This window comes from Flagellimonas aequoris, from assembly GCF_003584165.1.
In the GTDB taxonomy this organism is placed as follows: Bacteria; Bacteroidota; Bacteroidia; order Flavobacteriales; family Flavobacteriaceae; genus Flagellimonas; species Flagellimonas aequoris.
Map to the genome: position 1 here is coordinate 235687 of NZ_QXFJ01000015.1, position 57671 is coordinate 293357.

General features: G+C 42.9%; 49 protein-coding genes and 2 tRNA genes (2 of these 51 only partly in view). 25 read left to right on the forward strand and 26 right to left on the reverse strand.

Features of this window, described 5'->3' with window-relative positions:
* Positions 1 to 203, reverse strand: partial view of a hypothetical protein gene (locus tag D2U88_RS06700; RefSeq protein WP_235855735.1) — the 5' portion only. The gene continues 169 nt to the left of window position 1, outside the view; 203 of the gene's 372 nt are visible here — the first part of the coding sequence; its start codon is at positions 201 to 203; the stop codon falls past the left edge of the window.
* A 245-nt stretch (positions 204 to 448) separates the two neighbouring features.
* Between D2U88_RS06700 and mdh the strand changes: the two genes are divergently transcribed.
* A complete protein-coding gene (gene mdh, locus D2U88_RS06705) occupies positions 449 to 1375 on the forward strand; it encodes a malate dehydrogenase (protein WP_119639530.1) in 927 nt (308 codons plus the stop codon).
* A gap of 222 nt (positions 1376 to 1597) precedes the next feature.
* A complete protein-coding gene (secDF, locus tag D2U88_RS06710) occupies positions 1598 to 4564 on the forward strand; it encodes a protein translocase subunit SecDF (RefSeq protein WP_119639532.1) in 2967 nt (988 codons plus the stop codon).
* Positions 4565 to 4636: 72 nt separating this feature from the next.
* Here the strand turns inward: secDF and D2U88_RS06715 are convergent, their stop codons facing one another.
* From D2U88_RS06715 to exaC, 8 genes are all read right to left on the reverse strand, one after another.
* The gene (locus D2U88_RS06715) at positions 4637 to 6100 is read right to left on the reverse strand and encodes a glycosyltransferase (RefSeq protein ID WP_119639670.1); all 1464 of its coding nucleotides are present in this window, start codon (positions 6098 to 6100) and stop codon (positions 4637 to 4639) included.
* Positions 6101 to 6184: 84 nt separating this feature from the next.
* Positions 6185 to 7432, reverse strand: a complete 1248-nt coding sequence (locus D2U88_RS06720) for an ATP-binding cassette domain-containing protein (RefSeq protein WP_119639534.1) — start codon at positions 7430 to 7432, stop codon at positions 6185 to 6187.
* 30 nt (positions 7433 to 7462) lie between these two features.
* Positions 7463 to 7987: a GNAT family N-acetyltransferase gene (locus tag D2U88_RS06725; protein WP_119639535.1), complete on the reverse strand. Its 525-nt coding sequence runs from the start codon at positions 7985 to 7987 to the stop codon at positions 7463 to 7465.
* Positions 7987 to 8469, reverse strand: a complete 483-nt coding sequence (locus tag D2U88_RS06730; protein WP_119639537.1) for a DUF192 domain-containing protein — start codon at positions 8467 to 8469, stop codon at positions 7987 to 7989. Before D2U88_RS06730 ends, D2U88_RS06725 begins: the two co-directional genes overlap by 1 nt.
* A 3-nt stretch (positions 8470 to 8472) precedes the next feature.
* Positions 8473 to 9438, reverse strand: a complete 966-nt coding sequence (gene lgt / locus D2U88_RS06735; protein ID WP_119639539.1) for a prolipoprotein diacylglyceryl transferase — start codon at positions 9436 to 9438, stop codon at positions 8473 to 8475.
* Positions 9439 to 9543: 105 nt separating this feature from the next.
* Positions 9544 to 9765 (reverse strand): membrane protein insertion efficiency factor YidD, encoded by a 222-nt coding sequence (gene yidD, locus D2U88_RS06740; protein ID WP_119639540.1) that lies wholly within the window; start codon positions 9763 to 9765, stop codon positions 9544 to 9546.
* 59 nt (positions 9766 to 9824) lie between these two features.
* A complete protein-coding gene (locus tag D2U88_RS06745; RefSeq protein ID WP_119639542.1) occupies positions 9825 to 10205 on the reverse strand; it encodes a DUF779 domain-containing protein in 381 nt (126 codons plus the stop codon).
* A gap of 10 nt (positions 10206 to 10215) precedes the next feature.
* Positions 10216 to 11739 (reverse strand): acetaldehyde dehydrogenase ExaC, encoded by a 1524-nt coding sequence (gene exaC / locus D2U88_RS06750; RefSeq protein ID WP_119639546.1) that lies wholly within the window; start codon positions 11737 to 11739, stop codon positions 10216 to 10218.
* 220 nt (positions 11740 to 11959) lie between these two features.
* On the opposite strand from exaC, the gene D2U88_RS06755 reads away from it, so the two are divergent.
* A complete protein-coding gene (locus D2U88_RS06755) occupies positions 11960 to 12877 on the forward strand; it encodes an AraC family transcriptional regulator (protein WP_119639548.1) in 918 nt (305 codons plus the stop codon).
* A gap of 2 nt (positions 12878 to 12879) precedes the next feature.
* On the opposite strand, the gene cysS is transcribed toward D2U88_RS06755, so the two are convergent.
* Together cysS and folE are read right to left on the reverse strand one after the other, a co-directional pair.
* Positions 12880 to 14361 carry a cysteine--tRNA ligase gene (gene cysS / locus D2U88_RS06760; RefSeq protein ID WP_119639550.1) on the reverse strand — a complete coding sequence of 494 codons (1482 nt, stop codon included), beginning with the start codon at positions 14359 to 14361 and terminating at the stop codon, positions 12880 to 12882.
* Between the two features lie 14 nt (positions 14362 to 14375).
* On the reverse strand, positions 14376 to 15056 hold the full coding sequence (gene folE, locus D2U88_RS06765) for a GTP cyclohydrolase I FolE (RefSeq protein WP_119639551.1): 681 nt from the start codon (positions 15054 to 15056) through the stop codon (positions 14376 to 14378).
* A 132-nt stretch (positions 15057 to 15188) separates the two neighbouring features.
* On the opposite strand from folE, the gene D2U88_RS06770 reads away from it, so the two are divergent.
* Together D2U88_RS06770 and D2U88_RS06775 are read left to right on the forward strand one after the other, a co-directional pair.
* Positions 15189 to 16991: a T9SS type B sorting domain-containing protein gene (locus tag D2U88_RS06770; RefSeq protein ID WP_119639553.1), complete on the forward strand. Its 1803-nt coding sequence runs from the start codon at positions 15189 to 15191 to the stop codon at positions 16989 to 16991.
* Positions 16992 to 17104: 113 nt separating this feature from the next.
* The gene (locus D2U88_RS06775) at positions 17105 to 18547 is read left to right on the forward strand and encodes a T9SS type B sorting domain-containing protein (RefSeq protein WP_119639555.1); all 1443 of its coding nucleotides are present in this window, start codon (positions 17105 to 17107) and stop codon (positions 18545 to 18547) included.
* A 48-nt stretch (positions 18548 to 18595) separates the two neighbouring features.
* Here D2U88_RS06775 and D2U88_RS06780 read toward each other — a convergent pair whose 3' ends face one another.
* Together D2U88_RS06780 and D2U88_RS19400 are read right to left on the reverse strand one after the other, a co-directional pair.
* Complete coding sequence (locus tag D2U88_RS06780; RefSeq protein ID WP_119639557.1) at positions 18596 to 20095, reverse strand: OmpP1/FadL family transporter; 1500 nt, start codon at positions 20093 to 20095, stop codon at positions 18596 to 18598.
* A 37-nt stretch (positions 20096 to 20132) separates the two neighbouring features.
* Positions 20133 to 21404 carry a hypothetical protein gene (locus tag D2U88_RS19400; RefSeq protein ID WP_147378544.1) on the reverse strand — a complete coding sequence of 424 codons (1272 nt, stop codon included), beginning with the start codon at positions 21402 to 21404 and terminating at the stop codon, positions 20133 to 20135.
* A gap of 94 nt (positions 21405 to 21498) precedes the next feature.
* Here D2U88_RS19400 and proS point away from each other — a divergent pair, with 94 nt between their 5' ends.
* The 4 genes from proS (at position 21499) to rpsT (ending at position 23537) form a co-directional block, all read left to right on the forward strand.
* Positions 21499 to 22974 (forward strand): proline--tRNA ligase, encoded by a 1476-nt coding sequence (gene proS, locus D2U88_RS06800; RefSeq protein ID WP_119639566.1) that lies wholly within the window; start codon positions 21499 to 21501, stop codon positions 22972 to 22974.
* A gap of 78 nt (positions 22975 to 23052) precedes the next feature.
* Positions 23053 to 23124: transfer RNA gene (locus tag D2U88_RS06805), tRNA-Glu, on the forward strand.
* A gap of 56 nt (positions 23125 to 23180) precedes the next feature.
* Positions 23181 to 23252, forward strand: a tRNA-Glu gene (locus D2U88_RS06810).
* Positions 23253 to 23285: 33 nt separating this feature from the next.
* On the forward strand, positions 23286 to 23537 hold the full coding sequence (gene rpsT, locus D2U88_RS06815) for a 30S ribosomal protein S20 (RefSeq protein ID WP_119639568.1): 252 nt from the start codon (positions 23286 to 23288) through the stop codon (positions 23535 to 23537).
* Between the two features lie 66 nt (positions 23538 to 23603).
* On the opposite strand, the gene D2U88_RS06820 is transcribed toward rpsT, so the two are convergent.
* The 3 genes from D2U88_RS06820 to rho all read right to left on the reverse strand — a co-directional run bounded on the left by D2U88_RS06820 (position 23604) and on the right by rho (position 27477).
* On the reverse strand, positions 23604 to 24290 hold the full coding sequence (locus D2U88_RS06820) for a hypothetical protein (RefSeq protein ID WP_119639570.1): 687 nt from the start codon (positions 24288 to 24290) through the stop codon (positions 23604 to 23606).
* 806 nt (positions 24291 to 25096) lie between these two features.
* Positions 25097 to 25756 carry a hypothetical protein gene (locus tag D2U88_RS06830; protein ID WP_119639573.1) on the reverse strand — a complete coding sequence of 220 codons (660 nt, stop codon included), beginning with the start codon at positions 25754 to 25756 and terminating at the stop codon, positions 25097 to 25099.
* A gap of 131 nt (positions 25757 to 25887) precedes the next feature.
* Positions 25888 to 27477, reverse strand: a complete 1590-nt coding sequence (gene rho / locus D2U88_RS06835; protein ID WP_119639575.1) for a transcription termination factor Rho — start codon at positions 27475 to 27477, stop codon at positions 25888 to 25890.
* A 192-nt stretch (positions 27478 to 27669) separates the two neighbouring features.
* Here rho and D2U88_RS06840 point away from each other — a divergent pair, with 192 nt between their 5' ends.
* On the forward strand, positions 27670 to 28080 hold the full coding sequence (locus D2U88_RS06840; protein WP_119639577.1) for a DUF4293 domain-containing protein: 411 nt from the start codon (positions 27670 to 27672) through the stop codon (positions 28078 to 28080).
* An 84-nt stretch (positions 28081 to 28164) separates the two neighbouring features.
* Here D2U88_RS06840 and D2U88_RS06845 read toward each other — a convergent pair whose 3' ends face one another.
* Both D2U88_RS06845 and D2U88_RS06850 read right to left on the reverse strand, forming a co-directional pair.
* Positions 28165 to 29124, reverse strand: coding sequence for an MBL fold metallo-hydrolase (locus tag D2U88_RS06845; protein ID WP_119639579.1), 960 nt, complete (start codon positions 29122 to 29124; stop codon positions 28165 to 28167).
* Positions 29125 to 29127: 3 nt separating this feature from the next.
* Positions 29128 to 29622: a metallophosphoesterase family protein gene (locus tag D2U88_RS06850; protein WP_119639581.1), complete on the reverse strand. Its 495-nt coding sequence runs from the start codon at positions 29620 to 29622 to the stop codon at positions 29128 to 29130.
* A gap of 88 nt (positions 29623 to 29710) precedes the next feature.
* On the opposite strand from D2U88_RS06850, the gene truA reads away from it, so the two are divergent.
* Both truA and D2U88_RS06860 read left to right on the forward strand, forming a co-directional pair.
* Positions 29711 to 30463: a tRNA pseudouridine(38-40) synthase TruA gene (gene truA / locus D2U88_RS06855; protein WP_119639583.1), complete on the forward strand. Its 753-nt coding sequence runs from the start codon at positions 29711 to 29713 to the stop codon at positions 30461 to 30463.
* Positions 30450 to 32222, forward strand: coding sequence for an ABC transporter ATP-binding protein (locus tag D2U88_RS06860; protein ID WP_119639585.1), 1773 nt, complete (start codon positions 30450 to 30452; stop codon positions 32220 to 32222). The genes truA and D2U88_RS06860 overlap by 14 nt, the downstream gene beginning before the upstream one ends.
* 201 nt (positions 32223 to 32423) lie before the next feature.
* Here D2U88_RS06860 and D2U88_RS06865 read toward each other — a convergent pair whose 3' ends face one another.
* The 6 genes from D2U88_RS06865 to folP form a co-directional block, all read right to left on the reverse strand.
* Complete coding sequence (locus D2U88_RS06865; RefSeq protein ID WP_147378545.1) at positions 32424 to 33554, reverse strand: O-antigen ligase family protein; 1131 nt, start codon at positions 33552 to 33554, stop codon at positions 32424 to 32426.
* Positions 33555 to 34070: 516 nt separating this feature from the next.
* The gene (locus tag D2U88_RS06875; RefSeq protein WP_119639591.1) at positions 34071 to 34805 is read right to left on the reverse strand and encodes a hypothetical protein; all 735 of its coding nucleotides are present in this window, start codon (positions 34803 to 34805) and stop codon (positions 34071 to 34073) included.
* A 51-nt stretch (positions 34806 to 34856) separates the two neighbouring features.
* Complete coding sequence (locus D2U88_RS06880; protein WP_119639593.1) at positions 34857 to 35669, reverse strand: hypothetical protein; 813 nt, start codon at positions 35667 to 35669, stop codon at positions 34857 to 34859.
* 324 nt (positions 35670 to 35993) lie between these two features.
* A complete protein-coding gene (locus D2U88_RS06885; RefSeq protein ID WP_119639594.1) occupies positions 35994 to 36773 on the reverse strand; it encodes a DUF3667 domain-containing protein in 780 nt (259 codons plus the stop codon).
* Complete coding sequence (gene cdaA / locus D2U88_RS06890) at positions 36773 to 37558, reverse strand: diadenylate cyclase CdaA (protein WP_119639596.1); 786 nt, start codon at positions 37556 to 37558, stop codon at positions 36773 to 36775. The genes D2U88_RS06885 and cdaA overlap by 1 nt, the downstream gene beginning before the upstream one ends.
* A 44-nt stretch (positions 37559 to 37602) precedes the next feature.
* A complete protein-coding gene (gene folP, locus D2U88_RS06895; protein ID WP_119639598.1) occupies positions 37603 to 38436 on the reverse strand; it encodes a dihydropteroate synthase in 834 nt (277 codons plus the stop codon).
* Positions 38437 to 38530: 94 nt separating this feature from the next.
* Here folP and D2U88_RS06900 point away from each other — a divergent pair, with 94 nt between their 5' ends.
* The 7 genes from D2U88_RS06900 (at position 38531) to D2U88_RS06930 (ending at position 43322) form a co-directional block, all read left to right on the forward strand.
* Complete coding sequence (locus tag D2U88_RS06900) at positions 38531 to 39073, forward strand: DUF1599 domain-containing protein (protein WP_119639600.1); 543 nt, start codon at positions 38531 to 38533, stop codon at positions 39071 to 39073.
* Entirely contained in the window at positions 39070 to 40164 is a 1095-nt protein-coding gene (locus tag D2U88_RS06905) for a BT_3928 family protein (protein ID WP_119639601.1), read from the forward strand. Before D2U88_RS06900 ends, D2U88_RS06905 begins: the two co-directional genes overlap by 4 nt.
* A gap of 37 nt (positions 40165 to 40201) precedes the next feature.
* Positions 40202 to 40597 carry a four helix bundle protein gene (locus D2U88_RS06910; RefSeq protein ID WP_119639603.1) on the forward strand — a complete coding sequence of 132 codons (396 nt, stop codon included), beginning with the start codon at positions 40202 to 40204 and terminating at the stop codon, positions 40595 to 40597.
* A gap of 35 nt (positions 40598 to 40632) precedes the next feature.
* Positions 40633 to 41382, forward strand: coding sequence for a triose-phosphate isomerase (gene tpiA, locus D2U88_RS06915; protein WP_119639605.1), 750 nt, complete (start codon positions 40633 to 40635; stop codon positions 41380 to 41382).
* Positions 41383 to 41390: 8 nt separating this feature from the next.
* The gene (prmA, locus tag D2U88_RS06920; protein ID WP_119639607.1) at positions 41391 to 42224 is read left to right on the forward strand and encodes a 50S ribosomal protein L11 methyltransferase; all 834 of its coding nucleotides are present in this window, start codon (positions 41391 to 41393) and stop codon (positions 42222 to 42224) included.
* 22 nt (positions 42225 to 42246) lie between these two features.
* A complete protein-coding gene (locus tag D2U88_RS06925) occupies positions 42247 to 42522 on the forward strand; it encodes an ATP-dependent Clp protease adaptor ClpS (RefSeq protein ID WP_119639609.1) in 276 nt (91 codons plus the stop codon).
* 197 nt (positions 42523 to 42719) lie between these two features.
* The gene (locus D2U88_RS06930; protein ID WP_119639610.1) at positions 42720 to 43322 is read left to right on the forward strand and encodes a hypothetical protein; all 603 of its coding nucleotides are present in this window, start codon (positions 42720 to 42722) and stop codon (positions 43320 to 43322) included.
* A 15-nt stretch (positions 43323 to 43337) separates the two neighbouring features.
* On the opposite strand, the gene pdxR is transcribed toward D2U88_RS06930, so the two are convergent.
* The gene (gene pdxR / locus D2U88_RS06935) at positions 43338 to 44849 is read right to left on the reverse strand and encodes a MocR-like pyridoxine biosynthesis transcription factor PdxR (RefSeq protein WP_182859116.1); all 1512 of its coding nucleotides are present in this window, start codon (positions 44847 to 44849) and stop codon (positions 43338 to 43340) included.
* A 344-nt stretch (positions 44850 to 45193) separates the two neighbouring features.
* Here pdxR and D2U88_RS06940 point away from each other — a divergent pair, with 344 nt between their 5' ends.
* Genes D2U88_RS06940 through D2U88_RS06960 form a run of 5 tightly spaced genes read left to right on the forward strand, consistent with a single transcriptional unit; the run spans position 45194 to position 53988 of the window.
* Positions 45194 to 48271, forward strand: a complete 3078-nt coding sequence (locus D2U88_RS06940) for a SusC/RagA family TonB-linked outer membrane protein (protein ID WP_119639615.1) — start codon at positions 45194 to 45196, stop codon at positions 48269 to 48271.
* A gap of 20 nt (positions 48272 to 48291) precedes the next feature.
* Positions 48292 to 49902 carry a SusD/RagB family nutrient-binding outer membrane lipoprotein gene (locus D2U88_RS06945; RefSeq protein WP_119639616.1) on the forward strand — a complete coding sequence of 537 codons (1611 nt, stop codon included), beginning with the start codon at positions 48292 to 48294 and terminating at the stop codon, positions 49900 to 49902.
* Positions 49903 to 49920: 18 nt separating this feature from the next.
* Positions 49921 to 51081, forward strand: a complete 1161-nt coding sequence (locus D2U88_RS06950; RefSeq protein WP_147378546.1) for a hypothetical protein — start codon at positions 49921 to 49923, stop codon at positions 51079 to 51081.
* A 31-nt stretch (positions 51082 to 51112) separates the two neighbouring features.
* Entirely contained in the window at positions 51113 to 52660 is a 1548-nt protein-coding gene (locus D2U88_RS06955; RefSeq protein WP_417935275.1) for an N-acyl-D-amino-acid deacylase family protein, read from the forward strand.
* Positions 52661 to 52662: 2 nt separating this feature from the next.
* Positions 52663 to 53988: a fibronectin type III domain-containing protein gene (locus D2U88_RS06960; protein WP_182859117.1), complete on the forward strand. Its 1326-nt coding sequence runs from the start codon at positions 52663 to 52665 to the stop codon at positions 53986 to 53988.
* 71 nt (positions 53989 to 54059) lie between these two features.
* Here the strand turns inward: D2U88_RS06960 and D2U88_RS06965 are convergent, their stop codons facing one another.
* Complete coding sequence (locus D2U88_RS06965) at positions 54060 to 55667, reverse strand: amidohydrolase family protein (protein ID WP_119639623.1); 1608 nt, start codon at positions 55665 to 55667, stop codon at positions 54060 to 54062.
* A gap of 312 nt (positions 55668 to 55979) precedes the next feature.
* Between D2U88_RS06965 and D2U88_RS06970 the strand changes: the two genes are divergently transcribed.
* On the forward strand, positions 55980 to 57671 hold the 5' portion of the coding sequence (locus D2U88_RS06970; RefSeq protein ID WP_235855737.1) for a TonB-dependent receptor. It continues 1002 nt past the right edge of the window; 1692 of the gene's 2694 nt are visible here — the first part of the coding sequence; the start codon lies at positions 55980 to 55982; its stop codon lies off the right edge, out of view.

Sequence of the window (57671 nt, forward strand, 5' to 3'; positions counted from 1 at the left end):
TTGGAATAGCTTTGGTACCTACCCAGGTACACGTCATTGAAAATCCATTCTTCCCGAGTGGTATCGGTACTCTTGCCTTCGATATTGGAAGTTTCGACTTTGGCCCAGATGCCCAAAATGGGATCGTTGTTCTCTGGGATCCGGCTACAGTTGCTTACGGCAATAATGCCTATAATGGACAACAATGAAAAGAGCTTTTTCATAGGTCAAGTAGGTTAAATTGATTTTGGGACTATTAGAACGCTATTTTGTAGGAAAGTATTGCACCCAATTCTTCAAAATTGTTGTGAAATTCCAATTCTTCGATGAAAGGAAGGTTTTGTTAACATTTTGACGATTCGAACAATTTTGGGATCGTAACAAAATTGGGCTGCTAAAACTGGTGAAATTCAGCTTTTTTCTGCCCTAAATGCCGTATTTTTGAGCATCAAAATTTAAACTTATACAAATGAAAGTTACCGTAGTTGGAGCAGGCGCAGTCGGAGCAAGCTGTGCAGAATACATAGCAATGAAAAATTTTGCATCTGAAGTAGTTTTGTTGGATATCAAGGAAGGATATGCCGAAGGTAAGGCCATGGACCTTATGCAAACGGCTTCCCTGAACGGTTTCGATACCAAAATTACCGGAAGCACCAACGATTATAGTAAAACGGCTAACAGTGACGTAGTGGTGATCACCTCCGGAATTCCACGTAAGCCCGGGATGACCCGTGAGGAACTTATAGGGATCAATGCAGGTATTGTGAAGGCCGTGGCCACCAACCTTTTGGAGCACTCGCCAAATACCATCATCATTGTGGTGAGTAACCCAATGGATACTATGACCTATTTGGTGCACAAGTCCACAGGTTTGCCAAAGAACAGGATCATTGGTATGGGTGGTGCATTGGACAGTGCCCGTTTCAAATACAGATTGGCAGAGGCTTTGGGAGCTCCCATTTCCGATGTTGATGGAATGGTGATCGGCGGTCACAGTGATGTAGGTATGGTGCCATTGATCGGCCACGCCACTCGTAACAGCGTGAAGGTTTCCGAATTCCTTTCCGACGAGCAAATGAGTTGGGTAGTGGAAGAGACCAAAGTAGGTGGAGCCACCTTGACCAAACTATTGGGAACCAGTGCTTGGTATGCCCCGGGAGCAGCAGTATCCAGCATGGTTCAGGCCATTGCTTGCGACCAAAAGAAAATGTTCCCTTGTTCCACTATGTTGGATGGCGAATATGGGTTGAGCGACATCTGTATCGGTGCCCCAGTTATCTTGGGTAAGGACGGTATCGAGAAAATCGTGGAAATTGAGTTGTCCGATGCCGAAAAAGCTAAAATGCAGGAGAGTGCCGAAGGTGTTAAAAAGACCAACGCATTGCTTCAGGTATAACAATATTTGACCGACCAGAGAACTTGTCATTTTGGGCATGATCGTACCTTGGATTTTCTAAGATGTATCCTGGGAATCACCGATCCGTCCGAAATGACATTTTCATTTTAACAACATAGGGGTAGGCTATAATTGCAATTACATCATTTTCTATTGGCAAATCTTATCGGAAATGATATATTTGCACGCTGTTTAAGAAAACTTCTAAAAATTTAATAATCAATGCAAAATAAAGGACTTATAAGGCTTTTCGCTATCCTTTTTGGCTTGGTGAGCATTTATCAGTTATCCTATACCTTCATCGCTAGTAAGTTGGAAAAAGATGCTGAGGCTTACGCAGTTAGCCGAATTTCGGAAGCTGAGGATGATTATGTGGCCAAGCGTGAAGCTTTAGAGGCATCGTATTTGGATTCCATCGGTGACAACACTGTATTGGGCTTTACGAGCTATGAAGATGCCAAGAAAAAAGAGTTGAACAAAGGTCTTGACTTGAAGGGAGGGATCAATGTTACCTTGCAGATTTCCGTAAAGGATATTTTGAAGGGATTGGCCAACAATACCAAAAACCCTGTGTTCAACAAAGCTTTGGCTGATGCCGACAATGCATCCAAGAGTAGTGATCAAACCTATTTGGAGCTTTTCTTTGAAGCTTTTGACAATATTAAGGGAGATACCAAATTGGCCTCACCTGATATTTTTGCCAATAAGGGCCTGAGCGACGACATCAATTTCCAAATGTCGGATGATGAGGTAAAACCTATCATCAGGAAGAAAATCGACGAGTCCATTGTTTCTGCATTTGAAGTACTTCGTGAGCGTATCGATGGTTTTGGGGTAACCCAGCCCAACATCCAAAGGGAAGGAAACTCAGGACGTATTTTGGTGGAACTTCCAGGAGCTAGGGATATTGCCCGTGCCCAAGAACTACTTTCCAGTACGGCACAATTGGAATTTTGGGAAACCTATTCTCAGAATAACCAGAGTTTGGGAACCTTCTTGGTGAACGCCAATGAAAGATTGAAGGAAATCTTGAAGCCTGAACAAGCTAAGGAAGAAGTATCCAAGCCTGAGTCTGAAATTGACTCATTGCTTTCGGATGTGGCCCAAGATTCATTGGACATGACCCAAGAGGCCAACCCGCTATTGGGCAAACTTATTCCGGCCAACCCCGGTAGCCATGCCATCGCAAGGGCCATGGTGAGTGATACTGCTGAAATTGGCGGTTACCTAAGAATGCCAGAGATCAAGAGATTGTTGCCCAACGATATCCAATTCACCAAATTCCTTTGGGAAAGAGCTGCCAAGGATGTGGAAGTGGTGGAATTGTACGCCCTTAAATCCAATAGAGATGGAGTGCCCAGGATCAGCGGGGACGTGGTTTCAGACGCACAGGATACCTTTGACCAGTTCAATAAGCCTGCGGTAAGCATGACCATGAACACCCGTGGGGCCAAGGAATGGGAAAAACTGACAGGGGATGCCTATAACAACCAGACGGGTATCGCCATTGTATTGGATAATAAGGTATATACTGCTCCTGGGGTTTCTACAGGACCCATTTCAGGAGGCCGTTCAGAGATTACCGGTACCTTTACCGTAAACGAGACCAAGGATATTGCCAACGTGTTGCGTGCTGGTAAACTACCTGCATCTGCAGAGATCATCCAATCTGAAGTAGTAGGTCCATCATTGGGGCAAGAGGCCATTGATAGTGGTTTTATGTCTTTTGCCATAGCCATGGTTTTTGTTTTGCTGTGGATGATTTTCTACTATGGTAAAGCGGGAGTTTTTGCTGATATAGCATTGATTTTCAATATCTTGTTGATTTTTGGTGTACTGACCAGCTTGGGAGCTGTACTGACATTGCCAGGTATTGCCGGTATCGTGTTGACCATTGGTATGTCCGTGGATGCCAACGTATTGATCTATGAGCGTATTAAGGAAGAATTGGCCAAAGGAAAAGGGAAGGCCCAAGCCATTGCTGATGGTTTTGGAAATGCACTTTCCTCCATTTTGGATGCCAACATCACCACAGGTCTGACCGCTATCATTCTCTTTATATTCGGTTCTGGACCTATTAAAGGATTTGCGACCACTCTTTTGATCGGTATCGTAACGTCATTGTTCACGGCCATTTTTGTAACCCGTTTGATGATCGACTCTTACACGGCCAAAAAAGGTAGAAGATTGGATTTCACCACAGGTATCACCAAGAACCTGTTCAAAAACGTGAACATCGATTTCTTGGCAAAACGTAAGATTGCATATGTGCTATCTGGAATCTTAGTAGCGGTGAGTGTTTTCTCTCTGTTTACTCTCAAGCTTCAGCAAGGGGTTGATTTCATTGGTGGGCGTTCCTACCAAATCCGTTTTGAAAAAGTAGTAAACCCATCAGAGATCGCTTCTGAGTTGAACGATGTGTTCGGTAGCGGAACCAGTGTGAAGACATTTGGGGATGCCAACCAAATCAAGGTCACCACTCCGTATAAAGTAGATGAGGAAGGCGTGGAAGTCGATAATGAAATCCAAACTAAATTATATACCACTTTACAGAAATATCTTCCGGATGGAACTTCTTTTGAAGACTTTACCGTAGGTGCCTCTGAAAAGTCAATCGGTATCTTGCAATCCGTGAAGGTAGGACCTACCATTGCGGACGATATCAAGAAAAATGCTTTCTTGGCCATTTTGGGATCTTTGGCTGTGGTGTTCCTTTACATCTTGCTTCGATTTAGAAAATGGCAATTCTCGTTGGGTGCCGTTGTTGCGGTTTTCCACGATGTGATGATCGTGTTGGGTATCTTCTCTTTAACAGGAAAGATCATGCCCTTTAACATGGAAATTGACCAAGCCTTTATTGCTGCGATATTGACAGTAATCGGTTACTCGTTGAACGATACCGTGGTAGTGTTCGACCGTATCCGTGAAATAACCAATATCAAAGGTTTAAAAGGTGGGGAAAATATAAATGAAGCCTTGAACAGTACATTGAGCCGTACATTGAATACCTCATTGACTACATTGATCGTATTGTTGGCCATCTTCGTTTTTGGAGGTGAAAGCCTACGCGGATTCATGTTCGCCATGATCATTGGTGTGGTTGTGGGTACGTATTCTTCGATATTCGTGGCTACTCCATTGATGTTCGATGCACTCAAGAAGAAAATTGCTGCTGCTACAGGAGCATAGTTTAAGTTTTTAGATTACACCAAGTAAAGGGCCACATGCACAAGTGGCCCTTTATTTTTTCGTTGATCGGTATTATACTTTATTGTTGGCCAAAACTTCAAGCCAGCCAATCAATTGACTGAACAATGTAAAGTTTTGGATGACCCTTAATTGTCCATTGAACCCCCATTTGTCCCTATCTTTTGTATGGTTCAACATGTAAGTCAATGTTTTGGAAAGTTGTTCAATATCCGTTGGGTCTTCATTGATCTGCCCTGTTTTGTTATGGACTACTTGAAATTTCAACCCGGCAGCACCTGAAACCAGTACAGGTTTTCTCTTCCACATGGCTTCCGTGGCCGTGAGTCCAAAACCTTCTTGAATGGAATTTTGCACAATAATGCTCGAAGTACGTTGTAAGGCATTGACGATGAGTGCATTTTCCTTGGGATTGTCCAACGGTAATAAGAGAATAGCAATATCCTTCTGTAAATTACGGTCCACTTTTTTATAGGCTTCCGTGAGTTCATTGAGTACTTCCTGCCCCTCTGGGTCATCGGAAACAAAATCAGGGTCAGGTCCGCCCATCACTAAAAGCGTCATCTCAATACGTTTGTACTCCAAACTATCCGGATCTCCATTTTTGCGGTTGTCCAGTTTCATTTTAATAAAGGCATCCATAAGTTCCTTAAAACCTTTAAGGCGGTCCCATCTTGATATTTCCATCACTATGGGCCGATAAATAAGGTCCAAGTTTTCATCGGCCCTTAACAGGTCAAAGGAACCATCCGGCATTATTTTTCGTACCAAATATTTGTATCGATCATAAAGAATGGCCTTATGGTCGTCCAGTACCCCAGATTGATATAAAATACCAATGCATTTGTGCAATTGTAATTCCCTGTTTTTGTGACTTAAGGGGTCAATGGCAGGAGGAATGATGGAGGTTCTTTTCTTTAACGGTTTGGGGACATAAGCGGGTAAACTAAACACAAAATGGTCGTAATCGTCGGTGTAGGGACTTAGGAACTCCCACACGGCATCGGTTATCTCGGTATCCTCTTCCAATCCGATATGGCATCGCCAAATAATGGAAACTTTTCTCTCTTTTTTGATCATGGAAGCCAAGGGCATGGGTTGTGGGTCGTGGACCACTACAATATCCCCATCATTGATTAGTTCCAGAGCCTTGGGTAGATTATTTCTGTTGACAGCTTCGTATACTTGTCTGTCCTCTACCGTAAAAATACCATTTCCGCTTCCATGTATGGCATTGTGGATGCGTTTGGTGATATCAAAGAATGCTTTTTCCCTAGCCTCGATGACGAGCCACTCAATGGACACTCCGAGTTCCCGTAAAATTCGCATTTGGCTGGGCAACATCTCGGCAACACCACCGCCCAAGGCGGTTGAATTAATCATCCAAATGGTTTTACCTTTTAGGGATGCTATGGGTTCCTTGGCTTGTTCCAAAAAGTCGAGGACCGAGGAATACAGAGAGCCGTACGCCTTATAATCTTCAATTTTGGCGCCGGGTTTAACGTTGATTTTTTGCATGGAAGGGTATGGTGAATAGTTGAATTCCCTATAAGATAGCAAAAAATAGCAAATTTTAGTAAGATGCTGTTTTTGAAGTGTTTACTATTGTTTTATGGAGCCGATTGATCCTTCTTCGGACGGATGGAGCTCAAAAATATATTGAGGGTCCAATTGGGGCTCTTTCCTGTGCGAAACGAAGACAATGGCAGAATCACTTTCGGCTGCTATTTTGTTGACCAAGGCCACAAAAAGGGAAGCGCTCGCATCGTCCAGACCTGCTGTGGGTTCGTCCAAGATCAGAAGAGGAGGGTGTTTTACCATGGCCCGGGCTACCATGACCAATCTTTTGTCCCCAACGGAAAGATCTCGGAAATAATCCTCTCTTTTATCGTAAAGGTTCAAGAGTTTCAACCATTGATGTGCCAAGTTTTTCTCTATATCGGTCGGCTGTACGTATAACCCAATGGAGTCATGGAGTCCTGAAATGATCATATTCTCCAAACTGTGGTAGCCCCTGAACTTATCCGTGACAGCAGGAGTGTAATAACCAATTTTTTGCTTCAGGTCCCAAACACTTTCCCCGCTTCCCTTTTTTTGTCCAAACAAGGTGAGGTCTTGCCCGTATCCTTTATGACTATCACCGGTTATCATGGAGAGTATGGTGGATTTTCCACTACCATTGGGGCCGATCAATTGCCAAAACTCCCCTTGCCCTATGGTCCAGTCAATATGGTTCAGCACTGGTCGCCCATCAAAGCTCACAGAAACATTTTTCATCACGACTAAATCGGGGAGGTTGCACTCCAAAACGTCAATGGGAGGCGGAATACTACCTTCAAAAATAACACTATCTTGTCTGTTCTCGCTCCAGAACGCTTCTGGTGATGGGTAGGTTTTTAGGGAATTGCCTTCCAATTTTAGGAAATGTGTGGTAATCGGTAAAATATCGTCCAAACGGCTTACCATTTGCACCAGAATTCGCGAGTTGCCTATTTCGCACAGGCGCTCCTTTAAGCTTGCCTGGGTGGCCACATCCAAGTTGTCGTAAGGATTGATGAGCACCAAAAAGTCAGGATTTTGCAGTAACAAATGGTTGAGCAGGGCCTTTTTTTGCTCCCCGCTGCTCATGGTCTTGAGGGATTGCGGCCTATCCTTGGTCAATATTTTAATATCATGTCTTTCTTCCTCATCCATAAACCGGTCAATCTCGGAACGGGAGAAAAGCAGACCATTTAAGGTTGATAGTTCCTGAAGTTGTGAAATGGGTTTTTGATGTAATAGCTCCTGAACCAAATCTTGGGTAGTAGAGGTATTGTTGGTAAGGATAGCGTAGATTTTGGGTTGATCCATGAAGCGGGCACTAAAAACCCAAAATTACGATTATCCTTGGTTTACCCGAAAAATATGGACTGGATTGTCCTTATAGATCGTGGTTTTATCCAAAAACATCCCATTTTTGAGGGCCACTTTTTGAGAGGGAATATTGTTTACATGGATAATGGAGATCAGTGAGCCCGAAAAATGGTTCTCGAACGCGAATTCCTTGCATTTTTGGGCAGCTTCAAAGGCAAATCCCTGTAACCAGAATTCAGGGAGTATGGAATATCCTATTTCCAGTTCTTGGATGTTGTCGACCTCTTGAACCAAAAGACCACAAATACCTACCAATTTTCCTGATTCTTTTTGGATGAGCGCATTCATGCCGCCTAAATCCTTTTCATACCGTTCAAAAATACGATCAAATTGTGTTTGACAAGCTTCCATGGGATCGGTTGGCAATCCTTCCCAAAATTGAGTGGATCGGGGATTGAAATAAAAGGGAAGCCAATCGTTGAAATCCGACTCCTGCAACCTTCTAAAAAGTAGTCGGTCAGTAGATTCGTTTTCCAGTAGGTATTTGGGCATTAGTTTCGGGTGTAGGAAATGCTGTCGCCTACTTGAAGGCCCCATTGGTCCGAGAGCCCTGCATTAATTTCCAATACATATTTGGCTGGCAAATCGGATGGTAGACTGGTTTCATCATAAGGCTTCGCGTTCTTCTGAAAACTTACAATTTTTTGATTTTCACCAATATAGATGATGTCCAACGGGAACTCGGTATTCTTCATATAAAAGGAACGCGCGCCCACATTCGGAAAAATAAAAAGCATGCCCTGACTTTTCTCCATGGAGGGGCGGTACATCAGCCCGGTTTGGGTTTCGTATTCGGTCTCGGCTATCTCAATGTCCAAATCAACCTTGGTGGAGTCGGATTGCATTTTCCAAATGGATAGGTTTCCTTCTTTGGTAAACGCGATGGTATCGGTTTTGATTTCCTTTTTGGAATCGGTCTTGCAAGAAGCAAGGACCAATAGGAAAATCAAAAGCAATCTTTTAAAAATAAGCATAGTTTATTCTTTTTCAAGGGTTGGCCTGAACATGAAGTACAAGCCGATAATGATCATTGGGATGCTGAGCCATTGTCCCGTGGTGAGCACATCTCCCAAGGAATCCTCAAAACCACCTTGGCTTTTCTTGAAGAACTCCACCACAAAACGGACGATGAACAACAGGGCCATGAACATTCCGAAAAGGTATCCGGGTTTGTCCTTTTTATTGGTTTTCCAGTACAGTTGGTACAGGATAATGAAAACAAAGATGTAACAGATGGCCTCGTACAATTGTGCTGGATGGCGATAGGGGATGGATTCCAGTATATTGGAAAATTCAGGGTTGTGCTGAATGGCCTTGTACGCAGCATTTTCAGTTTGTTGCTTGGTCAATGCCATGGCCTTGTAGGCAGGCATATCGTCCGAATCACGGATAAAACGTGTGGCCAAAAAATAGGATTTGTCAACCACCTTTCCATTAATCTCCGAATTGAAAAAATTGCCCAATCGCACAAAACAGGCGCCAATGGCCGATGGAATCACCAATCGGTCCAACAACCAGAGCATTTTAATATCCTTCCATTTTCTGCAATACAGCCACATACCAATAATGGCAGCAATAGTGGCCCCATGGCTGGCCAATCCGGTAAATCCGGTGAACTCATATCCGTTGATGATTCCAAAGAGATTACCGTTGGCACTTTCACGGATAGGAAGCAATATTTCCACCAAATGGTTTTGGTAATACTCCCAATCATAGAAGAAGACATGGCCCAAACGAGCGCCCAACATGATGGAAACCACCGTGTAGATGAAAAGGGAATCCAGCTTTTCCATGGATTTCTTTTCATTCTGGAAGATTTTCTTCATGAGGAACCAACCCACCACAAAGGCCGCGATCCAGAGCAGATTGTAATACTTTATTTGTATGAAACCCAACTTAAAAAGGGTTCCTTCGGGGTTCCAATCAAATCCAAGGAAATACATCTAAATAAATTTTGGACTAATATAACTACTTTGGATGGTTGATGGGTGCGATTAAGGAATTTTTGGCTAGGGTTACCGAAATATAACCATTCTGATACCTTGGGTTTATGGCACTGGATCGTAACCGCTACCTCCCCATGGATTACAGCTTGCTATCCGCTTGATGGACAACCAACCCCCTTTGAACAATCCATGTTTTTTTAAGGCTTCCAATGTGTATTGAGAACAGGTAGGGGTGTAGCGACACGTTGCGGGAAACATGGGCGAAATAAGGTATTGGTAGAATTTGACCAATAGAATAAACGGCGCTATCAAAATTTTCTTCATGAAAAACTCGGTAAGAGGATACAAGGTAAAAAAAAGCCCCGACAAAGTCGGGGCTAAATCTATGCTTCTTCGGATGCATATTCCACGGGTTCGAGATGTTCCCGCTCCTCATCCGTAAACAGTCGTGACTTGATGACAAAACGCAATCCCAAAGGAATCTCCAAACTGAAACTGGAACCTCTTCCCGTGGTGATGTCCACCGTAAGTTGGGTGTGCTTCCAATATTCGAACTGATCTTTGCTCATGTAAAAATGGCAACCGTGAATAGTTCCCAATTTCACATCTGTTTCGTTGAGCATCAATTCTCCCTTCGGAAAACACATGGGAGATGAGCCATCACAACACCCGCCACTTTGATGGAACATGAGTTCGCCATGTCTTTCCCTCAACTGGTCGATGATTTTTGTGGCCCGGTCCGTTACCAATACACGTTCTGTCATATGCTTGTTTTTAGAAAAAGCCCAACTTGTTTTTGTCGTAGGAAATCAACATGTTCTTGGTCTGTCTGTAGTGATTGAGCATCATTTTGTGTGTTTCCCTACCAATACCTGACTTTTTGTAACCACCGAATGGTGCATGGGCAGGATAGGCGTGATAACAGTTCACCCAAACCCTACCGGCCTGTACCTGTCTTGAAATCTTATAAGCTTGGTGCATGTCGCGCGTCCAAACCCCGGCGCCAAGACCGTAAAGAGTGTCGTTGGCTATTTCCAAGGCTTCGGCTTCGTCTTTAAAGGTAGTCACACAAACCACGGGACCAAAAATCTCTTCTTGGAACACGCGCATTTTGTTGTTTCCTTCCAGAATAGTGGGCTGAATGTAATATCCGCCTTCCAAGCCTTCGTTATAAGCTGCCTCACCTCCAGCAAGTACCTTACATCCTTCTTCTTTTCCTATTTGGATGTAGTTCAGGATTTTTTCATATTGGTCGTTGGAAGCCTGTGCTCCCATCATGGTGTTTGGATCAAGGGGGTGGCCCAATTTTACCGCTTTGGTGCGTTCCACCACGCGCTCCATGAACTTGTCGTAAATACTTTCCTGTACCAAGATCCTGGAAGGGCAGGTACATACTTCACCTTGGTTCAAGGCGAACATCACGGCACCTTCCAAACACTTGTCAAAAAATTCATCATCGGCATCCATCACGCTTTCAAAGAAGATGTTGGGAGATTTACCCCCCAATTCCAACGTAACAGGGATGATGTTTTTAGATGCGTACTGCATGATCAACTGTCCTGTGGTGGTTTCCCCGGTAAAAGCTATTTTGTTGATCCTTGGGCTTGAGGCCAATGGTTTCCCGGCTTCCAGACCGAAACCGTTCACTACGTTGAGTACGCCTGCAGGAAGGATGTCCTCGATCAATTCCATCAATACCAAAATACCCACTGGGGTCTGCTCTGCGGGTTTCAAAACCACGCAGTTTCCTGCGGCCAGGGCAGGGGCAATTTTCCATGCGGCCATCAACAATGGGAAGTTCCATGGAATGATCTGACCGACTACACCAAGAGGCTCCAACACGTTCATGGAAACCGTATTGGAATCCAATTCGCTCACAGAACCTTCTTCGGCACGGATAACCCCGGCAAAATACCTAAAATGATCTATGGCCAATGGAAGGTCGGCAGCACGTGTCTCGCGGATGGGCTTGCCGTTATCCCAAGTTTCGGCCCGGGCCAAAACCTCAAGGTTTTGTTCCATACGATCGGCAATCTTGAGTAGTAGGTTACTCCTATAGGTTGCCGATGAGTTGTTCCATTGTGGCGCAGCGGCCCAAGCTGCGTCAATGGCCTTGTCGATATCTTCCGAGGTGGATCGGGCAATCTTGGTAAAGGCGTTGCCGTCTACGGGAGATATGTTATCAAAATATTCTCCTTTGGTGGGTGGGGTCCATTTCCCTCCAATGTAATTTTCATACTGGTCTTTGAACTTGGGTTTGTCCAAGACACTACGTTCCGTGGTTTGCACATTGCTCATAATACGTACTTTTAGTTGTTAACGTTAATTTTTATGTGATGGACCGTGTAGGTCCAACTGACTGATTTTAAAAGTATTGATTTTGTGCCCCGTACATCTGACGTATTCTATTATTGATATGACCAATCCTCTTTGTTTTTATATTTTTAACAATATTCGATAAGATAATTTTTATATTTAATAATGATTTATATAATATATTAAGGAGTAAATATTTTGTATGCAGCTTTCAGATAAGTTTTTTAAGGAACGCAAGCTTGAACATTTGGTGGAAAACCAAACTTCATACACCTTGAACAATGCGGCCATGCACGTGTTCGAGACCCATCTTCAAGCGGAACGCGTGATGCTGCAGTTTGACCAACCCGTACTGGCTTCCATGCTCATTGGTAAAAAGGTGATGCACCTTCGGGATAAAAAAGCTTTTGATTTTTTACCGGGAGAATCCTTGATCTTGCCTTCCAATGAAGTCATGTGTATTGACTTTCCAGAAGCGAACCAAGATAATCCCACACGGTGTCTGGCCATGGCCATTTCCGATGAAAAGATCAATAAGGTCATCAATTTGATGAACGAGGAAATGCCCAAACATGATGGCTCAGAATGGACTTTGATAGATTACAATTATCATTTTACCAATGATGCCAGTATTTATGGTATCATCCAACGGTTGTTATATCTCTTCACGGAAAACCATCCTTCCAAGGACTTTTTTGTGGACAATATGCTTCAGGAACTCATCATTCGTATCCTGCAAGGAAATGCAAGGGAGACCTATATGGAACATGCCTCCAAGTTGGGGTCCCATAATAGGTTGGCCTATGTAATCGAATACATAGGAGCGCATTTAGATGAACCCATTTCGGTAAGTGACCTGAGCAAAAAGGCCTGCATGAGCGAGTCCCACTTTCATAAGACCTTTAAGGAAGAGTTGGGTATTACTCCAATAGACTATATCAACAGCGAACGTATCAAATTGGCCATTAAATTGTTGAAAGACCCTACTCGAAAAATCAAGGAAATTTACTTGGAATGCGGTTTTGAAAACCGTTCGTACTTCAACCGATTGTTCAAAAGGAAAATAAATGTATCACCAGGGGAATACCAATCCAAATTCATGGACGATACCCTTCATTGACATCAATTGAGGGTGAACGTTGTGCCGTCCTTGCCATCCTTTAATTGAATACCCAAAGCCCCTAACTCATCACGAATCTTATCCGAAGTAGCAAAATCTTTATTGGCACGAGCCTGATTCCTAATTTGGATCAAAAGGTCCATAACCCCATTGAGGGCATTGGAATCATCCTGGGCCAAAGCTTGGTTTTCCACACCTAGTACATCATACACAAAGGCCTTCAAAGTAGTTTCCAAAAGCACTTTATCACCTTCGGTGATGGTTTCCTGGTCTTCCTTGATCAGGTTGATGTGTTTCACGGCATCGAACAGGTGAGCAATGAGGATCGGCGTGTTGAAATCGTCGTTCATGGCATCGTAGCACTTCTGTTTCCAAGCCTCCACATCAAAATCCGATGTAGCTCCCGTTTTCAAGTTTTCTAGATTACCAATAGCTTCCATCAAACGATTGTACCCTTTCTCCGAAGCTTGTAATGCCTCGTCACTCAAATCCAATATGCTGGTATAATGGGCCTGCATCATGAAAAAGCGGACCACTGCGGGGGAATAAATCTTGCTCAAGATGGTATTTTCACCACTAAAGATCTCTGATGGATAAATGTTGTTGCCTGTAGATTTGGACATTTTCTTCCCGTTGAGAGTCAGCATGTTGGCATGCATCCAATATTTTACTGGTGATTTACCCGTGCTGGCTTCTGCTTGGGCAATCTCGCATTCGTGGTGCGGGAATTTCAAATCCATTCCGCCACCATGAATATCAAAAGTCTCTCCTAAGTATTTGGTGCTCATGGCCGTGCACTCCAAATGCCAGCCTGGGAAACCATCACCCCAAGGGGAAGGCCACCTCATGATATGTTGCGGCTCGGCTTTTTTCCAAAGGGCGAAATCCTGTGGGTTTCGTTTTTCGTCCTGGGCGGTAAGTTCACGGGTGTTGGCGATCATATCCTCCAACTTTCTACCGCTCAATTTGCCGTATTCATGGTCTTTGTTGAATTTGACCACATCAAAATAAACAGAACCATTTGCCTCATAGGCATATCCTTTTTCAAGGATTTCCTTGATGATTTCGATTTGCTCGATGATGTGTCCCGTCGCCGTGGGCTCTATACTTGGGGGCAACAGGTTAAATTTTTGGAGCGTATTGTGAAAATCCACGGTATAGCGTTGCACCACTTCCATGGGTTCAATCTGCTCCAATTTTGCCTTTTTTGCAATCTTGTCTTCCCCTTCGTCGGCATCGTTCTCCAAGTGTCCGGCATCGGTAATGTTGCGCACATAGCGGACCTTGTATCCCAAATGCCTGAAATACCTAAAGATCATATCAAAGGACATGAACGTGCGGCAATTGCCCAAATGCACGTTGCTGTACACCGTGGGGCCACAAACATACATGCCAATGTAGCCTTCGTTTATGGGTTCGAACGGTTCTTTTTTTCCGGTAAGTGAATTATGGATGCGTAATGGTTGGTGTTTGTAAGGTTGCATTTAAACGTTTCGGTTTAAAATTCGGTTTCTAGGTTGATGTAATCCAAAAATTCCCTGCGTACAGCCTCATCCTTAAACTTGCCGCCGTATTCAGCGGTAACCGTGCTACTGTCTATATCGCGGATTCCCCTGGAATTTACACAAAGGTGTTTGGCATCAATGACACAAGCCACATCCTCTGTTCCCAAAACCTTCTGCATTTCCTTTACGATTTGGATGTTCAAACGTTCCTGAACTTGTGGGCGTTTGGCATAATAATCCACTATACGGTTCATTTTGGAAAGTCCGACCACGGTACCGTTGGAGATATAGGCAATGTGTGCGCGGCCTACGATGGGCAGTAGGTGGTGTTCGCAAGTAGAGTAAAGTACAATGTTCTTTTCCACCAACATTTCGCCATACTTGTACTTGTTCTCAAAGGTGGATGATGTAGGTCTGCGGTCTGGATGCAGTCCACCGAAAATTTCCTTCACATACATCTTGGCGACCCTTTTTGGGGTGCCCTTGAGGCTATCATCATCAAGGTCCAGACCCAGGGTCAGCATAATTTCCCGGACACTTTTTTGAATGCGTTCGATTTTTTCCTCATCGCTTAACACAAAAGCATCTTCCCTCATCGGTGTTTCCGTTGAAGAGCCAACATGGTCGTTGCCTCTTTCCTCATATTGTTCTTCCAAAGCCCGCTCTAGTTTCATAGCTGTTTCTTCAAGACAGCAAAGATAACACTAATGAATGATTTAACATCTGCTATCGGTTGTTTGACAACATAAATTATTGTTAACCTACATGCTGCAATACTTTTATAATGCCCAAACCTGTAGTCTTTTATGGTAAAGTCAGTCGTAAAGACCTTATTCTTCTTACTCATTTGTCAATTTGTGCAGTCCCAGGTTGCGCAGGATTGTACGGATGCCGTTCCCATTTGCAACAATACGCCCATCAATGGGGGTACCAATGGTTATGGTAACGATGATTTTTATGGTGAAGCTACCACAGGTTGTTTGGAACAAACCGTTTCTGGTTCTATTGAGTCCAATTCGGCCTGGTACCGATTCAGGACTGCTGCTGCTGGACAGTTGGGATTCAATATTGGACATAACAATAATGAGGATTGGGATTTTGCCCTGTATAAGGCTTCCGATTGCAATACTCTGGGAGATCCCATTCGTTGCAATTTCTTCGATAACAGCGAGGGAGTCAGTTTTATTGGGGTAGGGGAAGATCCAACGGGTAATGCGGATTCCGTGCATTATGAAGACTGGCTACAAGTGCAGGCGGGTGAGGACTATTACCTGTTCATCAATAATTTTAGTAATGTAAACTCTGGTTTTTCCATACAGTTTACTGGCGATATTTGGGCAAGCCACCCTTATGATGCCTTGGATTGCTCTATTGTGAGCAATCTTTTGGGCCCTCCAGTGGCGGCCTGCGAAAATGAAACCGTTATCTTGGATGCCACCACTTCAGGGGCCACTTCCTATGCTTGGTATGTAGATCATGGAAATGGCTACCAACAGATTTCAGGGGCCTCCGCCGCCAATTATCAAGTATTGGATTCAGGACAATATAGGGTTGTAGTGGTAACCGGTAGTGGTAATATCATCAGTGATGTCCAGGTTGGCTTTAATGCCGTTCCCACTACAGGAACCCTAGCGGATGAATCCTTTTGCCAAACTTCGGGCATCGTCTTTGATTTGGAAACAAAGAACTCGGAGGCACTTGGCGGACAAGATCCTTCTGAATTTATGGTAAGCTACCACCATACACAAACCGATGCCATATCCGGCATCAATCCGCTGGAAAGGTCATATATGATAAATCCAGGGCAGGAAACCATTTATGTCAGGACCACCTCATTGGCCAATCCCAAATGTTTTGATGCTTCTGAAAGTTTTGTGTTGAATGCCGTGGAAACCCCAGAGTTGACCTTTGACGATCAAGCTGTTATCTGCGAGGCGGTCGGGAGTGTTACGATTGGGGAAATGTACCCGGATTCCAATTATACCTATTCCTGGAGCACAGGAGAACAAACCCCAAATATTGTGGTGTCCCAAGAAGGGGAATATACCTTGACCGTGACCAATACATCCAATGGAACCGTTTGTGAATCCAGTAAAACAATAACGGTCTCTATTTCTACAATGCCAGTTATCTCCGGTATCGATATTGAAGATATGAGCGCCAACAATACGGTCACGATCAATACGGATGCCCTTGGTGAATATGAATTTCGCTTGGGTGATGGGGATTATCAGACCAGTAATGTGTTCGAAGGGGTTGCCCCGGGCATCCACAAAGTCTATATGCGAGATTTGTACGGTTGTGGCGAAGTGGAGGATGAGATTGTCGTTGTAGGTTTCCTTTCCATTTTTTCACCCAATGGCGATGTACTTAATGAAACCTGGCAGATTGAGGGCCTTTCCACCTTGAATTCGCCCATTGTCACCATTTACGACCGTTACGGAAAGCTCATCAAACAGATGAACGAGTTTGATCCCGGGTGGGACGGCAGTTTCAATGGAAAGCCATTACCCTCCACGGATTATTGGTTCAAATTGTCCTATATCGGCGAGGATGGAAACCGTACCTATGCCAAGTATCTCCAAAGTCATTTTTCCTTGAGAAGGTAGGTTTGGTGCATTTCATCGATTAACCGCATATTTTTTCGATGAAGGTATACTAAACGCATCATTTGTAGAGTTATAGAGGTTATGTAGGATAACCTTTTTAGCCCCAAAATTCTATGAGAGCCCTATTTAGCGCTATCTGTATTTTCTTTTTGACCTTCATTACAGCGAGCGCGCAGAACTCCCCGGATTGTAGAACGGCCATTCCTGTTTGTGCGGATGCTCCCATTATGGGTGTGACCGATGGTAGTGGTGATATCGATGATTTTGATCCCGAAGTAATTACCCAGACCGGATGTTTGGAGAAAGGTAGTGTGAGTTCGGCCAATATCGAGAACAATACAGGTTGGTTTGTGTTCAGGGCCGGAACCGATGGCCAGATTGGTTTTGATATCGAGGCGCTTCCCGCCACTCCTGGGGGGACCATTACTGCCGAGTGGGATTTTGCCCTTTACGGTCCCTACGATGAAACCACAGGACAGAATTATTGTACCATTATTGGGGATGGAACTTCCCAACCCATACGATGCAACTATGAATACAATGATACAGGCTTCACCGGGATTGGCGTAAACCCTGTTGATGGTAGGGAAGGGGCCCCTTTTGTAAAAAGCAGCCAGAACACCTATGATGAATGGTTGGATGTGACCGCTGGGGAAATCTACTACCTCTACATCAACAATTACAACACCAATTTTGATGAGGACCCTGAGTCTTTCATCTTGACCTTTACCGGTAGTTCTGTGGATGATGACCAGAACACGGCCTTGGATTGTACCCTTCGTGATGAATTTTTGGGATTGGATATTGTGGCCTGTGAAGGCGACCCGGATATTACCTTGTCCGCGTTGAACTCTCCTGTGGGACCCAATATTTCTAACATTACTTGGGAATATGACGCGGATGATGATGGAACCTATGAAACAGTTTTGGCAACGGGTGCCGGTCAAACCGAGTTGACGGTTTCAAGCCCTAATTCAGGTCGATATCGCGTAACCATAGAATCCACTTTTGGGAATACGATAACGGATGATATATTGATTACGTTCTATGGCATTCCCAACCTAACGGTCAATGTGCTCGATGATTTTGTGAACAGCAATCAGACCGATCCGTATAACGTAGAGTTTATTCCGGATGGAGACGGGGATTATGAATATGCCATTAACGGTGGTGAATTTCAGGACGACCCTATATTCTATGATGTGCCCCCAGGTTTGAATACGGTGATCATCAACGATAAAAATGGCTGTGGAACCTCAGAACCGATAGAGTTTTTAATAGTGGGCTATCCTAAATTCTTTACGCCTAACGGTGACGGTGTCCACGATAATTGGAATGTGTATGGAGTGGAACAACTCAGCAATCCCGTGGTCTTTATTTTTGATCGTTATGGAAAGCTGTTGAAGCAAATGGACCTCAATTTTGGATGGGATGGTACTTTCAATGGGAGGGAAATGCCTTCTTCCGATTATTGGTTCCGTTTGGATTACGACCGTGATGATGAAGGGGTGCTCGTGGCCACGCAGGTGCGCAGACACTTCTCCCTGGTGCGATAAAAAAAGGCCGGAATTTCTTCCAGCCTTCAATTTTTCAATCTTTTTATTTTAAAACTTCACACTGTAACCAAGTGATATGTTTGTATTGATTTGGTTGACCATGGCAGCATTGTCGATACCAGCATCAAAGAAATAGGAATTCACATCCTGTTCCGTTCTGCTAAAAGCCAGATCCAAACGGCTTCCTCCAAAATTATAGCCTATACCTGCCGAAAATCCGTTGAGGTCGCCCACAAGGTCACCATTTTCATAAGGGCTGCTCTCAAACCGGTAACCGGCCCTTAGGCTTACCTCATCAATTCTATACTCGCCACCTACACGATAGGAATTCACAGCGCCAAGGACATTGGATATATAAGCATTTTCAGAAGAAAAACTGGGGTCTGAGGTTGGCCTTAGTTCAGCCTTGGACATATCCTGATAGCTGTAATCGAAACTGATCAAGCCATCCTGGCCAAACACCATGGCGAGACTACCCGTGTATTTTTCAGGGGTCTTTATTTTGTATTCATCATACAGGTTTACGATGCCGAAGTTGATATAGTCGATGTCGGAAACCGCCAAAGTGGAGTTGATACGTTGTGAGGTGTCGTCCGTTAAAGTGTACCATGTTGGAGACTGATAGCTACCACCCACGCGGATACTCTCGTTCAATTTGGCAATGGCACCCAAACTAAAGGAAAAACCATAACCTTCGGTGTGCAATAGATTGTCAAAAGAGGTAAATTGGATAGGGGAGGCCTGATCATATCCGTCCTCATCCAAATAGGTGATTCGGTCATACACCACGTTGTGGAAGTTCAAGTTGGCCCCAATGTATAGGTCATCTTGATATTGACTTGCAAAGTTTAAGGTGAACTTGCTGTTGTATCCACTGGTGTTCTGCAAATATTGTTGGTTCACACTGCCATATTCCGCATTTGAGAAGTAGGAAGTGTTGGCATCATCATCTGCGGTGGGTTCAATGATCCCTGCCTGAAAGCCCAAAAAAGCCTGCTGCGCGGAATATCCCAAACTGGAGCCGATATCCAAATAGGCTTCCTCAATGTATTCCCCCTGCTGTACGCGAAGGGGTCCCAATTCCTGTCCCTGTGCAAAGTTCAGAAAGTAGTTGTCGATGCCCACTTGGGTATTGCCCCTGGCATAGAATTCGTTGTCAAAATTCTGGACCATATCATAATTGAAGGCCAAGGCAATTTTTTTCCAAGGACTGTTGTTAGATTTGAATACGAATACACCGCCCATTTGGTTCAATTCCAGAGAATTGTCGGTATTGTTGCTAATACTGTTACCGAAGGTGGCATCGTTGTTCCGGTTGTAGTTTGAGCCGGTGACCCCTATTTCACTAAAATTGAAGACTGCCGACCCGGCCGGGTTCACATTAAGGGCCGAAAAATCACCGCCCAAGGCTCCAAATGCGCCACCCATAGCCTGAAACCTTGCGGTTCCCTGCATATTTTCGGTGCTATAGCGCAACACGTCATCAATGGTTTGCGCACTTGCAAAGGCGCATGCCAATACCATTATGAAAGTTGAGATTCTTTTCATTTCCTTTGATTTAGATTTTGCGATATGTTATTGGGAATTATGGTCTACCTCCTCTGCCAGATCTGGATGACCCTGAAGATCTACTAGCCCCGCCAGAGCTTCTTGAGCTACTTCCACCGGAGCTCCTATAACTACCCGAGCTCCTTGAACTGCTTCCACTACTCCTGAAGGTTCCTGAACTTCTGGAACTGCTTGAAGATCGACTATAGTTGCTGGTCCTTGGAGCGGCCCTTCCAGAGGATTGGTAACTCCTTGTACTCCTGCCGGAACTATAGCTTGGCGATGAATAGCTTCTGGTTGCCGAACTACTCCTGTTGTAGGTTCCACTACTTCTGGTTGAAGGCGAAGTTCCATAGGAACGATACGTTCTTGAAGTGCCACTGTAACTTGGTGTAGTACGGGTACTCCTGCTGGTTCGGTAGTTTTGGTTCCTGGCCACTGCATCTGCGCTTACGGACCTTCTAACAGCAGAGCCACTTCTGTAGCTTCTGGCGCTTCTATTGGCCATATTGTTTCTGGCCACTGTTGCATTGGAGCGTCCACTATTGGTTCTGTATGCACTGGTGCTTCGATTGCTTCTGGAGGCCAATCCAGTACTGTAGTTGTTGGAATAGCCTCTTCTTCCGGACATGTAGGCATAATTTCTGCCGTAGTATCTGTTGTTGTAATAGTAGGGACGGTTCCAATAACCGTAATAGCCGCCCCAGCCATAATAGCCAGCATACCCCCATCCGTAGTAAGGGTAGCTCCAGCCATAGTATCCGGCCCATCCCCAACGGTTGTATCGCCATGGGTTATACCATCCCCAAGAATAGTATGGGTTATACCATCCATATGACCAGTTGTAATAAGGGTAGCCCCAACCATAGTAACCGGCCCAACCCCAGCTGTTATCATAAACGTTGATGCTTAGGCTGGTCGGGTTGTCTCCCCAGCCAGGGTTGCCATTATAGGTGTTGAACTCGTCATCATAGGCGAAATAATCATTTTCATTGCCCATAGGGATGGAGTCGTTGGCCATGTTGCTGGAATAGCTGTCGACGTCAGTAAAAATCTCACTGTCCAGAATCTCACCGTACTGATTTGCCTTTTCGCCGAAATAATCTCCATACATATTGCTTTCCTGCTGTTCGTACCGAACCGCTTCGGGATTTCTTTTCTCAACTTGGACAACTCGGTTGCCACTGGAATAGATGCCATCGTCATAATAAGAAGACTGTTGGTATGTACCGCACGAAGCCAACAAAAGAGTGGCTACAACGGGTGTGGCAAAAATTTTGATTTTGCTGTGGGGTAAAGACTTTAACATGGCGCAATTTTTATTGTTGAACATACTAAAAATAATTAGTTTTACCGAATTATTTTATTAAAGAATTCACAAGTTTTGTGCCAAACTACAATAGATGGGTAAAAATTTAACGAGTCGAGCAGAAGATTATTCCAAGTGGTATAATGAACTTGTTGTAAAATCGGATTTAGCTGAAAATTCAGGGGTTAGGGGCTGTATGGTGATAAAGCCCTATGGCTATGCCATATGGGAAAAAATGCAGGCGCAGCTGGATAAAATGTTCAAGGAAACAGGTCATGAGAATGCCTATTTTCCCTTGTTCATCCCAAAATCCTATTTGAGCAAAGAGGCCAGTCATGTAGAAGGTTTTGCCAAGGAATGCGCCGTTGTGACACATTATCGACTGAAAAATGCCGAAGATGGCAGTGGGATTGTTGTGGATGAAGATGCCAAATTGGAAGAAGAGCTTATTGTAAGGCCGACTTCGGAAACCATCATTTGGGATACCTACCGAAAATGGATTCAATCCTACCGTGACCTTCCTTTAAAAATCAACCAATGGGCCAATGTGGTGCGCTGGGAAATGCGTACCCGTCTTTTTCTTCGAACTGCCGAGTTTTTATGGCAAGAAGGCCACACCGCCCATGCCACAAGGGAGGAAGCCGTGGAAGAAGCCGAACAGATGATGCATGTGTACGCCGAGTTTGTGGAAGATTATATGGGAGTACCTGTCATTAAAGGAACAAAAACAGAAAGTGAGCGTTTTGCGGGGGCCGAAGAGACCTATTGTATCGAGGCCTTGATGCAGGATGGAAAAGCGCTTCAAGCAGGTACCTCGCACTTTTTGGGACAGAATTTTGCCAAGGCATTCGATGTGAAGTTTGCCAACAAGGAAGGTCAACAAGAATATGTTTGGGCCACATCATGGGGTGTTTCCACCCGATTGATGGGGGCTTTGGTCATGACGCACAGTGATGACAACGGATTGGTACTGCCTCCAAAATTAGCGCCCATTCAAGTAGTGATCGTGCCCATTTATAAAGGTCTTGATCAATTGGATGCCATTTCGGAAAAAGTGGAGCCTTTGGTGAAGGAACTTCGCGCCAAGGGAATTTCAGTGAAATACGATAATAGAGATACCCACAAACCTGGTTTCAAGTTCAATGAATACGAATTGAAAGGGGTGCCTGTTCGTTTGGCCATTGGCCAGCGTGACCTAGAGAACGGAACCTATGAGGTGGCCCGAAGGGATACCCTTCAAAAGGAATCGGTAAATGCCGGTGAAATTGTGGCCAAGGTGGAATCGTTACTAGAGGACATCCAAAGGAACATCTACCAAAAAGCGTTCGACTACAGAGCGGAGCATATTGCCCAAGTGGATTCCTATGAAGAGTTCAAGAAAGTAATCGAGGAAAAAGGAGGTTTTGTGTCGGCCCATTGGGACGGAACGGCGGAGACCGAGGATAAGATCAAGGAAGAGACCAAGGCCACCATCCGATGCATTCCTTTGAATGCCGAAACGGAAGAAGGCACCTGCATTGTGACGGGCAAACCATCAACACAAAGGGTACTCTTTGCAAAGGCCTACTAATTAGGTTGTAAAAAATAAATATTACTGTTGCAAGACTTAAAAATAGTTGTATTTTTGCATCCGCAATTGTGCAACCATGGCCCGTTCGTCTAGGGGTTAGGACGCCAGGTTTTCATCCTGGTAACAGGGGTTCGATTCCCCTACGGGCTACAAAGTTCAATGAACATGGTGTTTTGGAAGGGTTTCCTTCCTTGTTAAAATATAACGGCCCGTTCGTCTAGGGGTTAGGACGCCAGGTTTTCATCCTGGTAACAGGGGTTCGATTCCCCTACGGGCTACAAAAAGGAATAAGAAAGTATTAAATTAAGATAATGGCAAACCATAAGTCAGCATTAAAGAGAATCAGAAGAAACGAAGCGGTACGTTTGCGTAACAGATATCAGCACAAAACAGTGCGTAATGCCATCAAAAAATTACGTAACGAGGAAGACAAAAAATCTGCTGAGGCTTTGTTGCCCACTGTAGTTGGTATGATCGATAAGTTGGCCAAGCGCAACATTATCCATAGCAATAAGGCTGCAAACCTTAAGAGCAAATTGATGAGCAAGGTTGCTGCTATGTAAACCTATGCGAATACAATATTAAGAGCGCCTCCAATATGGGGGCGTTTTTTATTATCCAAAGTTAAATTATCGGAATGCGTTCCGTTTTCCCAAGAGAGCCCCGATCATGAAGGTACCGTACATGAATACAATCAATACCTTCAATACTTCCCGCAATTGGTATTGGGCCCATACTTCGGGTGCTTCGTACGCTATCAAAAACAAATAGGGAAATATGGCATGGAAAACGGCCAATCCCAAGGTGGTCCAAAACATCAGGTTGTGCTTTACGGGGTAGGCGCCTTCCTCGCTCTTTTTCTCCTTAACATACAGACTGATATCAAACAACAAGATCATAGAGGCTATCAGATCGGCATAGTATAGGTTCATATGCAACGGGTCTTGGAAGAAGAGGCTTACCACATAGGACAACATACTGATGATAGTCCCATAAACTACCCATTTCTTGTGCTTTCTGCTTTTTAGCACCTTCCAGTAGATATAAAAGAAGAACGAGAAAGCGATCACGGAATAAATGTTGAATATGATTACGTTATGCCAATCGTATTTTTTTTCCGAAAAGAATTGAAACTCGTCGGTGTGCTTTACCAGGTAACCCAATAGCTCTGTTAAAAAGGTGTACATGAGGTAAATAGGGTGGTATTTCAGGGGTGTATCGAAAAAAGTACGGTAACGGGCAACGGCCACCAACCAGACAATAAGATAAAAGGGCAAGAAGTATTGTTCTGTAATGAATTTATATAACTCCTCCATTGTGGTTCGTGGCAGCGGTTCTACATTGGCTTTGTTCGGGGCTTAAATGTACACAATAAAAAACGCTCCCAATCCAAGGAGCGTTTTTATTTATGCGTCTGTTTTGGTTATCGAAAAGCCTTTCGCTTCCCTACAAGAAGTCCAATTATTATCAAACTATACATTAGGGCAATGGACGAGACTAAAATAGGTCTTAGGTAGACCAGAGTCCCAATACCAACCTTGAGTTTGTACAAAGTGAGGATTATAGGGAATGGTATGTAAAAGGTTAAAAGTCCAATACTTACCCAAAACAATAAATTTTGTCTTAAGGGATAAATACTTGCTGTTGAATAGGTCTTTATTAAGTAAAATACCAAAATTGAAACCATTAGTAAAGACCCTAAAATATGAGCATATGTCATCTGACTATGTAATGGGTTGGAGTATATAGCATTGCCTACATACAGAATCGCACATAAGATAGATGCATAGGAGAACAATTTCTTGTCTTTATCTTCATTGAAAATCTTACGGTATACATCAAAGAAAAAAAGAAAGAATATTAGTTGATATATATTGTAGATAACCAGATTATCTATTGCATATCTCTCATCCGAAAAAAATTGGAACTCCTCATAGTTCTTAATAAAATATCCCAGAACCTCTGTGAAAAAGGTATACATGATGAGCATAGGAAAATATTTCAATGGGGTATCAAAAAATCGTTTATATCTTAATACTGAAACTATCCAGGTGATTAGATATAGCAATACAAAAAATTGATCCCAAAGAAGCTTAAGAAATTCTCCTATTGTCATAATGGATTAAAAATCTGTGTATGGAGGAGGACTTGAGTTGCCATGGTTTAAATCCAAGCTTTTGTCTCCACTTTGAAATAGAGTAGGGGCAAAACTGGCATAGGATTTTTCTCCCGCATTTGAATTATGACCCATTCCTTTAGTGCCAACAGCATTCTTGATTAGTTTTGCCTGTCCATCAGCGCCAATATAAAATCCGTGTTCTTCACCATCAACCATTATGGCAGGAACAATAAATATGGAATTCTGTCTGGGATGCACAATTTTTTTGCCATCGGGAAAACGTTCATTGTTCGGATAGTTGGCAAAGTAAAACCGGAGCGATGAAATTTCAACATTAGCCCCTTTTGCTTCTTGTTCAATATAGGCCATATATTGTTTGATGTCTTCATAGGTAAAGGAAGTAAACCGAGAGGGAACATACTTTTCATCGGGATACTGTTCCATCTCATACTTCTCGATCATGCCTACTCGGTTTCGAGTATAATTGTCATAAAGGGATTTGGATTCTTCAAGGGAAATAATGCCCTCCGGCGGAGAGATTTTTTCCTCATGTGGTGGTTCGGAATCCTTTGGTTCATCTTTCTTGGGGCCTTGTTGACATGCACCCATAAAAAGCAAGACGGTGCCTAAAAAAGCAATAGCAACTTTTCTGTTGTTTTTCATTGTATAAGTATTTTAAAGTTCAGTTTTGAGGAAACCAATTTAAAGATATGCCTTTTCTTTAAAACGGGTCAATAAAAAACCCCTCAAGAAATTCCGAGGGGTTTTTAAATATTTGATTTTCAGTATTTTGATTACTCGTTCATCGTGAGTAAAAATTCTTCGTTATTTCGGGTCTGCTTGATGCGCTGTTCCATAAACTCCATGGCCTCCACAGGGTTCATATCGGCCAAGTACTTACGCAAGATCCACATACGTTGAATGGTGTTTTCATCCAAAAGAAGGTCATCCCTTCGTGTAGAGGAAGAAATAAGGTCGATGGCAGGGAATATTCTACGGTTGGAGATTCTACGATCCAACTGAAGCTCCATGTTACCCGTACCCTTGAATTCCTCAAAAATCACCTCGTCCATTTTGGAGCCGGTTTCCGTAAGTGCCGTGGCAATAATGGAAAGAGACCCTCCATTTTCAATGTTCCTTGCGGCACCAAAGAAGCGTTTGGGTTTGTGCAACGCATTAGCGTCCACACCACCACTCAATACCTTACCGGATGCTGGCTGTACCGTATTATAGGCACGCGCCAAACGTGTAATGGAATCCAATAGGATTACCACATCATGACCACACTCTACCAATCTTTTGGCCTTGTCCAAAACAATGTTGGCCACCCTTACGTGTTCAGAAGCCTCCTTGTCAAATGTGGAAGCAACCACTTCACCACGCACGTTTCGTTGCATATCGGTAACCTCTTCGGGTCTTTCATCGATCAAAAGAATGATCTGGTAAACCTCTGGGTGGTTGGCCGCAATGGCGTTGGCAATGTCTTTTAGCAACATGGTCTTACCGGTCTTGGGCTGGGAAACGATCATACCCCGTTGTCCTTTACCGATTGGGGAGAACAAATCCATGATTCTTGTGGAAATGGTACTCTGTTTTTCCGCCAATTTGAATTTTTCTTTAGGAAACAAGGGGGTTAAATGCTCAAAGGAAACCCTATCCCTAACTACTTGCGGGTCCATGCCGTTGATCTTGTTCACCTTGATCAGCGGGAAATATTTTTCTCCTTCTTTCGGAGGTCTTATGTTCCCCAAAATGGTATCTCCGGATTTTAGTCCGAACAATCTTATTTGGGATTGTGATACATAAATATCGTCAGGGGACGAAAGATAGTTATAGTCGGAAGATCTTAGGAACCCGTATCCATCCTGCATGATGTCCAGGACACCTTCACTTTCAATAATACTGTCGAACTCAAACTCTGGCTCTTTGTACCTATTTTTCAGGTCTTTGTCAAAATTGCTGTTCTTCTTGTCGTGATGACTGCTCTTTTGGTTGTTCTGATTTTGGTTCGTCCTCCTGTTATTGTTTTGGTTCTTTTGCGGGCCAGCTGGTTTGTTGTCCTTTTTGGGAGGGTGTTCCTTAACCTCCTCTTTTTTATCGGCGGTTTCAGCTACCGGTTTCCTTTCGGGAGAATCTTCGGTGTTGGTTTTCGCAACATTGGGTTTTGGTCGTGCTGTTCTGGCGCGTTTGGGCTTGGACTCTGTCTTTGTATCGGTAGTGGTAACGGTTTCGGCAACAGCCTTTGGGTTGGAAGCCTGTACGTCTAGGATTTGGTACACCAAGTCCAGTTTTTTTAAGGTTTTGAATTTGGGAACATTAAGATCCTTAGCAATTTCTTGCAACTCAGGAAGCTTTTTAGCTTTTAGATCGGAAATCTCGAACATTAAGTAAAGAATAAGTTAAACTTGTGTAATTCTGAATATTGAAGTAAAAAGTTATTTGGATGCTACTGGAGGAAAGTTTTCCTAGGTAGGTGCTTTGCTAATAACGAGACAATAATACGAATAATTTTTGAAGAATAACGCTACAATTATCAAAAAGACGCCTATTTTTGCGTTTTGAAATCGATTTACACAATGATTCAACGAATTCAGACGTTTTTTTTACTGGTTGTGGCCCTTTTAGTGGGCGTGCTGCCATTCTTTCTGAATCTTTGGGTCGAGGTAGGGGGCAAAGAGGTGTATGCCCAAGATGAAGTGATGGTGAGCATCGTTTTTTACGTTTCGGCGGTGTTGGCGGTGGCTTCGATATTGATATACAAGAACAGACAAAATCAATTTGTGGTGAACAGATTGAATATGATATTGAACCTTTTTTTACTAGGATTTTTCGTTTATCGATCGCTAAGTCTATCCGGAGAAACTGTGGTTTCGGAGAAGGGTATTGGGATGCTGATTCCTGTATTTTCTATCGTTTTTCTGGTCCTGGCCAACAGGGCTATCAAAAAGGATGAGGATCTTGTAAAATCTGTTGATCGCTTGCGTTGAACCTAACATCTTAGTAGTATTAGTGCGAAAAAGTCCCGGCCTTGGCCGGGACTTTTGTTTTTTGACCCATAGGGATCATATGGACTAAAGTGCAAATTCTTGGTTGAATGCGGCAATGTTGAAACCTTTGTCCAATGCCATTTTTTGTTGGTCACTGTCCTTGATTAAAAGGGCGTTGGTATGGTTAAAATGAATAAAATGGATTTTTGACCTTTCCTTGTCTGGTAATGATTGGAACAGGTCCATGCTTTCCACTACAAAAGGATGTGGAATTTCACTTATATTCCTAGTATTGATTTCATCCCCGTCAAAAAAAGTGGCATCTAAAAAGGCAAGGTCCACATTTTTGATTTCGGTAACAATATCCCTCTCCCACCTAGACCATTTGTCAATATCTGGAATGAACAGTATTGATTTTTCCGGGCCCTCTATTTTAAAACCTACCGTTTCAGAGTATTCATCCCTATGCGGTACTATAAATGGCGTTACTACTATATTTTTGGTGAGGGTAATCGGTTTTTCGTTCTGTAATGGATGTATTTCAATATTGTTCAAGGCAACCAACTGGTCCCAAGGACCATTGCTCTCCAAAAAGGTTTTCATCTTCGGCATGGCATACACGGGAACCTGTTTGGCTCCCAAGGCCTCTCTCCCTAAATACATTAAACCGGTATAATGCCCAATATGTGCATGGGTCATAAAAATACCGGAGGGTGTTTCATCGGTACGACCGGAAAGTTCTTTTAAAAGTTTCATTTGGGAGGTGATGTCCGGTGTGGCCTCAAAAAGGTAACTCTTGTTGTTCTCATGGTCCACAATACCCAAGGATACCACCTTGCGGTCACTGTCAGGATTATTGAACAAGTCTGCACAACACGATTTTTTACAACCGATGTGCGGACTCCCTCCATCTTGTACGGTCCCCAAAATACGAAGGGTAACGACACTTTGCGCTTCCAGGGGTGCGTTTTGTCCCAGCTCTCCCGAAGGCTTCTCCTTGCAAGAGGTTAAAATCAAAATCAATGCAAATACATATGTTTTCATGCCCTATCTTTTCCCTAATTCTATGACCTCCAGATCGGTTATTTTATCCCCATGGACCACAAAGCGAAGCATGGTGCGTACTTGGTGGAAACCATGTTTGCCACAAGCTCCCGGGTTCATGTGCAACAATCCCAATTTTTTGTCGAACATCACCTTTAAAATATGGGAATGTCCACAAATGAACAGTTTTGGTGGATTGCTTCGGATTTCTTCCCTGACCCTAACATCGTACCGATTGGGATAACCCCCGATGTGGGTGATCCACACATCCACATCCTCACACATAAACCTATTGTTTTCAGGAAATTCCATTTGGATTACATGGTCATCTATGTTGCCATGAACGCCCCGAACAGGTTTTAGGGTCTTCAATGTATCGGTTACCCCAAGACTGCCAATATCCCCGGCATGCCAAACTTCATCGGCCTGTGCAGCGTACTTTAAAATGGTTTCATCCATATGTCCGTGGGTGTCGGAGAGCAACAGAATCTTGGTCATAACGCTAAAAATATGCTAAAAAAATGGGGTCGGAATTATGTTGGAAAGGATTGAATTATCTTTATCGACTTAAAAGTAAGGGATCCCTTTGAGATATTTCATCCAATTTTCCTATTTCGGCAAGGCATATCATGGGTGGCAGAACCAACCCAATGCCATTACCGTGCAAGAGGTTTTGGAGAAAGCCCTGTCCACTCTTTTAAGGGAAAAAATGGAGTTGGTCGGAGCAGGAAGAACCGATACTGGGGTACACGCCAAGCAAATGTTCGCCCATTTTGACCATATTGGGATACAAGATCGGGATGAATTGGTATATCGACTGAACTCTTTTTTGCCGGAAGACATTGCCGTGCAAAAAATATATACCATGATTCCCAGTGCACATGCAAGGTTTGATGCCTTTGAACGTACTTATGAATATTGGGTGGTACGGGAGAAGAACCCATTTTACCTTGATCATGCCCATTTGGTTAAATATCCTTTGGATATGAAGGCCATGAACGAAGCAGCGGCCTTATTGTTGGATCACAAGGATTTTGAATGTTTTTCCAAATCGAATACGGATGTGAAGACCTATGTTTGTGATGTTCGGAAGGCAAGCTGGGAGGAACGTGGTGATCTATGGGTTTTTACCATTACCGCCGATCGTTTTTTAAGGAACATGGTACGGGCCGTGGTCGGGACCTTGTTGGAAGTGGGGCTGGGTAAAATGGCACCCGAAGACATCCATTCCGTTATTGAAAGTAAGGATAGAAGTGAGGCAGGGGTTTCCGTCCCTGCAAAAGGATTATATTTGACAAAGGTTTTATATCCAAAAGAGCTATTTGATGAGCAAAACTGACGATGTAGGTAAAGCGTTCGACTTTAGGTTGTTCAAACGGATTTTCGCACATACCAAGCCCTATCGGGGCATTTTTTGGTTGGTGGCCCTTGTGGCTATTCTGTCCGCTGCATTTGCCATTGGTATCCCGATTTTGGTGAAGAACATTATCAACGATTCGCTGGAAAGTAAGGACGGACAACAATTGCTCACAGCCGTTATGTGGATGCTTATTTTTTTGTTGGGCCAAGTTATCACCCAGTTGTTGTTCAACTACTATGCAAACCTTTTGGGTGAAGCGGTGATCCGGGACATTCGGATACGTTTGTTCGAAAAAATGACCAGCTTTAAAATGACCTATTTTGATAATTCATCCATAGGCGTTTTAGTGACCCGGGCAGTGGCCGATATGCAGCGAATCGGGGAGATTTTCAGCCAAGGATTCTTTATGATCGTGGCCGATGTGCTCAAAATGATTTCGGCGGCCATCATCATGATCGTGATCAACTGGAAATTGGCCTTGATCGTATTTGCCATTTTGCCGGTGATTCTGATTGCGACCCGATTGTTTCAACAGGCGATGAAAGTGGCCTTTATCGAGGTGCGCGCCCAGGTGGCCAACCTCAATTCCTTTGTACAGGAACGCATTGCGGGGATGAAGATCGTGCAATTGTTCAACCGAGAGGAAATCGAAAAGGAAAAATTCAGGGTCATCAATGAAAAACACCAAAATGCTTGGTTGAAAACAGTGTGGTACAACTCCATTTTCTTTCCAGTGGCGGAAATTTCCAACTCCATTGGTATTGGTCTGGTGGTGTATTTTGGGGTGGTCCAGAATATTGAGAATGTAAGCTTGGACAACAAAGGGGCTATTGTGGCCTTCTTTTTCCTGATGGATCTTTTGTTCCGTCCGTTGCGACAGATTGCGGATAAGTTCAATACCCTACAGATGGGCATGGTGGCGGCCAACCGTGTTTTTAAGATTTTGGATACGGACAGCCATATTGCCGATGAAGGTAGTTTGGAGAGAAAAGATGTGAAAGGCGATATTGAATTCAAGGATGTGCGTTTTAGCTATGTAAAAGATGAAGAAGTATTGCACGGAATTTCCTTCCAGGTGAAGGCAGGGGAGACCGTTGCCATTGTTGGTGCTACAGGGGCTGGGAAATCAACCATCATCAACTTGCTCAACCGTTTTTACGAGATCGATTCTGGGCATATTTTGGTGGATGGCATCGATATTAAGGAGTATACCTTGCGTTCGTTGCGGTCCCATATTGCCATCGTGCTTCAGGATGTGTTTCTCTTTGCGGATACCATTGCCCATAACATTTCCCTTCGGGACGAATCCATAACCACGGAACAAATTGAGGACGCCGCCAAACAGATTGGGGTTCATGAGTTCATATCCAGTTTACCAGGCGGATATCAGTATAATGTGAAGGAGCGTGGAACCATGCTTTCCAGCGGACAGCGACAGTTGATCGCCTTCTTGAGGGCATATGTGAGCAACCCCAGTATTTTAATCTTGGATGAGGCCACGTCCTCAGTGGATACCTATTCCGAGCAATTGATCCAACAGGCTACGGACAAGATTACCGAAGGCAGGACTTCCATCATCATTGCGCACCGATTGGCCACTATCAAAAAAGCGGACAAAATCATTGTGATGGATGAAGGCAAGATCATTGAAGTGGGTACACACAAAGAACTCCTTAAAAAAGGCGGGTATTACAACGACCTCTATACAGCTCAATTTATGGCAGAGGAAGTGGCTTAGCTTTTTATGGGCCGAAAATCCTCCAAAGTCAACTCCCCAGTGAGCAACATGATTATTGGGACCAAGCCAGATAGCATAAAGTAAAGAATCCCCACCAAAACGTAGAACGATGTGAGGCGGGTAAATTGACTCACACCTAAGCAAACATTATTTAAATAAATTCCAATCCCAAAACCTGTTTTGTTGGATTTCTTTTCTTTTTTATTTTGTTGTTTTATGTTCTTTTAAAAATTTTCGAACTTCCGATTTAACAGATATAGTATAATCAGTCTTAACTTTAATAGGGGTCTGGTCAATTTCTCTAGCGATGTTGATGCTAGCTTCTTGGTCATGGTAAATTTCTTTATAAATTCTGAACAGCTCATATTTAGGCAAGAATCTCGAAGGAACCATATATTTGGCCAAAAAGAAATGTTCGGAAGACTTATGATGCTCCCCTAATGAGGTAAAATTAAATGCTTTCAATAAAGTCACATCATAATTTACTCTCATGGATTCGTATTTTTCAATTTGTGCAATAGACTTTTTGTACTCCCCATGCTCAAATAGTTTGTAAGCTAAATCGTGGTGGAATTCCGAGATTTGATTCAATTCTTTCTCAAGGGTCAAATATTTCTTTTCATCAAACATTATTGAATTGGTGGCCGCTTTCCAATGAATTTCTGATCTTATATAAATAAACATACTACATGCAGTTGTCACGAATATCAATATCAACAAAATACCCATTCTTCTGGGTACATGAATACGGAACTTCAATCTGCAATTCTCTACATTGCTAAAGCAGAATACAAGAATGACAATAACAAAATAATATTTGAACGTATAAGAAAAAAGAGAGGCCACCAAAATAAAAAAGACAACTATTTTATCAATATTATAAATGAAATAAATGTTTTTGAACCACCTAATTATACTGTAACAGATTATGGAAAATACAATCACACCATAATCAATCAACCACAGAATGTACTCGTTGAATGGATGGTTGACCTGATCTGCCAACAATGAATATTCGCTTCCTGGATTGGCCTGAAAATATTCAGCTTGTTGAATCATGTAATTTTTGGAAAACCCATTTTTTCCTAGTCCAAATATTGGATTCTCTCGGATTAGTCCCATTGAGGTTTTCCAAATAAGGAGTCTTCCGTCAGCTGAATCCTCTTTGAAGTAATAAAGAGCAGTTATTAAAAGAAAAAAAACTGGTATTGTGACAAGAAAAAGCTTCCACCTCTCTATAAATAAATAAACAAATCCTAGTAACAGGGCAGCAAGCAACACACTTCTGGTTTTTAAAATGAAAAGGCAGAATATCATTAAAATAGCTACCAAAAGAACCAGTTTATTTTTTGTTTTGCGATAATATGCATATGTGTATGGAATACAACATAGAATCAGTAAAGCCGAAATATTTGGGTTTTCAAAGGAGCCTGTGACAAGAAAATAACCGGTCTCACTTTTTAAAATACTAAAGAACTGTGCTAAACAAATGAAAACCTGTACAAGTCCGACAAAAAAAAAGCTTGCTGCTTAAAGAATCTATGCTGTTGATTTGACAAGCAAATGAAAAGAAATATCAATCCTACCCCTGTGCCTGCCATAAAAAATCTATTTTGTTGGGGCATTTCAACCAGATATATGGATATTAAAAGAATGGTTATTAGAAAAGGAGTTAATGGTATTTCTAAAATTGCCTTTTTACTCTTACATAGAAAATAAATACATACAAACAAGATAAGGGCTGTAGTAGCAAGAATCCTTGGTGTTTCATCAATAAAAATGAACCTGTCACTTTTGATTGATACGGAGGCCAATAAAATAGAAAAAGCTGCTAAAAAATGACTTGATCTAGTCCTCATAAAAATATTTGCGTGTATTTAAATCGTAGTTAGCACTCTCTGAAAGATACTCCCAAAAAACAAGACTGACCAAAATTCTATCATATTCATTATTGAATATACTCTCTAACTCTTCTTCATTAAAGTTTTTTACGCAATTGATTGATAGATCAAGAGCAGAATACAGTCCTGTACCGTTCAGAAAATCAACGATAAAACTTTTGATTGTTGAATTTGATTTATCATTTAATAATTGTTGTGCAAATGAAAATTTAAAACTCCCTTCCAAAAATGAGTTTTTACTAATGGGGCAAGGCATATTAGATGGAATCCTTATTTCTATAGTGTCACGGACGTCATTTATTATTCCATTTTCCCTGATGTAATTTCGTTCAGAATTGTCTTCATTAATATAGATATGAATAGGATAAATATTATCATATTTCCTAGCCAATGATTTATTGAGCGAGCGGAATTTTTTGTTTTCTACTTGAAGCCTAAAAAAATCTTCCTGCTTATTTATTGAACTAGAGATTATTTTCATTAAGGCAAAAATATTTTCTCCTTTTGTTCCACCGAAATTTTGTTCCAGTGTACTAAAGAAAAAAATGCTGGCACTAGAAAATTCATAGATGTCGAAGTTATTTTTATTTCTTGATGCATCATCACCCTGAATTATTTTTTGGGAAAAACATAAAATAGGCAATACTGCTGTTATTACAAGAATAATCCTTGCTTTTTTCATAAGGATATCAATTGTTATTTTAATTTATTAGGGGAACTTTAAAAAAATCTTTTAATTTCCATTAATTTTATTTCTTACTGCATTTGCTGCCGCAGTACCTTGTGCTCGAATTGACATTAGTGTATTTCCTTGGTTGTTTCTTAAATCAAAATATGTATAATCCCCATAAGTGCGTTCAGCCATACTTACAAAGCTGTTGCTAGGATTGTTTTCTTGAAAATTCGAAACTGAGCTTGATACATGGTAAGTTACATTATAGCCTGCATAAGAAGCTGTGCCCGTACGGTTATAGATTTGAGAATTCCATGAAAAATAATCTGAGAAATTACCGCCCAAACCTGAATCAAATCTACCCATAGCATCCCCTATCCTGTTAGTCATTTCACTTCCAGCAGTCGACCAAATGGTTACACGGTTTCCAAAATAATCCTCTTGATACTCAGAAAAAGTACTCGGCTGCTCCTTAAGTTTTCTTCTTGCATATAGAATTTCCCCTTGCTCTTCCATCAGGACAGCTTCACCTTTCTCAACTTGACTATTGATTGTTTGAAGGTTTTCTTTTATGTAGTCATAGATTGGTTCAGCAACTCCTATTTCCCTTCCTGAGCGGATGTCATGTTTATATAGACCATCTTCTAAATAAACATGTTCCATGAATTTGTCATAAGCTTTGTTGTACAGTTCTCGATTGGATTCTTCCCACATTGTTTCAGGATTCTCGAAATTAGGAATGTCAATAATTTCTGTCTGGAGAGTAGTTGATGAATCACTAATAAACTGCCCATCATCTTGTTTTGAACAAGAGATAATTGTGGCAATAGTAACACTTGTTACTAGCAACAAATGTTTGAATTTCGTTTCCATAAAGATAGGTTTTTGTTAAACAATTTATTTACTGATTTTTAATGTAGGATTTTTCAATCAAAAACACTAACCAAATGTAAGGATGCATTATTTTAGTTTATGGATGGCTATTTTGAGTTGATAGATGACAATTTGAAGTTAGAGAAGGAAAAAGATGCTATAAAATGTAAGTTTTTTAACTTTCCGATTTAGATCCTGCTGCGACAGGAGCCGAAGAGTTTGCTTTACTCAGGATTGCAGGGAAAGGATATACCAAGAGCTCCTAAAAAACGGAGGGTATTATAACGACCTGTACACTGCACAATTTTTGGCCGAAGAGGTGGCTTAACTATTCATGGGCTGCAAGTCATCCAAGGTTAACTGACCTGTAAGGAACATGATTATGGGAATCAAAGCGGATAACATAAAATAAAGGATTCCCAAGAAAAAGTAGAACAATAGAAGTCTGGCAACCAATCCCATGCCTTTTGATAAGGAAATCCTTGTAACTACATATCCGGCATATGCTAACATTGTCAAGGAGCCGATCAAGGAAAATGAAAGATAAAAGTGTGGTGCAAAAGCCAATATCAGAATGGAAGGGATAAAACTGAACAAACTGAAATGGGCCAAGGTGTACATAAATATGGTGGTTCTTTCAGCAAAATTGTACCTTTTCTGATCAAAGCACAGCCAGCCAGCAACGGCCATCAATGGAACGAAAAAGATGAAGAACAAGGCTTGGAAATCCAAAACGAAAGCCATCATTTTTTCTTGATAAACTGTTTGGACCCCTGTGTCAAGAAAGTCAAAATCCATATCGCCAATGGATCTGGTCATCATAAATACAATAAATCCAGAAAAGGTAATGGCAATTCCCAAGTAGCTTATGGGATTCAGATATTTTCTCCTTTGGCCTTGTAGGTAACCCTCTATCACATTTTCAGGTTTGGTGAAGAGGTGTACAAAAGTCTTAATAAAAGTATTGTCCAAATTGAAGTATCGATCTAGGATGTCTACCCAAAGATTTTTAACGGTGATTCGGTTTCGAATTACTTTGCCACCACATGCTGGACAATAGAGGTAATCTGTCCTCAATGTTCCATCACAGTTTTTACATCTCATTACTCCAAATCTTTTTTAATGAGTCTGGCCAGTTCTTCGGTTCCTTTAAAAGGAACAAACTCCCCATTTTTGATAAAAGATATGGCGCCTGTTTCCTCACTGACCACCAAACAAAGGGCATCCGTCTTTTCCGTAATGCCTACGGCGGCACGGTGCCTCAACCCAAACCGAAGCGGAATGTTCCGATCGTTGGAAACCGGTAGAATCACCCTCGTGGCCGTGATGAAATTATCCTGAACCACAATGGCCCCATCATGCAGAGGGCTGTTTTTAAAGAAGATACTCTCTAAAATCGGTTGGGTTACCTGAATGTTCATGGCATCCCCGGTAGATCTTACAAAGTCGAGGGAATTGTTCCGTTCTATCACTATGATGGCTCCAGTCTTAGTGGAACCCATACGTTCACAGGCGGCTATAATGGCATCCACATCGGTAGTGGTGGAAATGGCTTCTTGTCGTAAAAATTTAAAATGTTTGAGAAAACTGCGCTTGGTCGCAAAATTGGTGGAACCAATCATCAACAGGAATTTTCGTATTTCCTGCTGAAATACAATGATCAGGGCGATCAAACCAATGTTCATGAAGCCGCCCACCATGCTGCTGATCATTTTCATCTGGAGCAGTTCGGTGAGTTTCCACAAGGCCCAAACGATTACAATTCCAATAAAAATATTGATGGCTACGGTGCCTTTGACCAGTTTGTAAATGTAATAGAGCAATGCGGCCACAAGGACAATGTCGATGATATCGGTAATCTTGAACTCGAGAAAATTTAGAAAATCCAACCGCGGTGTTTTTGTAAAAATAGCAAAATTAGGAGAACAAAAAATCAGAGGACATTTGCTTTCAATGCTTCCACAAGTTTAACACATTCCACAGCTTCTTTTACATCATGGGCCCTAATAATATTGGCGCCTTTTAATAGGGCTACGGTATGCAGGGCAGTGGTGCCGTTCAAAGCCTCTTGGGGCGTTGTCCCCAATATTTTATAGACCATGGATTTTCGGCTCAAGCCAATCAAAATGGGCAAACCAAAGGTTTGGAACAGGTCAAGGTGGTTCAACAGGGTATAATTCTGTTCCGTGGTCTTGGCAAAACCAAACCCTGGATCAATAATCACATTATTGATTTTGAGTTGAGTGGTTTGCGCTATTTTTTCAGAAAAGTAGTAACGCAAGTCTTTGATCAAATCTTCGTAAACGGCTTCTTTTTGCATGGATTGTGGCGTTCCTTTCATATGCATCATGATATAAGGAACCTGATGTTTGGCAACCGTTGCGAACATTTCCGGGTCCAAATTTCCTGCAGAAATATCATTGATTATAGCCGCTCCATGGACAATGCTTTTCTCTGCAACCTTACTTCGGAAGGTATCTATGGAAATCAGGGTACCGGGAAAATGTTTCAAGATGAGGTCCACAATAGGAATCATCCGTTTCAATTCTTCTTCCTCAGGAACATGCTCGGCGCCCGGTCGGGAACTGTAGGCGCCCATATCCACAAACGTGGCTCCATCATTCAGCATGGTTTCGACTCTATTTAAAATGGAGCTTTCGTCCTTGTACGATCCTCCATCAAAAAAGGAATCGGGGGTAAGGTTCAAAATTCCCATCACCTTGGGCGTGGTGAGGTCGATCAAATTGCCTTTGCAGTTTATGGTCATAAAAAATACCTGCTTTGTTGGGTTTCATTATCTTTGGCAATGTGCATCCAAGCACATTCAATTGGACGAAATTTACGCAAATTAGCAACAATACATGCAGCAGACTTCCCAACAATACGATGCGGTAATCCAAACCTGCCGGGAATTGTTTTCGAAAAAAGCACAAGATTATGGGACCGCTTGGCGCATCTTGCGACTTCCATCGCTGACGGACCAAATTTTCATCAAGGCGCAGCGCATCCGAAGCTTGCAACAAAACGCAGTAAGAAAGGTGGATGAAGGGGAGCAGTCCGAGTTTATCGGAATCATCAATTATGCCATCATGGCCTTGATCCAGATTAAAAAGGGAGTCGTGGAACAACCCGACCTTACTGCGGACGAGGCCATTGCCCTGTATGATGAGGAAGTAGCCCATACCAAAAAATTGATGGAAAACAAGAACCATGATTATGGGGAGGCTTGGCGCGATATGCGGGTAAGTTCTTTAACGGATCTGATCTTGCAAAAAGTGTTACGCGTAAAGCAAATAGAAAACAATCAGGGAGCTACCTTGGTGAGTGAGGGTGTGGATGCCAATTATCAGGATATGGTCAATTATGCCGTGTTTGCTCTAATTCATTTAAGCGAAGAAAAATGAAGTATCTAGTTTGGATTTCAAGGGTCATCGTAGGGGTACTCTTCATCATCAGTGGTTTGATTAAGTTGAACGATCCCATGGGCTTTTCGTTCAAGTTGGAGGAATATTTTAGTCCCGGAGTATTGGACCTTCCCTTTTTAACACCATTGGCTTTGGGTATTTCGGTGGTCTTGGTCATTGTGGAAGTGATTTTAGGTGTATTGTTGTTATTAGGTTTTAAGCCCAAGTTTACGGTGTGGAGCTTGTTATTGATGATTGTTTTCTTCACGTTCCTGACCTTTTATTCTGCCTATTTTAACAAGGTGACCGATTGTGGATGTTTTGGCGATGCGGTAAAACTTACGCCTTGGGAATCGTTTACGAAGGATGTGGTGCTCTTGGTGTTAATTCTGGTTTTGTTCTTCGGAAGAAAATATATTCGCCCCTTATTGGACCCTAAAGCCAATTGGATAGTTGGAGGTGCCACTTTATTAGCTTGTGCCCTGTTCGCCAACCATGTGTTGAACCACTTGCCATCCGTGGATTTCAGACCTTATAAAATTGGAGCAAACATCCAAGATGGGATGACGGTACCAGAGGGTGCCCCACAACCTATTTTTGAATATGCATGGCGATTCAAGGTGAACGGGGAAGAAAAAATTGTGGTGACCAATGGGGATTACCCATCAGTGGATGGCGAATTCATTGATGTGGAAACCACAGAGATCCAAAAAGGATATGAACCGCCCATACATGATTTCACTATTGAAAAAGAGGGACAAGATTATGCTGCTGAATTGTTGGATGAGGACAAACTGGTGATGGTGATTGCCTATGATTTGGCCAAAAGCCACTACGATGCTTTTTCCGAAGTGGCCAAAGTTGCCAAAAAGGCCAGAGAGAAAGGGTATAAAGTAATAGGTATGTCGGCCTCCAGTGATGAAGATGCTAATTTCATAAAGTCGAAATATAGTTTGGATTTTGACTTTTATTTTACAGACGAGACAACCTTAAAGACCATTGTACGTTCCAACCCTGCTATTTTGGTACTGAATAGGGGAACCATTCAGCAGAAGGTACATTACAACGATATTGAAGAAATTGAGTTATAGTGTTTGTTGTTTTTCCGTTTAAAGGGTTTGACAAAGCATGGGTAGAATAGATAGATTTGAGGATTTGGAAGTATGGAAAATTTCGAGGGAATTATGCCAATTGGTTGAGCAACTTTTTCAAACTACTCCATTGGGAAATAACCATGCCCTAAGAAATCAAATGGAAAGAAGTTCAGGTTCAATTATGGACAATATAGCCGAAGGCTTCGGTAGAGGAGGGAATAAAGAGTTTCATAATTTTTTGAGTTTTTCCAAAGGATCTTGTGCTGAATTAAAGCCCCAATTTTATCGTTCGATGGATAAAAAATTGATTTCCGAAGACGATTTTAATACTGCTTCGAATATGGTGGAACATTGTACAAACAAGATTGGAGCATTCATGTACTATCTTCGAAACTCGAATATTAAAGGTCAGAAATTCAACAGCAAATAATAAACACCAAACAGTAAAACATAAAAACAGAACACATGAGAACAAAAATAGTGGCAGGAAACTGGAAGATGAACAAGAACCTTCAGGAAACGGAAGCGTTGCTGTCCGAACTATCAGCGATGCTGCCCGATAGCAATGCCGAAATAATTGTAGCCCCCACTTTTGTGAACCTACAAGCGGCCATTAATTCGCTGCAAAGCTCAACCATGAAAGTAGCCGCCCAGAATATGCACTTTGCCGAAAGTGGTGCGTACACAGGCGAAATTTCTGCTGATATGCTTCTTAGCTTGGGGGTTGACATTGTAATACTTGGGCATAGTGAGCGTAGAGCCTATTTTGGTGAGGATGATGCCTTGTTGGCCAAGAAAGTAAAGACCGCCGTGGAAAAAGGACTAAAAACCATTTTCTGTTTTGGCGAAGAGTTGGAAGATAGAAAATCCGAAAACCATTTTTCCGTTGTGGAAAGTCAATTAAAAAATGCCCTATTCGATTTGGATGCCAGTGCTTGGAAAAGCATCATTTTGGCCTACGAACCCGTTTGGGCCATCGGAACGGGTGAAACAGCTTCACCGGAACAGGCGCAGGAAATGCATGCCTTTATCCGAAAAACCATTGCTGATGCCTACAACGCATCTGTAGCGGATGATGTTTCCATTTTGTACGGAGGTAGTGTAAAACCGAACAATGCAGCAGAGATTTTCTCCAAACCTGATGTGGATGGTGGATTGATCGGAGGAGCTTCTTTGGTGGCATCTGATTTTGTGGCTATCATCGAGGCCATTTAGCAAAAGGTATGGCCATAGTTTATTTGGAATACAATTTTAAGATTGTTCCCTTACAACCTGCAACCGATATTTTGATCGCGGAATTGGGGGACGCCGGTTTTGAGAGTTTTGTGGAAACCGAAGAGGGTCTTCTGGCTTATATTTTAAAGGAAGAATGGAAGGAAGGCCTATTGGACGATCTGTTTGCCTTGCAGCACCCTGATTTTAAGATTTCATGGACCAGTACCGAGATTGAACAACAGAACTGGAACGCGGAATGGGAAAAGAACTTCCATCCGATACAGGTTGGGGGGCGATGCATGGTGCGAGCCCCTTTCCACGACCCGATCGATGTGGAATTTGATATTGTAATCGAACCCAAAATGAGTTTTGGAACAGGTCATCATGAAACCACCCATATGATGCTCCAGCATATTTTGGACCATGATTTTGAAGGGAAATCCGTACTGGATATGGGTTGCGGGACTGGGGTACTGGCTATTTTGGCCAACAAGAAAGGCGCAACTCCTGTAGAGGCCATTGATATTGACGAATGGTGCGTGATCAACACCCAAGAAAATATAGAAAGGAACGCCTGTCCGACCATTCATGTGGAGCAGGGGACCAGTGATTTATTGACTGGCAGAAAATACGATGTTATTCTGGCCAATATCAACCGGAATATCTTGCTGGATGACATCCCCGTTTATGCGAATTGCCTCAACAAAGGGGGTGCTTTATTTCTAAGTGGATTTTATTTGGAGGATTTGGATGCCATTTCTGCAAAATGTGCGGCCCATGGTTTGGAATTTGAAAAAAAACTGGAGAAGAACAACTGGGTTTCAGCAAAATATGTAAATTAGAAAGACATAAACTCTACGGAACATGGGCACTAGAGAAAAAGAACTGGAAGATGTCCTTCTTGAGGAAGAGACTGTAAACCAAAATGAAATTGTACTTTTCAATGATAACGTAAACACTTTCGATCACGTTATTGAAACCTTGATAAGTGTTTGTGAACATACCCCGGAGCAAGCGGAACAATGCTCCCTAATTGTACATTACAATGGTAAGTGTACGGTCAAGACAGGGGAATATACATATCTCAAGCCTAAGTGCACCAAATTACTGGAGGCAGGCCTTAACGCCGAAATCGTGTAGTAGTCCAATCCCATTTATCCTTACCCAAAGGCGAGGATATGCTTTGCCAAGTTCTTTAGGATTTTCTGAATGACCATTGTTCAAGTCTGTTTAAAAAATCACAAATTCTTTACATGAAACCCTAGGGACGTAACGTCCATAAACATAATTTTGATTTTCAACCGAAACCAACCAACCAAAATTCTCCTTTTTGATTTATGAGCGAGTTTTTTAAGGCCGAACTGAAAGACCGTTTTTTGGAATACGCCTTGGAACGAAGTGATTATTTCGAGATTCAGACACTTTATGATGAGTTTCTTAGACCCAACTACAGTCTACAATTTGTGGAAAAATTGGTTCGAGAGATTTTGGATTATGATCCCAATCTAATGGATGTCATGAGCGGGAATGGTATGGAAATGTTCATGCTGGCCTCCACCCCGAGTACCCAGGATTTTTTGGATGAGGGCGGGTTTATGGACATGTATGTTAAGGAAGAGGAAAAGTGGGATGTTTTTTTGGACCAGTTGTCGAGCACCCGAAAATTGACCAAGGACGAAAAAAAACTCATCAAGAAAAGTAACCCCGTACTTAAAAGGGAAAAAACACTCCTCATTCTGCTCATTTCAGCCATTACCATTAGTTTTTTGTTCACCTTGGCAAGTATTTTCAAAGAGACCCTTTTGGAACCCGATTATGTTCCTGCCGACGAGTTTGAACGAAAAATACAACAACTGCAGGAACAATATATTCAAGAGAACCAAAGACTTCAATCTGAGTTAAAGCAAGCCGAGCGAGCTTTGGACTCCCTAACAAAATAATATTTCGATTAAACCTTAATCGGATAGTTTTTCATTGTCTTTTGAATACTTCATGGGATGGGTATGTAGCTTTGTGATGATCGCGCCCATTTTATAAAGCGTATCCTTGATCTGTTTAGGATTTACGGAACAAAAGCCCATGACCAATCCGTTTTTATCAGTAGGGTGTACGTAATATTTGCTCAATGCGTGGGCAAGGATATTGTGGTTCAACAATTCCTTTTCCAACTCAACATCTTTGATTTCTCCCTTTATATGGCCTATCACATGTAGACCTGGGTTGGAGGTGTCCAGATAAAAGTGATTTCCCAAATAGGTATTGAAATGTTCCACAAATATTTCCTTTCGTTCTTGGGAGACTTCCATCACGTTCCGCAAATGTTTGTTTAAATAATCCCTTTCAATGAAAAGGCTCATGGCTTTCTGGTTCTCTCGCGAAACAAATCTGCTCGACTGGCGGTAAAGAGCCGTTACCGCATCCAACAGATAATACGGAACGATCATGTAGCCCAATCGCATGGAAGGGTGGATCAATTTATTGAAGGTGCCCAAATAGATGGTCCTTTCCTGTTGGTCCATCCCAAATAAGGAACCCAATGGTTTTTCCCAATTGCTGAACTCATGGTTATAGTCATCTTCAATAATGAAGGTTTCTTTTTCCGAGGCCCATTTCAATAGTTCCTTTCTTCGGGCCATACTCATCTTGATGCCGGTAGGGTATTGACAAGACGGAGTAGTGTAAACAAATTTTGGTTTTACGCAGCTTATTCCATTTAAATTAAGCCCCTCCGCGTCCACTGGGCCGGCAAAAATCTTTGCCCCCAAACTTCTAAAAAGACCATGCGCCATAGGGTAGGTGGGGTTTTCAACAACCACTTCATCATCAGTTTCCAGTAGGATGTTGGATACCAGATACAGGGAATGCAACGATCCCGTGGTCACGATGATCTGCTCCGGGTCACATTGAATGTCGCGATAGATTTTCAGGTAATTGGCCAAGTTGTTCCGAAGACATTGCAGCCCTATGGTGTTGCTGTATGACAACTCGGACGGTGTGATGAACTTCCAATAATCATCAATGAGTTTTTTCCAAAGTTGCACGGGAAAAATATCCAGAGGAGGAAGCCCCGGTCTAAAAGCGACCCCCTTATTGGAATCCTCACCTGGCCAATGCGCATTTTCACAAAAAGCCTTTCCTCTGCTGGATAGGGAGGGATAGTTTCCCTTTGGCGCAACCGATGGGATTTTAAGTTTTAATTTTTTGTTCTTCGGACATAGCACATAGTATCCCGATCCTTTTATTGCCGTAATATACCGCTCTACCAATAATAGATCAAATGCCTTGAGTACCGTACTGCGGGAAATACCCAAATCATTGGCCAATACCCGAGAGGGCGGCAACTTGGAATCCGGCTCCAAGAACCGATTAAGAATGGCTCTCTTGAATGCGTCGTATAGACTTAAATATATGTGAGGTTGGGGTTTGGCATCCAAGGAAAAGCCATTTCTGATAAGAAGGCCTTTCATGTTGAAATGCATAATTGGTATGCTAAATCTGATAAGATTGGTATGCTGAAGGTAGATGTTTATCCTTTAATTTTCAGTTTTTTAACATAAAGTTCACTATGAGAATCCCAAATCTTACACTCCGAACTTTACTTGTCCCGATAATCCATAAGCAAATTCTTATGAATTGTTCCGGGATGGTAAAAGTGATCCAACCCTATCCAGTTATCCCGATTCCGATATCCTCAAAAAGGCTAAGAAAATTCAACCGTCAACACCCCTAGATGGTTAATAGCAAAGGGTTTTGTTCATTCAGATCCACCATACTTCAAATCTTACCCAAGAATACTTAAACGAAATTGATTATGTTGAAAACCCGATTCTTATGTTTATCCATGGTATTGTTCCTTATGGGGATGGTACATGGTCAAAGACAAGTAACAGGAACTGTTGGGGATGTCAATGGACCGCTGCCAGGAGCAACGGTTTTGCTCAAAGGAACAGCTGTTGGGGTCACCACCGATTTTGATGGCAATTTTGCCATTACCCTTCAAGAGGGGCATGATACTTTGGTTTTTAGCTACATCGGGTACCAGGCCAAAGAAATCATTGTAGGTCAGCAATCGGTATTGCAAGTGATCTTGGAAGAAAGCACCCAATCGCTTCAGGAGGTAGTGGTCACGGCACAGGGGATTAAAAAATCAAAGAAAGCTTTGGGGTATGCCATCGCCAATGTACAATCCGAAGAAGTAGAAAAACGGCCTGAGGCAGATTTGGCCCGGACCCTACAAGGTAAAGTAGCCGGAGTTTCCATAACACCGGCCGATGGGCAAACGGGCTCCTCATCTACCATCCGGATCAGGGGTACCGTTTCCCTTACCGGGTCAAATGCTCCGCTGATCGTGGTCAACAATATTCCCTTCAACGGGTTGTTGCGGGATATCGACCCCAACGATATTGAAAGCATCAGTATTCTAAAGGGATTCAATGCTTCCGTTCTGTATGGTAGTGAAGGACGGAACGGGGTCATTTTGATTCAGACCAAAAGTGGTTCGGCCAAAACAGGGGACGCCAGTACTACAGTTACGTATTCCTCAACCGTGTACACCAATACGGTATCCCAATTACCTGAATTCCAGAACACGTATGCAAATGGTACGGAGGGCATCGAATTCAACCAAACGATCATTTCAAATTTTGGCCCGGCATTTTCCACTTTGGGTGAGGTGCCACATCCGTATGCAACTATGGCGGATATCTTTCCAGAGTATGCGGATAAAACCATAAAAATTGCAGCCAAACCTAACAATGTTAGGAATATTTTCAGGTTGGGAATCGGGACTACTCACTCCCTCACATTGGCAACCACTCGTGAAAAATTGGGGTTCAATCTTTCAGCTGGGTATACAGATGAGCAGGGTATCATTGCGAATAACGATCTGAAACGCTTTAATCTTTCTGTGGGAGGAAAGGTCCAATTGATGAAGAAACTCAACCTTTCGGCCAATTTGGGATATTCCACCCGAAAAGTAAACCTGGTGAACGATGAGGATATTTTCAGTGTGGTGTATCATTTGCCCCGATGGATCGATCTGACCGAGTTGCCATACCAAAATCCATTGACAGGGGGGGCGGTATATTATCGGAACGATACCAATCCCCTTTGGATCTTACACAACTCTGGTAATTATGATGATAAAGTGAGGGTTTTCGGGAATTTCACCGCCGATTATCAATTGGCTACTCCCTTGAACGTAATCTATCGGGTTGGTTTTGATAGTGAAACCTATTCCGGTTTTGATTATTCCAACAAGGGTGGGTATGACGGGGATTATCTGTATGGATATTTGAACATTGGGGATAGCAAGGAAGTAGTGGTGAACCAAACTTTAATGTTCAATTTTAACCAGGATGTCATCAAAAACCTCAATTTGGAGGCACAACTCGGCATCAACTCCCAATTGACCCGATATGCAGGGAATTCATCCAACTCGGACGGGCAAATTGTTTACGGATTTTTGAGACCGACCAACTACACCACCACGGAGGCGGATTATGGCACATCACAAGAAAACTTGGCGGGTGCTTTCGGGCAGTTGCAATTTGCTTACAAAAACTATTTCTATGCTACCTTTTCGGGAAGAAATGACTGGGGCAGTACCGTAGAGGTCGCCAATCGAACCTTGTTCTATCCAGGGGCTTCGTTTTCCTTCATTCCTACTTCGGCATTCAACTTTGGTGGTGAAACCGTCAATTATTTGAAATTTAGGTATGCTTATGCTACCTCTTCTGGTTATCCGCCACCCTACCGTACCCGAAGCACTTTGGTTATCGATCCATTGCGTTTTGCAGCCCAGGATGGTGTGTATCCCGTCACCAACCGATACAGTACCCGTTATGCCAACCTCAACTTAAAACCTGAGTTGCACAAAGAAGTGGAGGTTGGTATGGAGGCCAAGCTTTTCCATAATCGGGTCACATTGGAAGCATCGGCCTACATGCGAGTTTCCAAAGACCAAATTGTGGAATCCCGTTTAGCACCTTCTTCGGGATATGATGATCAATACATCAACTTGGGAAGAATAGATAATGAAGGTGTTGAGGTAGACTTGGGGGTTGATATTTTTAGGGGTCATAATTTTAGATGGAACCTCAGGAACATTTTTACCGCTGATGAATCTTTAGTGGTGCAGACTACCCCAACCGGTGCCGATATCTTTATCACCGAGGACCGATATGCTGTGGAAGGGCAACCCTTTGGGGTCATCAAGGGGGATTATGCCCTTCGAGATGAGGATGGCAACCTATTGATCAGTGGTAATGGTTCCTCTACCCGGGTAGGGGAGGTCATCACCAGTGATGATGTTGGGTTGGATACCAAGGTGATCGGCGATCCCAACCCCGATTGGAAACTAACGACCATCAATACGTTTGGATATAAGGATTTTACCCTTTCGGCCCAGATGGAGTATACCCACGGTGGGGAAATTTATTCCAGCAGTGTGGTGAATATGCTGCAGCGCGGCTCCGCCAAAGAGACCGAGAACAGGGAAGGTACCTTTATCATTCCTGGATACTTAGCCGATGATGACACAGGTGAACCTTTGCTCGATGCCAACGGAGATCAAATCCCTAACACGATTCAATTGAATGCCAGCAGGGTAGGATATTCCAATTACTACAATGCAAACGACCTTGGCATGTGGGACACCTCTATTTTCCGGTTGCGGGAGGTTTCCTTGGGATATACCCTGAAACCGATGAAAGGTCAAAAACTGCCTTTTAAGAAAATGGATATTACCCTTTCAGGAAGAAACCTTTGGTACAGGGCTCCCAATTTTCCAAAGTATGTGAACTATGACCCGGAAAGTGACGGATGGGAAGGCGATAGTACAGTGCCATCTACCAAAAGGATTGCCTTTGGCGTATCGGTAACATTTTAACCCAATCAAAAGATTAAGAAATGCGTAGAACAGGAAAACTAATTGGAAAAATGGCTTGTGTGTCCCTTTTGATCTTTGGGTGCGAGGTTTCCAACTTCGATTTGCAGGAGAATCCAAATTATTTGACACCCGAAAGTGCCGATCCCGAATATCTGTTGAATGAGATTCAGTATCGATTCCAGCATTTTATGGGCAATATGATCTTGAATACCGATGACGTGATGCGCTACGAGGCTATGACCGATACTTACCCTTCCATTGTTTCGGTGGATGTGCTGGACGGCAGTTCCAGTAAGGAATGGGAAGGTTATTATGAGGCGTTGAACAATTCCAGGACCATTTCTGAACTGGCCGAAGGTGACGAAACGCTGTTGCTCCATAATGCTATCAATAAATTGTTGGTGGGGTATATGACCATTACCATGGTGGATTATGTAGGGAAGATACCCTATTTCCAAGCGGTGAATCCATCCGAATTTCCCAATGCACGATTGGATGATGGGGAAGATGTTTACCTGAGTGTTTTAGAGGACATCGACCAAGCCATTTTGGACATTGAAGCATCGACTTTCAAATTTTCTACGGACCTTTTTTATGCAAGCGATAAGGATAAATGGATTGCTTTTGCCCGTTCATTGAAGTTGAGGATTTTGGTGCAGACACGGTTGAATAGCTCATCTATAGGTATTGCCAATCCGGTTGCGGAGATCAATGCACTTTTGGAGGGAAATTTGATCGATACAGAAGAGGAGGATTTTCAATATACCTATGCCAACGTAGTGGAACCCGAAAGCAGGCATCCCTATTTTCAAAGAGGGTATGTGAGCGATTTTGGGCAGTACATGGGCAACTATTTTATGTACATGTTGAAAGACTCAAAGAGCCAAAAAGACCCCCGAATCCGATATTACTTGTATCGTCAGGCGGCTGCCGACCCGTTGATCATACCCTACACCACCTGCATGGATGAACCGAATGTAGTGTACTGCTATCTCGGGGAATATTACAGGGGATTGGATCATGGGGAGAGCCGAACAGGTTATGGCGACAATAAGCAAAGGACCGTATATGGATTATATCCAGCAAGTGGCGCCTTTGATGAAGACCAATTTATAACAGCATCAAAGACCACAAATTTGAACGGGACCGGAATCCTTCCCTTACTCACTACTTCCTTCGTAAAATTTTTGTCAGCAGAATCCGCATTGACCCTTGGAACGAATGGCGATCCGGCCGAACTTTTGGAACAGGCTATACGGGCTTCCATGCACAAGGTAATGGCTTTTGGAAATATAAAATCGGATTTTTTAGCTACAGACGAGAGTGTGGATGCCTATGTGGAAGAAGTATTGACCAATTATGCCAATGCAGCATCGGATGAGGAAAGATTGGATATCATCATTACGGAATACTATTTGGCAGCATTCGGGAATTCCATTGAGGCTTACAACGCCTACCGACGGACAGGTTATCCTTCGAATATAGAAGTGCCCATTGATGATAACAACCCCACCTTTCCCCGGAGTTTTCCCTATTCGGCCGATGAGGTACAGGTGAATCCTTTCATCAAGCAAAAGAAAAATACGGAACGTGTTTTCTGGGATACCAACCCCGAAGGTTTCATTAAATAATCTGAAAACCATATGACCATGAAGAAGAATTTGAAAATTATTATCGGTTTAGTATTGGTTTTGGGTTGTACAAAGGATTACAACACATTGGAGGACATTACTTTTCACGGTGGATATATTGCCTTTACCCAGGAGCCTGATTTAAGTTTCAATATTTTGAAACTCGACACCGAGTCCTTTACCGGTACCCTGTATGACCCTAATGAAAATGCTACCAATTACACTTTAAAAGCAATATTTGGGGACTTGGAAACGGAAACATTGGTCAATATCAGTTCCTTTCCTACCACTATTTCGTTCACGATTCCTGAGATTCTTGCCGAATTTGGGTTGACCATTGACGACGTTGGACTGAATGATAGAATCACCTTTGTGGCGGTGGTTACTACCCCAACAGGAATATTTGATGGACGGTCACCAAATTATGACGTCAATAATATCAATCAGGGTGGTGATACTACCGATAGGTTGAAATTTTCTGGTCATCACAACGCCATGGAATTTTCCTTTACATTTTTTCAACCCGAGGGTGTAAAAATCCGTGGTACCTCCTTTGAAGAGGTTCCTGTTGGTTTGGAGGATGATGTGTATGTGCGGAATGGGGGTAACGATGAGACGATTGATCTTGTCAATGGAGAAAACCCTCCCTTTGTGGATTACGTGGCAAAGGGTACGGGAAAGGATGATGAATTAGGATTTGATTCCGAATACATTGCCATTACGGATATCAGCACCAGCAGTCTAGGCTTTTCCGAAGAGCGTATCGGTGTCGTGTCTTTACTGGAAGATTATGAGGCCTATCCTGATGGGGTACAAGGGTTCCATTCTGAGGATGCAGATGGTGCCATTCGCATCACCTTTGATACCGTGAATGTGCCCAAAGGGCAGGAGAATTCCGGGGTTTCATTTGAAGTGTTCTTTGGGGTTACCAGTTGGGAAGAATTGGATGGCCTCCATGCCTATGCCAACATTACCACTGATGATGGTAGCGAGGTTTTGGAACTGGCCAGTGTTTTCAGCAATGATACAGAAACAATGGCCGGTCAATGGCTCAAAATAGACAGTGGTTACAAGAAAGGAATACGCTCCTATCAATTGGTCATCCAGATACAATCTGGAGCAACTGCGGAATCTTTTGATCTGGACAATGTTATTGTTTATGAGGCCCAGGATGAATAGGTGTCAATTTATGTATTTGGTATAAATGCGTGTGAAAAGAAATATTCTATTGGTGTTGGTTGCTGCAATGCTGAGCAGATGTACCCCTGCAACGGGGGAGATGGATATTTTTATCAAGAACGGGATTGTTTATGACGGCATCGATTCTCTGCCAAAATTGGTTTCTATTGGGATAAAAGGGGATAGGATTGTGTATGTGGGCAATCAAGAAAAAGAGGATATTCCGACAAGGAGAACCATTGATGCCCAAGGCTTGATCGTTGCGCCAGGTTTTATAGATACACACACCCATGCCGATGTGGAACTGGGAAGTCCAAGCGAATCCGATAACAAACCTTTCCTTTTTCAGGGGATAACGACGGTTGTGGTAGGGAATGACGGTAGTAGTTTATTTCCCATTTCCAAATACAGTAAGATTTACGAAGATCAAGGAATTGGAACCAACGTGATTTTTTTGGTCGGACAGGGAACAATAAGGGAACGGGTAATGGGAAAAGTAGACCGAAAGGCTACGCCAGATGAGGTGTTGAGCATGCAGGATTTGGTGAAACAAGAAATGGATGCAGGAGCCTTTGGCATGTCAACAGGTCTTTTCTATGCTCCGGGCAGCTATGCTACGACCCAAGAGGTTATTTCCTTGGCCAAGGTAGTATCAAAGAACCACGGTATATACGATACTCATTTAAGGGATGAGGGATGCTATTCCATTGGGTTGGTAGCGGCTGTGGAAGAAGCCGTAGAGATAGGTGAAAAGGCAAACATACCAATCCATATTTCCCATATTAAATGTTTGGGAAGAGAGGTGTGGAAACGGAGCGACTCGATAATCAAAATTGTTGAAGAAGCCAATAAAAGGGGAGTGGAAGTGACGGCCAATCAGTATCCTTACGAAGCAAGTGCCACAGGATTACAGGCGGCCGTGGTCCCCCGATGGGCAGAAAGCGGAGGTAAGGATTCCTTGTTCATTAGATATTCCGATCCAAATCTTAAGCCACGGATATTGGAAGGGACCAGGCAAAATATCGAACTACGCGGAGGTCCTGAAAAACTGTTGATAGTCAATTCAGAGTACGAAGCGTATGAAGGAAAAACCCTTGGGGAGCTGTCTGAATCCATGGAATTGAACCCTAACGAAGCGGTATTTGAGATTCTGAAAAAAGGGTATGCCAGAGTAGCTTCTTTTAGTATTGACCCATATGATATTGAAAATTTTATGCAACAAGAGTGGGTGGTAACAGGATCTGATGGCAATACGGGTCATCCAAGAAAGTACGGTGCATTCCCGAGAAAGTATAAGAAGTATGTTAAAGGAGGTACCATAAAACTATCGGATTTTATCAATCGCAGTACCTCGAAAACGGCACAGATTCTTCGTATCCCTGATCGCGGTGCCATACAGGTTGGCAATTATGCGGATATCATCATTTTTAATCCTGAAACTTTTGGTGACCGGGCAGACTATCAAAATCCCTTTCAATTATCCGAAGGTTTGGAGTACAGTATCATCAACGGAAAAATATCGGTGGAAAATGGAGGGTACACTGAAAAATTGAATGGAAGAATTTTAAAAAAAGAATGATTATGAAAACCGAGTCCTATCTTAAAAACCTACTGAAAGCATATTTACTCATGATGATTGTGGGGAGCATTTCCTGTTCCTCCAATAATGATGGGAACGAACCGATTGAAGTAGACAATGAATCGCCTTCCAAGCCAATTGGCCTTACGGCATCAAACATTACCCAGCGTTCCTTGGACCTGATCTGGGAACCTGCAACCGATAATGTAAAAGTAAAGAACTACTGGTTGTACCAGGACCATGAGTTTTTGGTGGGTTCAGGAAAAGCTTCGTATGCATTGGAAGGGTTGGATCCCGGTAGAACCTATACTTATCAAATTCAGGCCAATGATGCCGCAGGCAATGCTTCGGAGCTGAGCGACCCCTTGGAGGTTTCAACCATGGAACTGTTGACAGCAGAACTTCAATACGATTCTGGAAACCTTGAGGTTTATTTGGGAGCCCTAATGGACGCCGTTCCCGGAGTTTCAGGTAATAATTACAAGGTGCCGACAGATAATGATCTAGATCAATGGGGCCTCATCATTCACGCCATCTTGGAGGACAATATTGAAGAAGCCGTGGCACAAGCAGTCTACTTAAATTATCAAGTTGTGGAATTTACCGATACGGAATCCACACCCAACCAAGTATACTATATTTTAAAGGAGTTTAGCATCCGAACCAATTATTGGGGAACTTTTGTATTCAGTAAAACTCCGAAAAAGCAAAATTTGGTGTTGGCTGCGCCCCATATTTTACATGACCAGAATACAGGGTATCAGGCCGCCTATGTTTTTAGGCAGAACGTAGCCAAGGCCCTATTCATCAGCGGGGCCCACAGGTGCAATCGGGAAGAACCTACAGAATGTTCAGGTACTACAAAAGCTTGTAGTTCCAATTATGCCCCATATAGAGTATCCGATGTTCCCCATAATATTTATTCCACATTTCAAAGAACCACGGAGATCATGTACAATGAATTGCCAAGCAGTGTTTTTGTACAACTGCATGGGTTCTCAAAGGAAGCTTCCGATCCCTATGTGATCATGAGCAACGGTACAAATAAGACCCCATCCAAGGATTATGTGTCCCTGATTAAAAATGCACTGTTGGAAGAGGACAACACCTTAACCTTTAAAATCCCCCATTTGGATGCCAACTGGACCCGGTATGCGGCATTTGATAACACCCAAGGTCGTTTCATCAATGGGTCGCCAAACCCTTGTAGTGTGGAGGCAACCGGAACTACAGGTAGGTTTGTGCACATTGAACAGGAAAGTTCCAAGCTCCGTGCGAGCAAAGCAGGATGGGAAAAGGTCAGTAACGCATTGGGCAAGGTATTCTAAAAAAGCTGCGGCGCATGAGAATGCGCCGCAACTTTTATAATCGAAATTTTGAAGGTGGTGAGCCTTGGAAATTATCCTTTCATTCCAGGTTGTAGGATTTTGTAATTGCCCTTTGCCTTTGCTTCATCCACTATTTTTTTGACATCTTCCAACAATTGCTTGGCATCATATATAATACCATCTTTGATGGTATATTTGACACCGCCTACTCGGGCTACGGTATTGTCTTCTTGAAGTTTAATGGCTCCTGTTCCGTATAGGACCTTAAGGTTTTCCAAGGGATTTTCCTCAACAATGACAAAATCGGCCAATTTGCCCACTTTAATGGTGCCAATCTCGCTATCCATGCCCAAGGCTTCGGCTCCGTTCAGCGTGGCTGCCTTGATAACTTCCAAGGGATGGAAGCCCGCTTCACGCAATAGTTCCATTTCCCTAGGGTAAGCAAAACCGTATAGTTGATAGATGAACCCCGCATCGGTACCGACGGTCACACGACCTCCACGGTTTTTGTACTCGTTCAAGAAAGTCATCCAAAGTTTATAATTCTCCTTCCATGCAATCTCCTGTTCGGTTCCCCAAAAATGCCAATATGATCCATGGGACTGTCTGCTAGGGGCATAAAAATCCCAAAGGGAAGGCAGTGTGTACATTTCGTGCCATTCCGCACGGCGAGCTCGCTGCAAATCCCGGTTGGCCTCATAAATGACCATAGTGGGAGATATAGTAAAATCGAGGGAAATAAGCTCATTCATGACCTCATTCCATTTTTTGGAATACGGTTTGGCAGCTTGTGCCCAGAGTTGGCCGGCTTCCCCGAAACGGTCTTGCTCGTTTTGATAGTTATAGTCCAGGGAATAGTTTTGAACGGTTCTATCATCGAACATGGCCTCTGGCAGCCCGTACCAATGTTCCATGGAAGTCAGTCCGGCCCGGGCACTGTTCAAAACGTTCCAACGACCCACATACAATTGGGCATGATGGGTTTTGGAGCGAAGCCCCAATTTTTTGTTTTCCTCCAAAGCCGCTTGCATGACCTCTGGGAGTCCACCACCAAATTTGATGCCGTCTGCACCTTTTTTGGCATTTTCCCGTACCCATTCCCGTGCGGCCTCGGGTGTGGTGATATCACCTCTACCTTTTTCGCCGTTCAAACTGCTGCCAAACCAAGTATAGGCCTTGATTCTTGGAGCGGTAATCTCATTTTTTTCACTTTTCTTTTTTTGGTCCAATACCCAATCGATTCCGTTGCCCGAACCTGGATCACAAATGGTGGTTATGCCATGTGCCATCCATAGTTTGAAGACATATTCCGCGGGAGTTCCTTGTGTGGTACCGCCAATATGGGCATGGGTGTCCACAAATCCAGGTAAAAGGTACATTCCCTCTGCATTTAGCTCTTTGCCTCCGGGTTTTAATTTGGGTCGTCTGTCAGGATTGATATCCATCCCGGGAAAACCTACCACTTGGATAGAAGCGATCCTGTTGTTCTCCACCACAATGTCGATGGGGCCAATGGGAGGGGAAAGGGTGCCGTCGATGACGGTGACACCTCTAATAATGAGTTGGGACCAGGGTCCCTCCCCTTCGCTTCGGGGTGGGGCTTTTTCAATTTGGGCATTTGTATGAAGCCCAAATAGCAGGCATGCTAGTAAAAAAACTTTGGTTTTTAGATCTTTCATATTGAATGGATTAGTTAGTTGTCATTTGGATCATTGGATTAACAATTTTTTGGATAGAATAATCCCTTCTGATGATTCTATATTTTTTTTCAATGATATTTTAAGGATGTTCAAATATCAATGGAGAGAACAAAAAATTGACATGCTAATTTAAGTAACCTATTAATTTTTTGTTAAATTGTAGCAAGCTAATTCAATAAACCATTGACATTTTTTCTTAAACCTTTTTCTTTTTTAGTAAAGAAAGGAAGTTTATTTGCCTTGTTCCTAGTGGCGCAATTAACTTTCTCGCAAAATGCGCCAATAACTATTTTGGGCGATTCAAAAACTTCTGCCGATTTCTTCACGGAATTGGAGGAAAAATCCGGTTATTCCTTTTTCTATCTTGATGATTGGATTGAAAATATAGAGATAGAGCAAAACTTTCAAGAAGCCACAATCACTGAAATCTTGGATTCTGTTTTATCGGGTACGCAATTAAACTTTTATGTATCGGAGGAAGAAAAACGGATTTTCTTGCTACAGAACGGTATAATATATGACGATTTACCCTCGGGATTTTTTGGGAGGCAGGACTCAATAGTTCAAGGCCAAAATACAATTGGCACCCAAAACGCCCCACCTCCTGCTTTTTTTGCCGAAACCAATGTTCAAACCACGGACAGGTTGCCGTTGGTACGTATAGGGAAAGCGGACAGACAGGATTTGAGGGAGTCTTATTCGTTATCTGGTAAGGCAATCAATGCGAGGACAGGAGAACCTATTCCAGACCTTGCCATCAGGATAAAGGGTAGGGGAACAATGGCCATTACGGATGAACAGGGGAACTATAACATGGAGTTGCCTGCCGGTTACAACGTGATTACCACAAGTGCCATGGGTATCAAGGACTTGGAAAGGGAAGTGATCATGTACAATGATGGCAGTTTGAACCTGGATTTAGGCGAAAGCTTGGAGCAGTTGGATGAAGTTGTGGTGGAAGCGGATGCCGTGAGCAATGTTGAAGAAGCCATTACGAGTAGTGAGGAAATAGAATCAGAAGAATCCAAGAATATCCCCTTGGTACTGGGGGAACGGAATATTTTGGAAGTTGCGAAGGCCTTGCCCGGAATTTCATCTGCTGGTGAGGGAGCATCAGGATTGAATGTGCGTGGCGGGAAAACAGATCAGAACCTAGTTCTTTTAGATGATGCCGTAATTTACAATCCCACCCATTTTTTCGGCATTTTTCAGGCCCTTAACCCCTTCACCACGGAAAAGGTGAACATATACAAAGGAGCGGCACCCGTTGAGTTTGGGGGACGGCTTTCTTCCGTGTTTGATATTGAGACCAAAAACGGCAATGTGGAAAAAATATCAGGAGAAGGTTCCATCGGTCCGGTTACGGGCAATTTGGCATTGGAAATCCCACTAAAGAAAGAAGCATCCTCCCTGGTGATAGGTGGAAGGGGTGCCTATGCCGATTGGATTTTACGCTCCTTGGATGATGAATCCCTGAGCAATAGCGAGGCTTCCTTCTTTGACGGAATTGTAAAATATCACCATAGGTTCAATGAGAACAGCGAGGTTAGAGGAACTGCCTACTACAGCAAGGATAATTTCAGTATCACCTCTGATTCACTATACAATTACAGTAATAGACTGTTTTCCGTTCGGTGGGCCCATAAGTTGAGTGAAAGGACCAACGGTGTTCTGACCGCAGGTAACAGTGACTATAATTTTGGAATTGATTACGAAAGCGAAGGCAATAATGATTTTGAATTGGATTATGCCATCAATGAATCCGAACTCAGGTATAAACTGAGGACCCGTTTAAATGAAGGGCATGCGTTGGATTATGGTCTGTCTGCAAAATATTACTCGGTGAATCCAGGGAGTATCGAACCTAAAGGAAACGACTCTAATGTCGCCCCTGTGGATATTGAAGATGAACAGGCATTGGAAGGAGCGTTGTTCCTAGGAGACGAATTCAAGGTTTCAGACAGACTGTTGTTGAGTTTAGGG

Excerpts from the sequence above, each read along its gene's own strand:
- D2U88_RS06770 (WP_119639553.1), top strand. The coding sequence starts at position 15,189 with ATGGTAAAGTCAGTCGTAAAGACCTTATTCTTCTTACTCATTTGTCAA.
- D2U88_RS06745 (WP_119639542.1), bottom strand. The coding sequence starts at position 10,205 with ATGACAGAACGTGTATTGGTAACGGACCGGGCCACAAAAATCATCGAC.
- D2U88_RS06885 (WP_119639594.1), bottom strand. The coding sequence starts at position 36,773 with ATGAGATGTAAAAACTGTGATGGAACATTGAGGACAGATTACCTCTAT.
- exaC (WP_119639546.1), bottom strand. The coding sequence starts at position 11,739 with ATGAGCAATGTGCAAACCACGGAACGTAGTGTCTTGGACAAACCCAAG.
- D2U88_RS06930 (WP_119639610.1), top strand. The coding sequence starts at position 42,720 with ATGAGCGAGTTTTTTAAGGCCGAACTGAAAGACCGTTTTTTGGAATAC.
- D2U88_RS06725 (WP_119639535.1), bottom strand. The coding sequence starts at position 7,987 with ATGCCCAAATACCTACTGGAAAACGAATCTACTGACCGACTACTTTTT.
- D2U88_RS06905 (WP_119639601.1), top strand. The coding sequence starts at position 39,070 with ATGAAGTATCTAGTTTGGATTTCAAGGGTCATCGTAGGGGTACTCTTC.
- D2U88_RS06845 (WP_119639579.1), bottom strand. The coding sequence starts at position 29,124 with ATGAAAACATATGTATTTGCATTGATTTTGATTTTAACCTCTTGCAAG.
- tpiA (WP_119639605.1), top strand. The coding sequence starts at position 40,633 with ATGAGAACAAAAATAGTGGCAGGAAACTGGAAGATGAACAAGAACCTT.
- D2U88_RS06840 (WP_119639577.1), top strand. The coding sequence starts at position 27,670 with ATGATTCAACGAATTCAGACGTTTTTTTTACTGGTTGTGGCCCTTTTA.
- pdxR (WP_182859116.1), bottom strand. The coding sequence starts at position 44,849 with ATGAAAGGCCTTCTTATCAGAAATGGCTTTTCCTTGGATGCCAAACCC.
- proS (WP_119639566.1), top strand. The coding sequence starts at position 21,499 with ATGGGTAAAAATTTAACGAGTCGAGCAGAAGATTATTCCAAGTGGTAT.
- D2U88_RS06940 (WP_119639615.1), top strand. The coding sequence starts at position 45,194 with ATGTTGAAAACCCGATTCTTATGTTTATCCATGGTATTGTTCCTTATG.
- cysS (WP_119639550.1), bottom strand. The coding sequence starts at position 14,361 with ATGCAACCTTACAAACACCAACCATTACGCATCCATAATTCACTTACC.
- D2U88_RS06850 (WP_119639581.1), bottom strand. The coding sequence starts at position 29,622 with ATGACCAAGATTCTGTTGCTCTCCGACACCCACGGACATATGGATGAA.
- D2U88_RS06730 (WP_119639537.1), bottom strand. The coding sequence starts at position 8,469 with ATGCTTATTTTTAAAAGATTGCTTTTGATTTTCCTATTGGTCCTTGCT.
- D2U88_RS06910 (WP_119639603.1), top strand. The coding sequence starts at position 40,202 with ATGGGTAGAATAGATAGATTTGAGGATTTGGAAGTATGGAAAATTTCG.
- lgt (WP_119639539.1), bottom strand. The coding sequence starts at position 9,438 with ATGTATTTCCTTGGATTTGATTGGAACCCCGAAGGAACCCTTTTTAAG.
- D2U88_RS06960 (WP_182859117.1), top strand. The coding sequence starts at position 52,663 with ATGAAAACCGAGTCCTATCTTAAAAACCTACTGAAAGCATATTTACTC.
- D2U88_RS06775 (WP_119639555.1), top strand. The coding sequence starts at position 17,105 with ATGAGAGCCCTATTTAGCGCTATCTGTATTTTCTTTTTGACCTTCATT.
- D2U88_RS06780 (WP_119639557.1), bottom strand. The coding sequence starts at position 20,095 with ATGAAAAGAATCTCAACTTTCATAATGGTATTGGCATGCGCCTTTGCA.
- D2U88_RS06900 (WP_119639600.1), top strand. The coding sequence starts at position 38,531 with ATGCAGCAGACTTCCCAACAATACGATGCGGTAATCCAAACCTGCCGG.
- prmA (WP_119639607.1), top strand. The coding sequence starts at position 41,391 with ATGGCCATAGTTTATTTGGAATACAATTTTAAGATTGTTCCCTTACAA.
- mdh (WP_119639530.1), top strand. The coding sequence starts at position 449 with ATGAAAGTTACCGTAGTTGGAGCAGGCGCAGTCGGAGCAAGCTGTGCA.
- D2U88_RS06715 (WP_119639670.1), bottom strand. The coding sequence starts at position 6,100 with ATGCAAAAAATCAACGTTAAACCCGGCGCCAAAATTGAAGATTATAAG.
- D2U88_RS19400 (WP_147378544.1), bottom strand. The coding sequence starts at position 21,404 with ATGTTAAAGTCTTTACCCCACAGCAAAATCAAAATTTTTGCCACACCC.
- folP (WP_119639598.1), bottom strand. The coding sequence starts at position 38,436 with ATGACCATAAACTGCAAAGGCAATTTGATCGACCTCACCACGCCCAAG.
- D2U88_RS06965 (WP_119639623.1), bottom strand. The coding sequence starts at position 55,667 with ATGAAAGATCTAAAAACCAAAGTTTTTTTACTAGCATGCCTGCTATTT.
- rpsT (WP_119639568.1), top strand. The coding sequence starts at position 23,286 with ATGGCAAACCATAAGTCAGCATTAAAGAGAATCAGAAGAAACGAAGCG.
- yidD (WP_119639540.1), bottom strand. The coding sequence starts at position 9,765 with ATGAAGAAAATTTTGATAGCGCCGTTTATTCTATTGGTCAAATTCTAC.
- D2U88_RS06820 (WP_119639570.1), bottom strand. The coding sequence starts at position 24,290 with ATGGAGGAGTTATATAAATTCATTACAGAACAATACTTCTTGCCCTTT.
- D2U88_RS06755 (WP_119639548.1), top strand. The coding sequence starts at position 11,960 with ATGCAGCTTTCAGATAAGTTTTTTAAGGAACGCAAGCTTGAACATTTG.
- D2U88_RS06950 (WP_147378546.1), top strand. The coding sequence starts at position 49,921 with ATGAAGAAGAATTTGAAAATTATTATCGGTTTAGTATTGGTTTTGGGT.
- folE (WP_119639551.1), bottom strand. The coding sequence starts at position 15,056 with ATGAAACTAGAGCGGGCTTTGGAAGAACAATATGAGGAAAGAGGCAAC.
- D2U88_RS06860 (WP_119639585.1), top strand. The coding sequence starts at position 30,450 with ATGAGCAAAACTGACGATGTAGGTAAAGCGTTCGACTTTAGGTTGTTC.
- rho (WP_119639575.1), bottom strand. The coding sequence starts at position 27,477 with ATGTTCGAGATTTCCGATCTAAAAGCTAAAAAGCTTCCTGAGTTGCAA.
- D2U88_RS06880 (WP_119639593.1), bottom strand. The coding sequence starts at position 35,669 with ATGGAAACGAAATTCAAACATTTGTTGCTAGTAACAAGTGTTACTATT.
- secDF (WP_119639532.1), top strand. The coding sequence starts at position 1,598 with ATGCAAAATAAAGGACTTATAAGGCTTTTCGCTATCCTTTTTGGCTTG.
- D2U88_RS06945 (WP_119639616.1), top strand. The coding sequence starts at position 48,292 with ATGCGTAGAACAGGAAAACTAATTGGAAAAATGGCTTGTGTGTCCCTT.
- D2U88_RS06875 (WP_119639591.1), bottom strand. The coding sequence starts at position 34,805 with ATGAAAAAAGCAAGGATTATTCTTGTAATAACAGCAGTATTGCCTATT.
- D2U88_RS06720 (WP_119639534.1), bottom strand. The coding sequence starts at position 7,432 with ATGGATCAACCCAAAATCTACGCTATCCTTACCAACAATACCTCTACT.
- D2U88_RS06925 (WP_119639609.1), top strand. The coding sequence starts at position 42,247 with ATGGGCACTAGAGAAAAAGAACTGGAAGATGTCCTTCTTGAGGAAGAG.
- D2U88_RS06830 (WP_119639573.1), bottom strand. The coding sequence starts at position 25,756 with ATGAAAAACAACAGAAAAGTTGCTATTGCTTTTTTAGGCACCGTCTTG.